The following is a 45,623-nucleotide window of genomic DNA, read 5'->3' as shown; positions in this document are numbered from 1 at the left end:
ATTTTGGCAAACCGATTCAGTCATGGCATTGTCTAGAATACATAGATGATATTTTTTGTCAATGCGTAAGTCCTATATATTTTTTGTTACGTTTCTTTACAATCTTAGCAATTATTCCCGGATTTTGGGCAGATTTAAAAAAAATTTACTGCTGAACAAGAAATTTTGTGGTTATTTAAGCGAAATTTTGGATTAGTAATAAAGGCAATCAATACCCTATTTATTTGAGTATGATGAGGCATTATAGATTTTTTTTGAATAGGTTTTAATAGCCGCTTTTTTACAAGCAGCGGCTGGGACGCAGTGCAGAATCTAATCATTTTTAACCTCTAATTTCGGAGAAAAAAGCGCAGTTTAAAACCCTAATTATCCCGCGCATAAAATCCTAAATGATTGGAAATTGGACGTTCCTGCATGGGTATTTTATTCTGAATCGGAGCATTCAACAGTTTCGCTCCTGACGGCGATGCTACTGCAAAAGTTACCGACCCGCCACCATCTAAATTTAGCACTGTCTCAGCTCCCAACTGCATCGAAATATGAGTTATTTCGCTCAATTTCAGCCCTTCACTGTAAAGCCTCTGCTTGCCGTCTGCCAGAATTAACCACAACTTGTCGCCTGTTTTGTCGATCGCCGCGACGGCACGGGGATAGGGTTTATCCTGTGTGCGTTCTTTCTGGCTTTGTGCTACGGGTTGGCCATTTTTTACCAGCAAAGTATCTCCGGCAACTGCATAGGCTGTTCCCGCAGGACAAGTACCGTTTTCGATTATTTGAGCGCGGTTTTTGGCATCAAAACAAAGGGCGGGAAAGCCTGAATGTGGTTGAGAATAAGCTTGGCTTTTGGCAATGGCGTGTCCGACATTATTTACTCGATCGCCACTGCGGGGATAGTAATCCCAAGGTGCTTCCTCGATGCAGGGATAAAAAAAATTGCCGTTGACTGCTAATTGCAATTTAAATTCTTTCAGGAATTCAGTAGCGGTGCGGGCATTGGTTTCTGTTAAATCGGGTGTTGGGTTTCCGGGAGTGACAAAAATTCCTATTCCCGGCGCTTTTAGGTCGATGCTAACAATGTGAATTAGGGTGGGACGCGGATTAGTCCGAAATTCCCTGCGGTAGGCTATTCCCTGAAAGAGCGATCGGGCTTCGTTTGTTTGTTGGGGACGCAAAAAGTAGGGAATGTTGTAGAGTAGTATTGGTGCGAGCAATATTCCGAGACCGAGAATATGCCAAATTGGTTTGATCGTGGGTCGATAATTCATACCATTTTAGATTTGAGATCGGGGAGGGGAAAACTGACAGATTTATATATTTTCAAGCATCCTGTACTAATATGAAGTATTCGGGTTCCAATAATTTTAGCAATCAAATTTTACGAAATCGATCGTTCCAAGGACAAGTTCTTAACGGTGCTGATTTCAGCGGTGCGGATGTTCGAGGCTGCAATTTTAGAAATGCTCAGTTAGCGGGTGCGAATTTTATCGGTGCGAAAATCGGGCTTTCTCGGCGACAGATAGCTGTTTTGAGTGCTGGGGCGATCGCGATTTGTTTGGTTGTGGGCGATGTTCTGACTCGACTGATTTTGGGAACTCAAGGACAATTACCGGGCTCTGGCAGTTGGCCTTTTGTTCTGTTGCTGTACGGGGTTTTGAGCGCTGCTGGCTTCGCTTCGGCGATCGCCAGCAAACAGCCAAAAACCTCAAAAGCGGGTAGATTGGCACGAACAATTTCTGCTATTCTATCAGGAGCTTTGCTGGGATTTTTCTATGCTGGCACTGCAACTAATAATAATTCCCAGGCTGCTCTTGCTGGAATGTCGATCGGCGGGGTGTTAATGTTTTTTGTGAATTCCCGGATTCGTAGCCAATTTTCACAGGTGGCGATCGCATCGGCTGGAAGTGTGGCGACTTACGCGGCGGCTTTTTTGTTCAGTGCAACGGCGAGCGCTTTTCTGAGCACTCACAAACTGTTTTGGGGTATGTGTTTCGGTTTTCTGTCGCTGCTGTATCTTTGGTTTGCGTTTGTGTCTTTCTCGGCGCTTGTTAGAGAGATTGGAAATGCTGAGGGTACTTCGTTCAGAGGGGCAAACCTCGCTGATGCTAAGTTCGATATAAATTACCTCAATCTAAAATCTAAAATTTAAAATCTAAAATTACCCGACTGATATTCAAACAGCAATTGAGCCAGCAGAAAGCGACGCTTTGCTGCAAACGGTGAGGGAGCAAATGGTCGTCTAAAATTTGAATCCCAACGACAGCCAACTGCTCAAAAAGATGGTCGAATGTATGGGAGATTCGCAGGGAATGGTGAGGCTGAGTTTAGCCGAAACTGTCGGCTCAATTGGCAAACTTGCAACTTTTTTTTTGCTGGAAGCTCTCGCACATCACCGCAACCCTGTCGTGCGTAGAGCCTCTGCTAAAACGCTGACTCTGATTTGCGAGGCGATCGCCCGAACCACGCTGCTAGAAGCTTTTTTACACGATGAGGATCAAGTCGGGGGAGGAAGAGTGGGATTAAACACAAAGCCTGCGGTTTCCAACCGCGCCTACACAAACAAAACCCACTTGGAGTGGGTTAAAGAATTTTTACTCGATCGGGCTTGACAATTTCCTCTCAAAATGAGAGGATAAGCATAGTAGTCAAGGATCAAAGCAATCGATGCCAAACAAAAAAAGACACCAACCAAAAACCCATGCACCTAATCTCGATCTCCAACCTCCGTAATGATGCGGCCCAGTATCCCGATGTCAAAACTGAAATTGATACCTTGCATAAAAAATTCAAGAATGCAAAATGGCAGAATTTGGAGGAGGTTCGCAAGGAGTTCCGGGATGCCGAAGCAGTAGGAAACTTCACCGTCTTTAATATCAAAGGCAACAAGTATCGCCTGATTGTCGGCATCAACTACGAGGCTCAAACTATTTTCTACAAATATTTCCTAACCCATGCTGAATACGACAAAGACAAATGGAAAAATGATACTTACTTTTGATCGAGCAACTTATAGCAACTTGCTTGCAGAAATTGCTCCCAAGGCGATCGAAACCGAAGAGGAATACAATCGCTTCCTGGCAGTGGCAGAACGGCTAACCTTCGCTAAAAACCTCACTCCAGAGGAGAGAGTTTTATACAAGTTGTTAGTAACGCTCATTGAAGTTTATGAGACAGAAAATTATCCGATCGAATCGGAGCCTCATGAGATTTTGCAACACATCATGGAATCCAGCGGCACCCGTCAAGCGGACTTGGTAGGTATCATTGGATCGAGCGGTGTGGTGTCTGAGGTTGTCAATGGGAAAAGAGCGATTAGCAAGGCACAAGCTAAGGCACTAGGCGATTATTTTAAAATCTCACCTAGCTTGTTCATTTAATTTGGAAATTGGGCATTGGGAATAGGGCATTGGTTATTTGTGATTAGAAAAACTACTAACCAGTAACCACTAACTATTACCCATGCCCGATGCCCGATGCCCATGCCAGAGGCATCTGACCCTAGAAAAGCGATCGCCCTTGATTTTTCTAAAAGAATTCAAGGGCGATCGCTCTAATCAAAGTATTTAAGTAATTGGACAGAATTAATTACACACTGATTTTTTGCTGATTTTTTACTAGACAAGGCTTGTAGCCCAAATTTTTGTGTAATTAATTGTGTCCTACTACTTATCTCAGATCAGAGATTTTTTTGGCAAGCTGTTTTTTTTGCCTAAACAGCTTGTTTAACGGAGAGGGAGGGATTCGAACCCTCGTTAAGTTGCCCTAAACACACTTTCCAGGCGTGCGCCTTCAACCGCTCGGCCACCTCTCCAGGGCTAAATTCATTCATTTAGCCACAGCTAAACTATATTAGCAGAACAAATCTGATTTGGGAAGGGGTAACGGCATAAATTTACTGTTTAATGTGGGTAGGGTGTCAAACGAGCGGGCTTGGATTCTCCTAGCTGTGTCGCAAACCCCTTCATCTAAAGGAGTTTGCCCGCCAAACCCCAATCTAAAATCTAAAATCTAAAATCTAAAATTCCATGACTCACTCTTACACAATTAAAATTCATAACAGACAGACAGGCGATCGCCACACCGTGCGAGTACCCGAAGACCGCTACATCCTGCAAAGCGCGGAAAACCAAGGAGTAGAATTGCCATTTTCCTGCCGCAACGGCGCTTGTACCGCCTGTGCGGTGCGCGTCAAGTCGGGGGAACTGCACCAGCCAGAAGCAATGGGGCTTTCGGTGGAACTGCAAAAAGAGGGTTATGCCCTGCTGTGCGTCAGCTATCCCCGTTCCAACATCGAGGTAGAGACGCAAGACGAAGACGAAGTGTACGAACTGCAGTTCGGCCGCTACTTCGGCAAAGGTAAAGTTAAAGCCGGTTTGCCGTTGGATGAAGAGTGAGGCAATTTGATAAATAATCAACTACCAATTATCCATGCTTTATCGATTATGTGCGATCGCCCTTTGTCTGTTGTTAGCTAGCTGCCAAAAACCAGAAATTCCCCAAGGTACGATCGCCAAAGTAGAAAGGGCCATCAGCGGCCAAACAATCGAAGTTATCAGTACAGCCGACAAAATAGCCTTATTAGAACAAATCAGGCTGATTGGTATTGATGCGCCGGATTTAAAACAGCAGCCTTGGGGAGAAGCAGCCAAACAAAGACTAGAACAGCTAACTGGGGGAAAACAGGTATTGTTAGAATCAGACATCGAACAGAAAGACCGGTTCGATCGCAAACTAGCCTACTTGTGGCAAGATAAAATTTTGCTCAACGAACTGCTAGTCAAAGAAGGTTATGCCCTGGCCTCAGCGCGATCGCCCAACACCAAATACCAGCAGCGACTCGTGAACGCTCAAGAATGGGCGAGACTCATGGGTAAAGGCTTGTGGAATCCAGAACGAGCTTTGCGCCAAACTCCTGCAGAATTCCGCCAGCAAAATCGGAAATAGTCAATCGATTTTAGATTTTAGATTTTAGATTTTAGATTGAAGCATTGACCCCACCGATAAATACGTTCGGCAAGTTTCATCGGGTACAGGTTTTTATTTCTGGACGGATGAATCACGTGGCGGGTATCGTGGATGCTTTCGGTCAGTTGGGAATTGTTGACAACTGACAACTGACAACTGACAACTAACAACTAACAACTGACAACTGACAAGTGACAACTGACAACTAACAACTAACAAATGACAGACAATCAACTGCAAAACTTCTTAGAAATAGCCACCGAAGCAGCCCTAGCCGCCGGTTCCGTCCTGCAATCTTTCTGCGGAAAATTAGAAAAAATTCAAGAAAAAGGCCGATCGGGCGATTTAGTCACAGAAGCCGATAAAGCCTCAGAAGCCGTCATTTTAGAAATTCTCGGCCGCCACGTACCCGACCACGCCATCCTCGCCGAAGAATCCGGCAAATTAGGGGATGCCAGCAGCAAATACCTGTGGGCGATCGACCCTTTGGACGGCACAACCAATTATGCTCACCAATATCCTTTTTGGGCCGTGTCGATCGGACTTTTAATCGACGGCATACCACAAATAGGAGTAATTTACGACCCTTTTCATAATGAATTGTTTCGGGCAGGCAAAGGATTGGGAGCAACCTGCAACCGATCGCCGATCGAAGTTTCCCAAATCTCAGAATTGAGAACCAGCTTGCTAGTCACTGGCTTTGCATACGATAGGCGCGAAACAGCAGACAATAACTATGCCGAATTCTGTCACCTCACCCACCTCACCCAAGGCGTGCGACGCAGCGGTTCCGCATCCCTAGACCTCGCACACCTCGCGATGGGGCGATCGGACGGATACTGGGAACGGGGACTCGCCCCTTGGGACGTAGCAGCAGGTGTAGTCATCGTCTCCGAAGCCGGAGGTCAAATTACAGCTTATGACGGCAGTACCTTTGAGATGAACTCAGGTCGGATTTTGGCAACAAACGGCAAAATACACGCCGAACTCAGTGGCGCACTGCTAGCAGTTCCTCCGTTATCTTCCTGGGGGTAATCTACCCGCAGCAAGAGATCGGGGGTAGTACGGGGGTCAGAACCCCTTGACTCAAGCTACATTAAAGAATAGTGAAAAGCCAGGAAAGGAAGAGTAAAAGTTATGTCTTTTGAAATGACAAAAGGGCTGTTCAAGTATGACTTTACTGATCAGCACGCAATTTTGGGAATTCCCTTAGACGCCGAGTTTAACGACATCCGCAAGCGCTACATGAAAATCGCCCGCCGGTTGCATTCGGATACTTGCTCTTTTGAAAGCCAAGCCGATAAAGATTGGGCTAACCAATTTTTGTCAAAAGTAGTCAATCCGGCTTACAACAAATTCTCTAAGGAAAGCGATCGCAAAGAATACAGCCTGCTATTAGCAGCCATCGGCAAGCGCGTCGTTAAAGAACAGGCGAAAATGCAAATTGAAAGCGAAGCAGCCAAACAGTTAGCTACCGCTAAAGATTGGGAAGAAGCGTACAAAACAGCAGTTAGCAAACTCGCTCTCAAGCAGTACGAATCAGTTAAGGAAACGCAAGAGGCGATCGATCAAATTAGCGAACTTAACATGGTTTACTTGCTGCGAAAAGAGCGCATTGGCATTGCAACCCCGCCACCACCCCCAACCCCAATTCCCCCAACCCCAATTCCAACCCCAACCCCAAATCTACCCCCAAATCTACCCCCGCCCAAAGATGACCCGCGGATCGAAGCCTATTGCCGCCGAGCTCAAGGATTTATGGACAGCAAAAATTACGCTAAAGCAAGTTTGGAGTTGAGGGAAGCCCTGAAGAACGCCCCAAAACACAGCAAGGCTCACGCTATGTTAGCAATGTGTTACCTTGAACAAAATCAAGCCACAATGGCTAAACTTGAGATGAACAAAGCTTTGGCATCAAATCCTGAAGAACCGACGGCTTTGGAGGTTAAGAAAAAGCTGGAACAAGCTGCCGCAAAAGCCAAAAAAGGTGACGAGAAACCAGGATTTTTTGCAAGTTTGTTTGGCGGGAAGAAGAAGTGAGAAGTTGTGATTTGTGAGTCTTGAATATTTAGAAACGGGTGAACTGCTCAGCAGTGGAGTGAGCTAGAGCAAAAAATCAAGACTTGGTGAGATCAAATGCGGTGACATCGGAATTATACCATCAGTGCGATCGTCCCGCGATCGCCGGTGCTCCAGGAAGAACGGGACGATCGCACTGACGGGGAAAATAATTATTCCGATGCAAAAGAAAACGATATGACGCCTTAATTTGTTAAAGTCGAATGTTAAGCTTGCCTGGTTCGACTTTAACAGCCTCCCCTAAAGCTAAGCTTCTGGGCGCAATCTAAAACCTAAAATCTCAAATTAATATGACACCTTAATTTGTTAAAGTCGAATGTTAAGCTAGCCTCGTTAGACTTGAACACCGTCCATAAAGCTAAGCTTCTAAGCCCCATCTAAAATCTAAAGTCTAAAATCTAAAATTGATATGGTTCACCAACCCCCATCGGGTGCAAGAGATTTATTGCCCCTTGACGTTGCTCAAAAAATTTCGATCGAACGGCGCTTACAGCAGGTTTTTCACCGCTGGGGCTATCACCGGATTATTACCTCTACTCTAGAAAGGCTGGAAACTTTGATGGCTGGGGGCGCGATCGACCGATCGACCTTAATTCAATTGCAAGACGCCGAGGATGGAGAACTGGGTTTGCGGCCGGAATTGACAGCATCCATCGCCCGCGCGGCTGCAATGCGGATGGCCGGGACTCGCTGGCAGCCTCAGCGCCTCTACTACAACGCCAACGTGTTCCGCAAAGGCCCAGATACTGGCTCAGGCGGGCAACAGGAGTTCTATCAAGCTGGGGTAGAGCTGCTCGGCGCGGGGGGGGCGGTTGCGGATGCGGAAGTGCTGCTGCTGCTGTCTGAGTGCTTGCAGAGCTTGGAAATTGATGACTGGCATTTGGTTTTGGGAGAAGCGGGCTTGACTGCAACATTGCTAGAACCGTTTCCGCCAAACGTGCGCCAAAAAGTTCGGGGGGCGATCGCCAATCTCGATCGAATTGCCTTGGAAACTTTGCCGCTGTCAACCGAATTGCGAGAAAGAGCACTGCTATTATTTGACTTGCGCGGTCGCCCAGAAGAGGTGTTGCCAATTGTTGCCAAGCTGGATTTAGATTTGCCGCAGCAAGCCGCGTTAAATAATCTCAAATCGGCGATCGAATTGCTGCACCAATGCCAGTCAAAAATTCCCAATCTCAAATCTCACATTCACCTCGATTTGAGTTTAATTCAAACATTTGACTACTACACTGGAATTGTGTTTGAAGTTGTCAGCAGTAGCAAGACAGGACAGCGAGTTTTAGGACAAGGGGGACGCTACGACCAACTGTTGGGACTGTTCGACCCCCAAGGGCAAAATTCCCCCGGCATCGGGTTTTGTCTGAATATTGAAGATTTGCACCAAGTTTTGCTGACAGAGGGGCAGTTGCCCACGGAGACGCCAGCTAGCGACTGGTTGGTTGTGGCTCAAACTCCTGAAGCTAGTGCCGCCGCGTTTGCTTACGCTCGCAAACTCCGAGACTCTACTCACCTAGTTCGGGTAGAAATAGATTTGGAGAGTCGGGAGACAGCAGAGTCGGCGCGGGAATACGCGCGCGATCGACGAATTGCTCAAATTGCTTGGGTAAATGCCGAAGGATTGCCAACAATTGAAACGGTAAATTAAGAGCTGCTAGAGAACACCCAGAGCCCCGACTTATTAGAGGAGCCGTGGCTCTAACAGACCTTGTACAAAAAACTTAATAAAACTGATTTTTTACCCTAAATTTATGGCTGTAATGGTGTTTTTCGATACAAAAACCAGGTTTCGGCATCCCTGAGTAAGATCCTCTATCGGTTTTAGTTCGTGGTAGCATTGTGAGCGTTAGTTTCCAGTTGAAGAGTAAAAGTAAAAAATGCTGTTTAACTCCACACTGTTTTTAGGATTCCTGGTAGTTGTGGTGTATGTGTATTACTTACTGACACCGCACTACCGACGTTGGTTTTTGCTATTGGCTAGCTACTGTTTTTATTGGGCTTGGAGCGTACCATACTCAATTTTAATGGTTGGCTATACCCTGCTGGCTTATAAAACAGCTCGAATCATCGACGATTCGACTCAACAGAGAAACCGAACTACGGCCTTAATTACTTTTCTGGCTGTAGTTATTAGCACTTTGTTTGTGTTCAAGTACGCAAACTTCTTTTTAGATTCGAGTTATTCGCTGTTGGGATTTAGGCTTTGGCCTCAACTGAACCTGCTATTACCTCTAGGTATTTCTTTTTACACGTTCTCAACAATTAGCTACATAGTCGATGTCTACAAGGGCGTTACCAAGGCTCAAAAGTCAATCCTCGACGTAGCGCTGTACGTGATTTTCTTCCCTAGCCTGCTGGCTGGGCCGATCGTCCGCGCCGAGGTTCTCATGCCCCAGTTTGCCTGTGAGTCATCGGTAGACTGGATTGCGATCCGCAGCGGTATTGCCCAGATTCTCTGGGGGATGCTGAAAAAAGTTTATGTAGCTGATTCGATCGCACCAATAGCTAACGAAGTTTTCGCCAGTCCTGAAAATGTTTCCGGGCTGGGGCTTGTGCTGGGTACATTAGCTTATACCGTTCAAGTCTACTGTGACTTTTCGGGTTATTCAGATATTGCGATCGGTTCGGCTCGCCTATTGGGAATTGAACTGCCGAAAAATTTTGAGAAACCTTATTTAGCCTATAGCATTACTGATTTCTGGCGCAGGTGGCACATTTCGCTGTCAAATTGGTTGCGCGACTACCTCTACATTCCTCTAGGCGGGAATCGGGGCGGCAATCTCCGCACTTACGCGAACCTAATGATTACCATGTTGCTGGGAGGCCTCTGGCACGGTGCTGGATGGAACTGGGTTGTTTGGGGAGGTTTGCAAGGAGCAATGCTCTCCATTGAACGAGCAACTAAACTTTCATCTAAGCCAACTTCTAAAATGAACTATGTAATCCGCTGGCTGATTACCTTGTTTCTAATATGTACTTCTTGGATATTCTTCCGGGCATCGAATTTGGACAGTGCCATTGTAGTATTGCAGCGGATATTGACCTTTGCTGACGGGCGGATACCTCTTGACTATCGGCCGCTGTTCTACATGGCAACACTTCTGCTAGTTGAATGGTGGGATTTGAAGCAAAAATGGATGAGTTGGACACAAAACCACCCAAATTCGCTCAAGTGGATTACTTATGCAATGGCGATCGCGCTGATGTTTACCTTCGCCGGTGCCTCAAGTTCAAATTTCCTTTACTTCCAGTTCTAATCGGCTTGAAAAATTATGAGTCAGATATTTAATGACAAGGCCATTGCAAATTTAAAAACCACAGTTCGCTACATTGCTCTGGATTTGTCGAAGGTATTGTTGGCAGTTGTATTATTAGAAGGACTCCTGCAAGTGACTGCTCGTGAGTATACCAATAATGTTTTCGATCGGGAATTCACAGGCGGTCATCCCATCGCCGTTAGCAGTCCCGGCAATCGTGGCCCTGTGGTGCCGATTAAAAAAGCTTCAGGCGAATTGCGAATCCTGGGAATGGGAGATTCAACCACCTTCGGTACTGGGATTGCTGCTGAAGATACTTGGCCAGCTCAGCTAGCAACTATTTTTCAGAAAAACGGTACTAAGGCAACCTACATCAATAGCGCTCTAGAGGGTTATTCACTCAAGGAAATCAACACGGTTTACCGCAACCTGTGGTCTCAGTACCAGCCAGATTTAGTGGTACTGGCGGTAGATAACAACTTGGTCTCGATGAACTGGTTTCGTCGCGATGACAAATCAGTGCCTGCAAACCCTTATCTGGAGCCAATTGCCAAATCCAAGCTGGCGGGTCTGAAAAACCAGTTCAAAATTCTCGCTACCCCGTCTTGGCTGAAAATCAACTCCCAAAAATGCTTGTACTTCCTGGGTTTGGCAAACAACAACGTGAAACCGGATGTTCCTTTGGGCGCAACCCTAGCCTTGGGTTGGCAGCAGGCAGATTTGCCGAACGATGTCGCCGAACGTGCTTGGAAGCAATTCGAGACGGATTTGAGCGTACTCCGGGACTCTGTTGCTGCTGACGGTCGCTCTTTGGCTGTAGTTTACTTGCCTACTCGGTTTATGGCTTTTGACGGTTTTTCTGATAACGAACAGCAAGTACCTAGACAGCGGCTGACTATTGATGCGGGTAAGCGACTTGGGGAAATTAGTAAGTCTCTTGGTTTACCCTATGTCGATTCTACTCAAGGAGTGCGCCGCGGGCGATCGCAAATTGCTCAAAAAGAGAGTCGTTTTGCCCCGATGTATATTAAATTTGATACGGTTCACCTTGACAAAGACGGTCACAAAGTTGTGGCTGAAGATTTGTTCGGGCTGCTTGGCAAATCGAATCAACCTCGGTAACGTCGGTTTTCAATGTGAAATTAGAAGAAAAACTGAGGCTTTAGATTCCACTCCAAGTGAAAAGTTATTTCTAGTTCGTCCACCAAATTTGAAGAAGTGAGAACACTATGGCACACACTATTGTTACGAATATTTGCGAAGGAATTGCTGATTGCGTCGGCGCTTGTCCCGTTGCTTGCATTCACCCCGGCCCAGGCAAAAATGTCAAGGGTACTGATTGGTTTTGGATTGATTTTGATACCTGTATTGACTGCGGCATTTGTTTGCAGGTGTGCCCTGTCGAAGGTGCGATCGTTCCAGATGAGCGGCCCCAGTTGCAGCAAACTCCTTCTTAATTGAATTAACTCTTTTTCCCCTTCTTTTCTCTTCCTTTGTGTCATAAGCGTCTTCGCGGTTCGTTAAATTTATATAGGAACTTTTTTAATGAACCGCAGAGGCCGCAGAGGACACAGAGAAGAAGTGGAGAAAAAACGAAAAAATCTAACGTTGAGATATCTTAAGTGCAGGTAATTAGTTATGCTACTTTTAGATCCCAAAACTCTCGATCCAGCGACTGAACAGCGCATAATTCTATATGATGTGACTTGGAAGCAATACGAACAACTTTCCGATATGTTTGTCGATGAATTTCCCAGAATGACGTACTTGGAAGGAACGTTAGAAATTATTATGACGACTTCGCCAGAACATGAAAGGCTTAAAACAATTATTGCCCGGTTGATAGAAACCTATGCAGTTGAAAGGCTAATTAATCTCAACGGTTACGGTAGTGCTACATTTCGCCGCGAAGCTGTGAGACGGGGTGCGGAACCAGATGAGTGTTACTGCTTGGGTGCACTTGCAGAAATCCCTGATATTGCGATCGAAATTGCTCTAAGTAGCGGTGGAGTTGACAAACTAGAAGTCTATCGCGGTTTGCAAGTTCCTGAAGTCTGGTTTTGGGCTAACGATCAATTTTCTATTTACCACTTGCGGGAGTCGGGTTATGAGTTAATTTCCCGCAGTGAATTTTTGCCTGAGTTAGACTTTTCTGTATTGAGTCAATATGTAGGATATGTTAACCAAACTGAATCTGTTATTGCTTATAGAACTGTTTTGCAAGCAGCTACACCAACCTCAAATTAATAGACATCTCCCGAAAAGCCAGTATTGAACAGGCAAGATGCCTGTTCCACAATTTAAAAAAAGCCCGTGAAGCGTAGTTATCCCGCTCTTAATCGCACTTTACAATAAAATCTACAATAAAATCTACAATAAAATCCTATGCAGCCGATCGCACTTTCCGACTCTCACATTTTATCCATGCGTACCCACGCCGAAAGCGCTTATCCTGAAGAATGCTGCGGTTTGTTGCTCGGTCGAGTTACTGGCGATGTTAAAACTTTGGTAGAAGTTTGGCAGACGGAGAATGCTTGGAGTGCGGAAGCAGAGGAGAATTGGCCGGAAGAAAAAGGATTGACAGAACGACGCAGGTATGCTATTAAGCCCGAAGATATGTTGCGGGCGATGAAACATGGGCGCGATCGCACTCTGGATATTATCGGTATATATCATTCTCACACGGATTCTCCCGCAGTGCCCTCAGAGTGCGATCGGACATTGGCCTGGGCCCAATACTCTTATATTATTGTGTCCGTCCGACAAGGCTGTTGGGAAGACATCCGCAGTTGGAGTCTTGACGGAGAGGGGAACTTTCAAGCAGAGGAAATTCGCCTAGTGGAACCGACTGAGATTAAGAAATAATTAGTAAAAATAACAAACAGGTAAAAATGCGAAAGATTCAGATAGGATGTAATTCAAAATCTGCGCTACACACAATATCATGCTAAATCCTAATCTGGAGGAGATCCAGCTCAACAAACAAGAATACGAACGCTACTCTCGCCACCTGATCCTGCCAGAAGTTGGATTGGATGGGCAGAAGCGTCTCAAAGCTGCCAGCGTGCTCTGCATCGGTACGGGAGGCCTCGGTTCGCCGCTGCTGCTGTATTTAGCAGCCGCCGGTGTTGGCCGCATTGGGATTGTAGACTTTGATGTTGTAGACCATTCTAATTTGCAGCGGCAAGTAATTCACGGCACTTCTTGGGTTGGGAAACCGAAGATTGAGTCGGCTAAAAATCGGATTTTAGAAATTAATCCTTTTTGTCAAGTTGATTTGTACGAAACTCGCGTTAGTTCCGAAAATGCGATCGACATTGCGACTCCTTACGATATCATCATCGACGGGACGGACAACTTCCCTACTCGCTATTTGATGAACGACGTTTGCGTGCTTTTAAACAAGCCCAACGTCTACGGTTCCATCTTCCGATTTGAAGGGCAAGCAACAGTTTTCAACTACGAAGGTGGCCCGAATTATCGCGATTTGTACCCGGAGCCCCCGCCTCCTGGGATGGTTCCTTCTTGTGCAGAAGGCGGCGTTTTAGGCGTTTTGTGCGGAGTTGTCGGTTCTATCCAAGCAACGGAAGCTATCAAAATTATCTTGGGTCAAGGCACTACTTTGAGCGGCAGACTGTTGCTTTACAATGCCTTAGATATGACGTTCCGGCAATTGAAACTGCGGCCAAATCCAGTGCGCCCGGTAATTGAAAAGTTAATCGATTACGAACAATTCTGCGGCATTCCTCAAGCTAAAGCGCAGGAAGCAAATCAGCAAACGCAAATTCCTGAGATGACTGTCGCAGAACTTAAAGAGTTAATCGACAGCGGTGCGAAGGATTTTGTATTGTTGGATGTTCGGAATCCCAATGAGTATCAAATTTGTCAAATTCCTGGGTCGGTTTTGGTTCCTTTGCCGGATATCGAACAGGGCGCAGGTGTCGCTAAGGTCAAGGAATTGTTGAACGGCCACCGCTTGATTGCACACTGCAAAATGGGCGGACGTTCTGCGAAGGCTTTGGGGATTTTGAAGGAAGCTGGAATTGAGGGGATTAATGTTAAGGGCGGAATTACTGCTTGGAGTGAAGAAGTAGACCCGTCTGTACCTCAATATTAAGGCTAATCTTTTTCTGGGGCGGGTGATTGGCCCGCCCGGAACCGGGATTATGGCGGCGGCAACTGTATTCTCACCCCGTTCTCCTTTGATTCTATCTTTGTAAGCATTTGCCAAATTATTTTGAGTCATCGCCCATTGTTGCGGGAAAGCAGGGCGGGTGTAAACTTCACTAGCTACTTGATAAAATGCGATCGCCCTTTCGATGCACTATCCATGTTTGGGATATTGTACATTTATTGCGGGGGAAAAACCAGGGATTTTTGTACAATACTTTTACCCAGATTTTGTAGGGGCGGGTTCCACCAACAATATCTAACGAATACCAACAATCTAGATAAACCCGCCCCCCACCACCGATCGCCCACATCAACCTGGAATTTGCATCGCATCGGAAAATGTAGGTTGGTATTTTTCGCTGGGTGGGGGCGGGTTTTCGAGATTGTCGATTATTGACGATTATGGTTGGTGAACCCGCCCCTAGGAGCACCATGTACATGGTGATTTATGGTTGGGTGGGGGCGGGTTTTCGAGATTGTCGATTATTGACGATTATGGTTGGTGAACCCGCCCCTAGGAGCACCATGTACATGGTGATTTATGGTTGGGTGGGGGCGGGTTTTCGAGATTGTCGATTATTGACGATTATGGTTGGTGAACCCGCCCCTACAGTTTCCCATAAATCACCTGATACGAGTAATTAACCCAACCCTTCAACTAACAAATTGCGAGCACTTTCCAACGCTTCCTGCAACTTACTTGCATCGCGTCCCCCAGCTTGCGCCAAATTAGGTCGCCCGCCGCCTTTTCCGCCGCAAATTTGAGCAATTCCCCCGATAAACTTGCCAGCTTGCAATCCTTTCTTATTAACTTCAGGACTAAAAGCAGCCACCAAACTTACCTTGTCCGGTTCAGGAATTGATGCCAAAACAACCGCAGCATTTCCTAACTTTTGCTGCAATCTTTCCGCCGCAGTTTTCAGCGCTTCTGTATCCACATCACCCAATTGAGCTACAATGATTTTGAATTCGCCGAGATCCTCCGCCGCACTCAGCAACTGGTCGGATTTCGCGATCGCCAATTCCGACTTCACAGCAGCCAAATGTTTCTGAGTATCCTTCAACTCATTCTGCAAATTAGTAATCCGGTTCGGCAATTCTTCAGGCTTCGCCTTAAATCGATCGCCCAAATCGCGCACCACCTTATCGCGCACATTCAAATAGTCCAAAACAGCTTGGCCGGAAACCGCTTCAATCCTGCGAGTTCCCGCCGCTACCCCCGCTTCGGAAACAATCTTAAACAGCCCGATTTCTGCGGTATTGCTGACGTGAGTCCCGCCGCACAATTCCATCGAAACGCCGGGAAAATCGATAACCCGCACCACATCGCCGTACTTCTCGCCAAACATCGCAGTTGCGCCTTTTTCCCTCGCTTGGGCGATCGGCATTTCTGCAACGACCGCAGCGTGCGCCTCAGCAATCCAACTATTAACTAAATCCTCAATTTTCTGCAACTCTTCTGCTGTGACAGCGCGCGGAGAATTGAAATCAAACCGCAATCTCTCAGAGGATACCAGCGAACCAGCTTGCGAAATCGAATCGTCCACAATTTTTCGCAAAGCTGATTGTAATAAGTGAGTTGCTGTGTGGTTAGCCTGAATTCGGCGGCGGCTGCTGTTGTCAATTTTCGCAGTAATACTATCGCCCACTCTCAGGGTTCCCCGTTCCACAAAGCCGAAATGCACGAAGAAATCCGATTCCTTCTTCACATCATCAACTCTTACTAACAAACCATCACCATTCTCTCCCTGAATGCTGCCATTCAAATAACCTTTATCCCCAATTTGTCCGCCGGATTCAGCATAAAACGGCGTTTGGTTCAAAACAACTTGTACCTCAGTGCCTGCGGCTGCTTCCTCCACAGATTTGCCGTCAACCAAGATAACTTCCACCTCAGCTAAACTCGACAATTCAGCATAACCAACAAACTCAGTTCCTTGGATAGTTTCAGCCAACTTATCTAAAGAACCCTGCACGGTCAAATCGATTGTTTGGCGAGCATCTTTAGCGCGAATTTGCTGTTCCTTCATCGCCGCTTCAAAGCCGTCCAAATCCACAGTAATTCCCTGTTCCTCAGCAATTTCTTGAGTCAGTTCTAAGGGGAAACCGTAGGTATCGTAAAGAGTGAAAGCATCTTTACCGCTGATTTGTTGGTTGGTTTGCTGTTTTGTGCGATCGACAATTTCCTCCAGCAGCTTCTCTCCGCGTTCCAAAGTCTTGAGAAACTGCGCCTCTTCCCTTGCCAATTCCGCCTTAATTTGAGCTTCCCGCTGCCGCACATTCGGATAAGCAGCTTCCGAAAGGGCGATCGCACTTTCAGCCACCCGCACCGTAAATTCGCCTTGAATTCCAATCAGTCGCCCGTGGCGCACCACCCGGCGAATCAACCGGCGCAAAATGTAACCCCGACCAACATTCGACGCGCGAATTTCGTCCGCAATCATGTGTACCACAGCCCGAATATGATCGCCAATTACTTTCAGCGAAACCTTGACTTTTTCATCGCTATTGTGGTAATCAATCCCGGCAATTTCCGCCGCCGATTGAATGATCGGAAAAATCAAATCTGTTTCGTAATTATTGGGAACTTTCTGGAGGATTTGCGCCATCCGTTCCAGTCCCATGCCAGTATCAATATTTTGATTTTGCAGCGGTGTTAAATTGCCCTCTGCATCTTTATTGTACTGCATGAAAACCAGGTTGTAGAATTCAATAAACCTGGTATCATCTTCGAGGTCAATCTTGTCGCCTCTTTCTGGGTGAAAATCATAGTAAATCTCGGAACACGGGCCACAGGGGCCAGTCGGGCCGGATTGCCAGAAATTGTCATCTTCTCCCATGCGTTGAATCCGATCGCCCGGAATGCCAATTTCATCGCGCCAAATCGCAAAAGCTTCGTCATCTTCTCGGAAAACACTAACAACCAAATTCGACGCCGGTAAACCGAAAACTTCGGTGGAAAGTTCCCAAGCCCAGGCGATCGCCTGTTTCTTGAAATAATCCCCGAAACTGAAGTTACCCAACATTTCAAAAAACGTGTGGTGGCGGGCGGTGCGGCCGACGTTTTCGATGTCGTTGGTGCGGATGCACTTTTGAGAAGTCGTGGCGCGCGGTGATTCGGCGGTGCGCTGTCCGAGAAATATCGGCTTGAATTGTAGCATTCCGGCGATCGTCAGCAACACAGTCGGATCTTCGGGTACCAAAGAAGCACTCGGCAAGATTTTATGTCCCCGCTGGGCATAAAAGTCGAGGAATGTTTGGCGGATTTGGCTGCCACTGAGAAACTTAGGAGAAATAGACATGACAAGAACTGTTAAGTATGTAAAGATGTAGCAACAATAGAATTTATAGGACTTACGCACGGGTGTCCAGGAACCGGGTTTTTCAACCAAAATACTTGCTTAAAATCCTCAATCTCGGTGAAACAACCCGGTTTCTTTGTTCGGAGTGCGTGAGTGCTAACTTACATCTATTTGGAGATTCATATCATTATACTTAGTAATGTAAAGACCTATCAAGTTTTGCAAATAGTGCTTTACTCCTCCGAAAGGCCATGCTAACTTAATAATAGACACCGGGACAGAAAGAGAAAGGAGGTCGCTATATTTAGAAAGAAAGTTCGAGGATATAGGCATGGTGTCTCCGGTCTAGATTCCCAGGCGCAGCAGAAATTAACCGAACACAACTTGGAATAGTGGCGAACTGCCGATCGCGCAGTCAAGCCAAACCGCAGTCGAGTCAGACTTATTGTGGTAGCGGATTAAAAGTAAAGCTGCACAAGTTGTAAACCCTAGTAAGTAACAGTTCTCCACCGGAAACACATCTCGTTTGTTAGAAAAAACAAAGTTCTCATATTATTGGGTCTGGTCGCTGTCGATCGGGCCCTATGAATTTTTAGAGGGCGATCGCGTCAGGAGAGGGTTCGAGGGGGAGAGAGGGCAGAGTTCGACTGTATAAGTGCTTTCTGGTCAAAAGCAACATCCCTGGGAGCCGATCGGCGAGCTATCGGTGCAGCTTTTGAGTTATATATAGCCTTTCTCAAAAAGGTGAGGTACGAATTTTGACCTGGAAAGCTTGACAATACAGGGTTTCTGTATACCTCATTTATCTGAGAACCGCTATATTATATATAATGGGATGTGGAGCAAGCCCGCCCGCTTTTTGCCGGGACTCAAGCGCTGTGGTATGAGCCACCGTCAAGATGCGATATCCTTGAGGATGTCAGTAGAAGACATTAAAATCTACCGCGCTGTGATCTATAGCAGCAAAGTCTACGCTTCTGTGAGCTTGGTGCAAGGCAAGGATAGCAAACCGCCATTTTTGGTGACAAGACCAGGCTCAAAAATTTGAATCTCAGGATATTTAGAGTCAAGACCCTAAAAAATCCCATCCCCGACGCAGGAGTGAGAGTTCAAAAAATAAAAGCCCGCCCACTCAAAAAAGCTAGTGCCACCAACAACGGTAGTAAATCACTAGCACAGTTCTTAAATTCACAATTTCCGGAGATTCCAGGTAAAAGTATGGCCGAAATAACTAAAGAAGAAATGCGCGAACGGCTGGGAAATATCGACCAGATTCGCGATATAATTTTTGGAGCGCAGCTTAGAGAATACGACAATCGCTTCGATAAAATAGATTCCGACTTGTCGATGATGCAGCAAGATATGCAAACTCGCATCGAACAAGTAAGAACAGTTCTTTCAGGAGAAATGAGGGCTGCAGTTGATGCGCTAGAAAAGAAAGTTAAATCGCTCACCTCAAACACCCAAGAAGAAAGCGCAGATATCCGTCAGCAAGTCGATCGCATTAACCGCAAATTTTCCAGCAGCATGGAAGCCCTCGACGAGGCTATAGACAATCAAACCAGTTCGCTTCGCGACGAACTCTCCCAAACCAGAGAGCGACTATCTGAAGAAACCCGCACTTTGAAAACACAGGTTTTTGAAGAGCTCGATCGTCGCTTTTCTATGCTCAGAGATGTTAAAGTTTCTAGAGACGACATGGCAGAAATTCTGTTTGAACTCGGCATGAGGCTCAAAGGAACAGAATTTGTACCCGAACTTAAAGGCGTTGGGGATAATAAGTTAAATAACGAATTTCTGTTGCCGGAGCGCCACCATCACGGATAATAACGCATGGCTTTACCGAAAGAAAATCCGGCTGACGACAATGAGTTAGAGGGTTTTGTTTCTCAACCTGACGAGTCTGCTGCCGATGCAGCAACCCAGCTAGAACCCTTGCTGAATCTGTTAGCCGATCTCAAAATTTTTGCTGGTTCCAACCAGCAAAATGCAGAGCCAGAAAGTGACAGCAGTGGCGACAATAATCAAGCTGGGGCCCTCGGCGGGTTGATGGATTTGTTAGGTATTTCTGAGCAAGCGCCAGAGGAAGTTGCAGCGAGTGTACCCGAAACTGGATCTCGCCAACCGGAGTCTGGCGATTCCCCGCCTGTTGCAGACGAGTTCAAAAGTTTGCTATTCGCTACTCACAAACTCAACACTTCAGAACTGGAAAAAGACTATTCCTCAGCTAAAACTATAGATGTTTCCGCGATCGCCCAGCCGGATTTGGAGGAGGAATCACAGCCTGTCGAAGAATTGTCTAACTTGACAATGAAAGATTCTCTACAGTACGTACAGGCTCAAAAATCCCACAAGTTCGATCTGCAATTACAAGATGTTTCCCCTCCCGAAACCGAGTCAAAACCCTCGGAAATTCCCCATAATCCCATAGTTTCCACAGTCTCAGATCCACCAGAAACGGGATATTTAGATACTGCGGTGGCTTCGACTCTAGAAAGCCCTAACTTACTAGAACCGCCAGCAGAAATATTAGGTCAAATTAAACAGGATTTAAATGAAGCCGACAGCGCGATGGAAAGGCTGCAAAATCTGATGTTCGGCTCAAAAATGTCGGATATCGAGCAAGTCAAAAATCTTCTGGCAGAAAACGACTTGCCGGGGGTGCGCCACCTGATGGCAACAATCGACGATAAATTAGGAAAATTGGAGCACCAAATCTACGAGCCCCAAGAGTTGATTGAGTTGATGTTGCCTTGGATCGCAGAAATTCTCAGCCGCAAAGTGGCCGATTCCAGAGAAGAAGTTGTTAAGGCGATCGTGCCCATTATTGACGAAGTGATTAGGGCAAAAACTCAGGAAAACAAGTCGGCAATGAGTGCGGCAATAGCTGAGTTACTTCCCGACGCACTTGCTCAACAAATAGTGAATTCGCCAGCGGATATTGCTAAGGCGATCGCCCCAGAAATCGGTCTGGCAATTAAAGAGCAAATTCGCCTTGACCAAGAGTCGATCGCTCAAGCCCTCGCCCCGGAAATGGGCAAAGCGATTACAGCCCAAATTGAACTCGAACGCGACTCTATGGTGGATGCGCTCTATCCCGTAATTGGCAGTACAATTTCCCGATACATGGCAGAAGCTATCAAGACAATCAATGAAAAAGTGTCAAATGCCCTCAGCGTCGAAGGAGTTCAGCGCAAAATTCGCTCCAAAGTACAAGGAGTCTCCGAAGCTGAATTAATCCTCAGAGAATCAGTACCCTTTACCGTCCAAGCAGCATTCTTAATTCACAAAGCATCAGGCTTGATTATTTCCGAAGTTCAAAACTCAGAAACCTACCAGTTAGAATCAGAAATGGTAGCAGGAATGCTCACCGCTATTCGCAGCTTTGTTAATGAGTGCATCGTGCAGCCCGGAGAAGTTTCCGAACTAAATCAAATTGAATACGGCGACTCAAAAATTATGCTAGAAGTAGCGGGATATTGCTACATGGCCATCGTGATTAAAGGAGAACCGCCACAGTCGTTCATCAACAAACTGCGGCAAACAGTTAGTAATCTCATCCTTAATTATGCTAAAGTAATTCACGAGTTTAATGGCGACCCCGGTACTATACCGGAGTCGCTGCACCCGTGCATAAAAACTTTATTCGACCCGCTACAAACGGAAAAATCAACAAAACCCCCGATCGCCCTAGCGGCGATCAGTTTAGCCACCCTCAGCTTAATCTTAGTACCTTGGGGAATTTATCAGTATCGCAGCAGCGTTGAGCGCCGCCTCGAAGCAAATGCCATCGCAGCTTTAGCATCCACTCCCGAATTAGCAGTTTACCGCTTAGATGTTGCAGTAGATGGCAAAACTTTAAAGCTAACCGGAAAGTTGCCAAATCAAGAATTGCGGGCACAAGCTGCAAAAATAGCCGCATCAACTGCCCCCAAATTGCAATTAGATAATAGAATTATAGCTGTAGATGTCCCCCCCGATCCAGTTTTGACGGCGGCTGAGGTGCAGCGGATTACCGCTGTTTTGAATCAGAGAGAGGGCGTTTCTATTTCTAGTCGGTATGGCGATCGTAAAGTGACTGTAGAGGGTACCGTTAGAGACGGCGCAGACGCACAGAAAATAGCTCAGTCCCTGAAGCAAATTCCCGGTGTTCAATCGGTAATTAGCACAATTAAATTAGATCCGCTGAAAATTACAACCCGCATCTACTTCGACCAAGGAACGGCAACATTAGACTCAACATACGGAGAAACGATCGCCAGTGTCAAAAATTTCATGGATCAATATCCTCAAAAACATATTAAGATAATTGGACACAGCGATCGAACTGGGGAAATTTCTACAAATCAACAGTTGTCGCTGAGGCGTGCTGCAGCAGTGCGAGATGCTTTAGTGCGGCAGGGTGCTGACCCAAAGCGCCTCCAAACGGTTGGCATCCCCCATCCTCCTGCCGACGTGGAACCCAATCAACTGCGACTTTTAAGCAGATGCGTGGTATTTGAACCAATAACTAACACCATAAACAGTAAATAATTATGTCAGTTACTATAGCTAAAAAAATGTGTATGATCGGCGATTTTGGTGTGGGCAAAACCAGCCTGATCCGCCGTTTTGTCGATCGGCAATTCACCGACCAATACCTCTCCACCGTGGGAGTAAAAATTTCCCGCAAAAACGTAGAATTAGAAGGCGTAAAAGAGCGGGAAAACGTGACTGCACAGTTGCTGATTTGGGACTTAGAAGGGCATACAAAATTCAAAGGAATAGCACCGACTTACTTGCAGGGGGCTAGCGGCGTTTTAATCGTTGCCGATGTCAGCCGATCCGAAACAGTTGAGCGAATCTCCGAACACATTCAGCTTTATTCTTCAGTCAACCCTAAAGGGTCAATTATCGTCGCTTTGAACAAAGTAGACTTGATTGACGAGGAAAAATTGGCGCTGCTAGTGAAAATGTCCCATGCGATAGGTCAAGACAAAGTAATAGCAGTTTGCACGACATCTGCTAAAACAGGCAAAGACGTTGACGAAATTTTCTACAAACTAGCTTACACAATGGTAGAAAAAGTATGAATCCCCTGTTAAGAAAGCTGTTGGGCCCGCGACAAACACAGTATTTTCTAGTAAATCACCATTTCATCATTCAGGAAACCTCCGGCGAATTGCAGCATTATGCCGATACTCCGGGCGACGCGATACCAGGTGCAGATTCTCGCCTGAGTTTTCCCGAACTGATTGGCATTGAAAATATCCTCATGTCTATCATTATGGGACGGCTGCCTGGTTTTGAAGTCAAAGGTATCGCTCGGTTTGCAGACCAGAACCGCCCTTTATACTTTGATATGTTGGCTATCAAATATGAAGAGGAACAACAAGATGTGCCAAGTAAATTGCTAATTTTGATTGAAGATACCACCGAAAAGATGGTAATGAAGCAATCCTTGATTCAGAGGGCGAATGAAGCTAATCTTTTGGTTAGTGCCTTAGCCGCTTCTAAAGATTATATAGATAAAGTTATTCGTTCGATGGGCGATGCTTTGTTGGTGACAACAACATTAGGAACGATCAAAACAGTCAATCAATCTGCCCAATGGTTATTTGGGTACAGCGAAGCAGAATTTATCGGCAACCCCCTGTCTTTAATAGTAGAAGAAGAAACCTTAATTTACCAAGCTCGCCACCGCTATATTTTGTCTCATAAAGAGCTGCGTAGAGAACTCGAAATAGTCTGCACTACTAAAGCAGGAGAAGAAATTTGGGTAGAATTTTCCTGTTCGGCAATTCAGACAGAATTAGAGGGACTTTACGATTTCATTTATATAGGCAGGGACATCACAGAACGCAAACAACAAGAAATAGAAATTCGCGGCTCTTTGGCAAAAGAGCAAGAACTCAGACAGGTAAAATCTCGTTTTTTCTCGATGATTGCTCACGAATTCGGCAATCCTTTAAGTACAGTATTATTTGCTACTAAAATCCTCCAAGACTACGGCGACGAAATCACCCACGCGGAAAAACAACAATACCTGCAACACGTTAAATCAGCATCTCAACAAATGGCTCAGCTATTAGATGACGTGCGGTTGCTCAGCAGCGCCGAAGCAGGAAAACTCGAATTCTATCCCGCACCAGTTGACTTAAAAAATTTTTGCAGCGAGTTAGTAGAATCAATTAAAATTAGTTATGGAAAAAATCATACAATTAACTTTATTTATCAAGAATTAGTTACGCCAGCGAAAAAAGATGATAGCGACTCGCAGGAAACGCAACAGTTGCCCGCACTAGATCCAAAATTGCTGCGGCACATATTGACAAATTTGCTGTCAAATGCTGTCAAGTATTCGCCCCTCGACAGCCATATTTATTTTGAATTAAATTGTCAGAATAATGAAGAAGCTATATTTAAAATTAAAGATGCAGGCATTGGCATTCCTCTCGAAGACCAAGAACAACTCTTTGAATCTTATTATCGAGCCAAAAATGTCGGAAAAATACCCGGTACAGGACTGGGTTTATCCATAGTCAAGCAGTGTGTAGATTTGCACGGAGGTCAAATCGAATTTTCCAGCGAGATAGGGTTAGGCACTACCTTTATAGTCAGAATTCCATTTCAGAAACAGAGATAAATATAGCCTTTCTCAGTAACATGAGGTGCTCTCGCGGGCATAGGGCATAGGGCATACCTCACCAAGATGGAGAACCGCTATAGATTGATTTTCGATAATTCGATATACAGGGCGCATTCACTACTAAGAATCTCACATGAAAACATTGTTAAAAAAACTGTTAGTTCCCCACCACTTGGAGTACCTAGCACTGGATAAAGACTTTTTAATCCAAGAAATCTCTCTGCAAGTGCAGCGGTTTGCCGACTGTCCCGACGAAGTAGTCACCGGCAACGATGTTCGCATTCCCTTTCCAGAATTGGTGGGAACTGAAGAAATTTTAATCGATATTTTTGAAAAACGTTTGCCAAATTTTGAATTAAAAGCAATGACACGACTATTAGAAAATGGTTCGCGGCTTTATTTTGATATGTATATCGTGCCGTTCACCAATGACGAGAATTATCATAGATTAATTATATTTTTTCAAGACGTAAGCGACAGGATGGCTTTAGAACAAACTCTAGTGCAAGCTACCAATGAAATGGATATTTTATTGAGTACCTTAGCGGCTACTAATAATTATGTTGAAAAAATTATTAGTTCAATGGCCGAAGTTTTGTTGGTAACAACAGCATCGGGAAAAATTAAAAAAATCAATCAAGCTGCTCAAGATTTGTTCGGTTACAGCGAATCAGAATTAGTAGGCCAGCAAATAGACGTTCTTGCTGCTGTTGGCTCCTCTTTGCAAGCAGTCAGCCAAGAGGAGTCTCAACAATTGCAAACTCACGCCGAAGTAATTTGCAGGGCAAAAACCGGACAAAAGCTAACAGTTTCGTTTTCCTGTACGGCGATTTCGACTGACATTAAAGGCATTTCTGGCTCTTGGCCCGCCGTTCAAGATTTCGTGTACATCGGCCGCGATGTCACAGATAGACAGCGCGCCCGCCAGCGACAAATAACTCAGTACGTCGCCACTCGCATCCTGTCGGCATCCGAAACAATCAAAAAAGCTATAGCAGCAATTCTCCCCGTAATTTGTGACAGCTTGGGATGGGATACCGTCGAACTTTGGATGCCAGAATCCGGGGAAAAACTGCTGTCAGAAACTAAGAGAATAACTGCGGTTTCCGATCCCAATTTGCTTCGGTGCGTCGCCAGTTGGACAAAACGCTCAGTTTCTATCCCCAAATTTGCCGAATTTACCAAACAAATGACTTGTGCGTTGGGCGAAGGATTGCCCGGTTTCGTTTGGGCTAGCGGTTCAGCTCAGTGGATTGCAGATGTCACAAAAAGTGACAGTTGTCTGCGCCGAGAAATCGCTGCTGAAGAAGGACTGCACGGAGCTTTTGGTTTCCCAATTTTGGGTGGCTACGAGCAGGAAAATTCTGCAAGATATGTGTTGGGGGTGATGACCTTTTTCAGCCGCGAAGTGCAGTGTTTTGATGAAGAATTGCTCCAGACAATGGCGACAATCGGTAGCCAAATCGGTCAATTTATCAAGCGCAAGCAAGCGGAAATAGCTTTGCGGGAAAGCGAAGAACAACTGCGAGACTTATTTGAAAATGCTACTGACTTAATCCAAAGTATTGGAGCCGATGGTCATTTTTTGTATGTAAATCGGGCTTGGCGGGAAACTCTGGGCTACAGTGAAGCAGAAATTGCTCAAATGACGGTTTTTGATATCATTCATCCGAACAGTTCGCCAGATTCTCTGGATATATTATATCAAGCTATTATCCAAAAAACTGTCAATGAAACTACACTGTATCCCGACTCTATTGAACTAACATTTATTACTAAATATCATGAAAAAATTTTGCTGGAAGGCAGCATAAGCTGTAAATTTGCGGCAGGTTCGCTAGTAGCGATTCGCGCTATCTTGCGAGACATTACTGCACGAAAAATAGCCGAAGACGCCCTAGCAAAATCTGTGTCCCTGCTGCTAGCAACTTTTGATTCTACTGCGGACGGTATTTTAGCTACTGACAGGAACGGAAAAATAGTCACTTTCAATCGACAATTTGTGGAAATGTGGGGCATAACTGATGAAGTGATGGCACTGCGAGATGACGCCACCACGATCGCCTTTGTGCTGAACCAACTCAAAGACTCCCTAGCATTTGAAGAAAGAATACAATCGCTTTACGAGCAGCCCGAAGCCGAAAGTTACGACTTGTTGGAATTTCAAGACGGCAGATTTTTTGAACGCTATTCGCAACCGCAGCGGCTGGGAGATACAATTATCGGCAGAGTCTGGAGTTACCACGACATTACGGAACGAAAACAAGCAGAAGATGCCCTGCGGGAAGAACAAGAAAAATCAGAAAAGCTGTTGTTAAATATCTTGCCAAAGGCAATAGCAGAACGCCTCAAGCAAAACGAAACTACTATTGCCGAATACTTTCCGGAAGTGACTGTTTTGTTCGCCGACATTGTGGGATTTACTGCTTTGTCTGCCGTCATGAATCCGATCGACCTCGTGGAGCTCCTCAATAAGATTTTCTCAGGATTCGACCTTTTGTGCGAACGGCACGGCCTAGAGAAAATCAAGACCATCGGCGACGCATACATGGCAGTAGGAGGACTGCCTGAACCCAGGCCAGACCACGCAGAGGCGATCGCCCAAATGGCACTAGATATGCAAGCAGAAATAGCCAGATTTAATGCTAGCCATAATAAATATTTTAGCATCCGCGTCGGCATTCACAGCGGCCCGGTTGTTGCCGGAGTAATTGGCATCAAAAAGTTTATTTACGATTTGTGGGGCGACACAGTAAATATTGCTTCCCGCATGGAATCTCAGGGTTTGCCTTGGCGGATTCAAGTCAGCGAAACTACTTATAAGTTATTAGAACACAAATATTTATTTCAGGAGCGAGGAATGATTGAAGTTAAAGGCAAAGGGAGAATGAAAACTTATCTGCTTATTGGCAGAATATAAGGCAGGTCATCAGTCATCAGTCATCTGGCTGATGACTAAAAGTGTTGCTAAAGTTAATTAGCAATACTTTTTGACCAAGACTAATGGAACTTGCTAATTTGTCGGCCAATTTACGATCGCCCGACGAAGCTGTCGATCGCCATCCTGCCACGGTTGCGCCCTCAACTTGCCTCGGTGATGCGATCGCCCTGATGCGTCGGACAAGCCACCCTTGCCCACTGCCTAATGCCCCTGCACTTCCCGACTCAAACGAAACTGTCAAAGCATCGATTAGTTGCGTCTTAGTTGTCGATGAAAATCAGCTAGTCGGACTGCTAAGCGCGGAAGATGTGCTGAACTTAGCCACCTCCGAATACGGATGGCAAGGCATGAAAGTTGCCGACGCAATGACGCGGAATTTAATTGTCTTAAAAGAATCAGAATTTACAAATATTACTACCGCATTCAAGCTATTTTGTCAATACTCGATCGATTGTTTGCCAATAGTAGATGAACGGGGTCAGCTAGTAGGTATAGTCAGCGAAAAAAGTATTCGTCCAGCAATGTATAGCTGGATGGAGGCACTGCACCAAGAAGTGGCAAAACTCCAGGAACAATGCCAACTGTTAGAGGGCAATTGTGAACTAGAAAAAGTCAGCGATCGCCAAAATGCCGAAAATGCCATGCGGCAGAGCGAGGCGCGCTACCTGGCGATTGTGGAAGACCAAACCGAACTGATTTGCCGCTACCTCCCCAACGGTAAAATAACTTTTGTCAATCAAGCTTACTGCCGTTATTTCGGCTTGCAGCCGATCGACTTACTCGGCAAATGCTTCATGTCGCTGCTGCCAGAAGCAGACCGAGAAATTTTTCAACAGCAATATACTTCTGTGTCTCCCGACAACCCTATTTTTACCTGCGAACATCGAGTAATTTTGCCGAGCGGGGAAATTCGCTGGCAGCAGTGGATCGATCGGGCGATATTCGACGACAGCGGACAAATCGTCGAGTATCAAGCAGCAGGCCGGGATGTCACGGATCGCAAACAAGCAGAAATCGCTTTGCAGCAGCTCAATGCAGAGTTAGAAGTGCGAGTTCAGCAGGGCACTGAATCCTACGACATGGCAGTATCGGCCGCCAAAGTGGGGGTTTGGAACTGGAATTTGGAAACCGACGAAATCTACATTGCTCCGTCTTTGAAAGCTTTGTTGGGCTATCAAGACGCAGAGATTCCTAACTGCATGGAAAATTGGGCATCTCACGTTCATCCCGACGATCGAGTTGCAGTCGCCGAAGCAGTAAATGCTTATCTCGATGGTTTGACAGAAATTTATGAAGTAGAACACCGGATGGTGCGTAAAGACGGCAGCACCTGCTGGATACTTGCCCGCGGCAGCGCGATCCGATCGGCTTCTGGCAAGGCCTTGCGCCTGACTGGCACTGACACCGACATTACCGATCGCAAATTGACCGAAGAAAAACTCCAAAAATCCGAAGCCGAACTGGTAGCGCTGTTTAATGCCATGACGGATATCGTGCTGGTTTTCGACGCAAGCGGTCGCTACCTCAAAATCGCCCCCACGGCTCCCGAACTGCTGTACAAACCGGCTCCTGAAGTGCTGGGCAAAACCCTCGCCGAAATCTTCCCAGAAGCGGAAGCTAATTTTGCCCTCGGCCACATTCGCCAAACATTGGCATCTGGGCAAACCCACAGAGTTGAATACAGGATGGAAATTGGCTGCAAATTATTTTGGTTTGATGCCAGTATTTCGCCACTGGAGCTCGATCGGGTGATGTGGGTCGCCAGAGACATTACCGCTCGCAAACACGCAGAAGCTGCACTGCAAAAGAGCGAGGAAAAGTTTCGCAACTTATTTGACGATGCTCCCATCGCGCTTGGTTTGGCAAGCGTGCGCGACTACCGCACCATCAAAGTGAATGAAGCTCACCGCCAGATGTTGGGCTACAGCGATTCGGAGTTGGCTAGCATGACTTTTAGTGAACTCACGCATCCAGAAGATTTACAAGCAGATGTAGAGGAAGTCAAGCAGTTAATGTGTGGCAATATTTCTCGCTTCCAAAGGGAAAAACGCTTGATTAAGAAGAATGGCGAGCTGATGTGGGCAAACTTGACGGTGACGCTGATCCGCGATCGCGAGGGCATTCCTCTCTACAGCATGGGGGCGATCGAAGATATCAGTTATCGTAAGCGGGCAGAAATCGAATTTCACCAGTTAAAAGAACGCCTGCAATTTTTACTGGGTTCTAATCCGGCGGTAATTTTTACCGCCGCACCTACCGGGGATTTTTGTACTACTTACATCAGCGACAACGTTCAGACAATCGTTGGCTACGCTCCCCAAGAATTCTTAGCTGATTCTAAGTTTTGGTCGAGCCGAATTCACCCTGAAGATCGGCCACACTTTCTAGTAAATTTTTCTGAGTTGTGCGAGGGGGAAAATTGCATTTGCGAGTACCGTTTTCTACACCAAGACGGAATTTACCGCTGGTTAAGGACGGAACTAAAACTATTGGTTGACAGCATGGGCGTTCCGATCGAAATTATTGGTTACGCCGCTGATATCAGCAATTCTAAACACGCCGAACTCGCTAGGCGGCAGCAGTTCGAGCAAGAACGGCTTGTGGAGGCGATCGCCCGTCGTGTCCGCCAGTCTTTGCAATTAGAGGAAATTCTCAACACCACGGTTGCGGAACTCCAGCAAGTATTATTAGCCGATCGAGTTTTGGTTTATCAACTTTTACCCGAAAACGGCGGCCGAGTCATTGCTGAAGCCGTGGCAGAAGGATGCAGCCAACTCGTGGATAGATGTTTTGCCGAAGAGGCTTTTCCGGCCCAAATTTATCAGCTTTATTTGCAAGGGCGAATTTCTGCGATCTCCGAACGGGATGACCCCTGCATTACAGCTTGTGTGGCCCAGTTTATGAAAAAAATTCAAGTTAGGGCAAAGTTAGTAGTGCCGATTATTCAGCACAGCCAACTTTGGGGATTGCTGATGGCCCACCAATGCGATCGCCCTCGTGATTGGAAAGAATGGGAAATCAATTTATTTCAGCAGTTGGTGAATCAATTGGCGATCGCCATTCAGCAATCTCTACTTTACCAGCAACTGCAAGCTGAACTGAGCGATCGCTTCCAAGCGGAAGCAAATTTGAAAAACTCTCTCAGAGAAAAAGAAATTTTGCTCAAAGAAATTCACCACCGCGTCAAAAACAACCTCTGCGTAGTTGCCAGTCTGTTAGAATTGCAATCGAACACAGTTGCCGACCCGCAAGTAAGCAAAATGTTTGAAGAAAGTCAGAATCGCCTTTATTCTATGGCTCTGATTCACGAAAAACTGTACCGATCGACTAACCTAGCGCAAATTAATTTTGGCGAATATCTCGAAGATTTGGTAAGTAACTTGTTTCACTCTTACAATATTAGCAACAACCGAATTCAGTTGCAGGTATTAGCTGAGCCAATTTCCCTAAATCTTGAAACCGCTACTCCCTGCGGTTTAATTGCCAATGAATTGGTTTCAAATACCCTAAAACACGCTTTTCCTGATGGCACAACTGGTACAGTTAGTGTAGAATGCTATCAAACGGGCGATAAAGAAATTAACCTCTTAGTTAAGGACAACGGCATTGGCTTTCCTCAAAACTTAGATTTTCGGAAAACTCACTCGATGGGGTTTCAAGTTGTCTGCACTTTAACTGAGCAGTTAGAAGGAACCATCGAAATATTCCGAGAATTTGGTACATCCTTTCACTTAAAATTTAACGAGTTAAACTACTTTCAAAGATTGTAACAATATGAGCTTGGTCGAAAAACCAATTAATATTTTGATTGTCGAAGACGAACTGTTAATTGCTAAAAATTTATCCCCTAAATTAGAAAAATTGGGATATCAAATCGCCGACATCGTTTCTTCAGGAGCGGATGCCATCGAGCGCGCCCGCGAACTAAGACCCGATTTAATTTTAATGGATATAGTTATCAAAGGCGACATTGACGGCATAGAAACAGCAGCAATAATTAATCACGAATTAGATATACCAATTATCTATACAACTGCCTATGCCGACGACGAAACTTTGCAGCGAGCCGAAAATACTGGTTCTTATGGCTACCTGCTCAAACCTTTTAAAGAAAGAGAAATGCACGCCACTATCAAGATAGCACTGAGCAAACATCAAGAAGCAGTTACTCTAAAAAAAATACTGGCATTAGCAGCAGAAAAAAGCGCAAATAGATCGCGCTTTATTTCAATGGCTTACCACGATTTAAACACTCCTTTAACTACTATACAGTTATCTGCTGAAATGCTAGAAGATAGCGACTTGCATCGCACCTGCGGAACTAACAATAAAAATGTCGATCGCATTAAAAAAGCCGTCAGTAATATGAGTGGGCTGCTGGAAGATATTTTAATGCTTAGCAAAGCAGAAGCAGGCAAAATTTCCTTAAATTTAAATCCGATTAATGCCACGGATTTATGCAATTCTATTTTAGAAGAACTGCAACCTATCGTCACCGACAAACACCTCGTAACTTTCCGCAGTCACACAAATCCGCTGCACGCCAATCTCGATGCCAAACTACTGCACCACCTTCTGACTAATTTGCTTTCAAACGCCATTAAATATTCTCCAAACGGTGGCAAGGTAAGTTTAGACTTAAGCTGCGACAACCAGCAAATAATTTTGTGCGTTCGAGATGAGGGAATTGGGATGACACCGGAATATCAAGAAAAACTATTTCAGCAGTTTGAACGGGGTGCTAATGTAGGCAACATTAAAGGATCGGGTTTGGGACTCTGCATTGTCAAACACATAGTTGACCTGCACGGCGGTACAATAAGTGTGGAAAGTGCGATCGACAAAGGTACTACATTTATTGTCGCCCTGCCTTTGTTAGTTAGTAGTCATTAGTCAGTAGTCATTAGTCATGTCCGGTAAAATAAGCACAATACTTGTAGGGGCGGGTTTCACCAACAATCTATCATCCAGACTAACAATCTACATAAACCCGCCCCCACCACGCGACAGAATTTCATCGCGGACAATTCAACGGAGAGGAGATAAAAGTATCGGGGGGGCGGGTTTATGAGATTGTAGATTACAGGCAATTATTGTTAGTGAACCCGCCCCTAAAAAATTCATACAAATCTCAATCAGGCCGGACATGATATCATTTTTAAGCAAATCTATTGGGAGACAAAAGCTCGATCGCCCTATCTTCTCCCCCCGCCGCCTTCGCAAATCGCTCAGCCAAAGCAGGTACAATAGTCAAAGGATTGCTGAAACCAGAAAAAACGTGCAATCCAGGGCGATCGGCAATCGGCCCCATTACAGGCAAATTATCAGCGCTAAATGCCACAATACACTCGTGCCAAGTTGCCGGTAAACCTGCCAAGTCGGGCAAAACCTTGCCGATTCCTGCACGAATTGCCGTTTCGCTGGTTTCGCGATCGACTTTAGCATTCAAATCGCTCAAAGTGCGAGACAATTGCCCGATCCGCAAACTGCCATCATTAAACCCAATTGCACCCGAATCTAAAATCGGCGGCAGCAACTCTTTACCCGTTTCATCCCAAAGAAAATCCACCTCATTTCTACTCGATTCTGCTTCCAATTCAAAACGTTTTAATACCGCAGGCATCACCAAAGTCCTGAGTTTCAAATCCACAGGTGCAGTTTCCAAAATCTCCGTGCGAGTAAAATAAACTCCCACAGAAACACCAGCCAGCTTCAGTAAACTCCGACTCCAACCTCCAGCACAAATAACCGTATTTTCGCCGGCATAACTTTCCTGTACCGTCTGGACTCCCGAAATCCGATTTCCCTCTTCGATCAACCCAATTACTTCAGCAAATTCTATAGTTCCTCCCAACCGCAGAAACCCTTGACAATAAGCTTTATTTGTGGCAGTCGGCGAAATGTGACCGTGACGCACAGTCAGAGCTCCGGCGATCGCACTTTTATTCAGCAAAGGTTCCAACTCGCCAGCTTCTGCCACACTCAAAAGCTGCGGAACGATCGCAAAATGCGCGTAATTAGCTGCCACTTTTTCGGCATCATTGCCCGCATCAATTGTCAGCAACAAATCCAACTCGCGAAACTCAGTATCAGCATCTAATTGGGCTGATAAATTGCGGTGGCGTTCGATACCTTCCCGACACAATTGCCGAGTTAAATCAGTCGTTCCCGACCAATAAGCCAAGCCGCCATAACTAAAACGAGTAGCGTTTTGCATGGTAGCATCTCGTTCCAAAAGCAGCACAGCAAAACCTTTTTTTGCCAGTTCGTAACTCAGTGCCGCACCCGTAATGCCACCGCCGACAACAATCCAATCGTAACTTTTCATGGGCAACTCAAAGGGAATGAAAATATCATGCTTAGATTTTAGCTTACGTTTTTTCGGCACCAATCGAAAAACCTCTACCTACAGGAAGAGGCTGCCTGCGATCGCCCTAACTGAAACTTCCACCCGTCGGGAGATGTTTGCGTAGAGATATTTTTCGTTCAATAGTAGGAATTAGAGTCAGCAAAAAATTAGAAATACCAGAGAGGTTTTTATGAGTATCGACAAACCAGGCAAAGATATGGAGCGCACGGTCAATCCGGGCGATCGCATTTCCGACGAACCGCAAACCATCGAAGAAAAAGCCCAGCAACTAGCGGTAGACCACGTGCCCGACATCACCGGAGATACAGTTACAGTTCCAACTTATGTGATCGTAGAAGAACCGGATGGGGAAAAGAAAGCCCTGCACCACGTCAAAGACGCCGAGGAAATTTCTGACGTAATTCGGCAGGCCCGCGTTGACGAAAATGGCGAGCGGGTTTGGGATTAAGTTCCATCCAATAAAAACGGCTTTGTTGTACAAAAGTTATCGTAGAAATCATGGAAACAAATCCCAGAAATAGTACGCCCTATCCCAATATTCCGCCGATTCTTGAAAGTGACGACAGAGAGTATCGCGACGCCGGCATTACGAGTACGCTTTCAGTTGCAGGCCATCCCATCCACCCCATCATCGTCATCTTTCCGGTAGCCTTTTTAGTAGGAGCCGCAGGCACGGACATCGGTTATTGGCTGACAAGCGATCCGTTTTGGGCGAGAGCTTCGGTTTGGCTGATGGGTGTCGGTTTTGCTGCGGGGATTTTGGCCGCAATCACGGGCTTTTTAGATTTTTTCAAAGTTAAAAGAGTGCGCGATCGCAGTGCCGGTTGGTTGCACATGGGCGGCAATGTGGCGGTTATGGTACTTACCCTGATTAACTTGCTGTTGCGACAAGGAAATCCGGCTGAGCCGATCGTATATACAGGTTTAGCAATATCGATCGTCGTGGCAACCTTGCTGGGCATTACAGGCTGGTTCGGCGGCGAACTAAGTTTTCGCCACAAAATCGGCGTCATCGGCCCTAGCAGTCATAATTCCTAGGTTTCTGACCATTTTTAGTAGGGAATTCCGTCCCTCTTCATTGGATAATTTAGGACTAAAGTCTTGACTACAAACTTAAAGATTGTCCCAGCCAATTGAGATAAGCATCGCTGCCAGCGATAATAGGAATAGCAATAATTTCGGGAACTTCATAGGAATGGAGTTCCTGAACTTTTGTTTTTAAAGCCTCAAATTTAGCCATATCAGTTTTAATCACCAACTGCCACTCTGACTCGGAATGAATCTCGCCTTGCCAACTATAAATCGAGCGAATTGGCGACAAACTCACACAAGCAGCCAGCTTGTGTTCAACTAGAGATTTAGCAATATTTTCCGCCTCCGCCTCCGATGCAGCAGTTACCAGCACCACCCCAAAATTAATTGTCATAGTCATCAGTGAACAGTGAACAGTGAACAGTGAACAGTCAACAGTCAATCGATTTTAGATTTTAGATTTTAGATTTTAGATTAAAGAATTGAAGCATTGACCCCACGGATAAATTCGGGGGCAAGTTTCATCGGATACAGGTTTTTTATTTCTGGGTCCTGAGTCTGCTTTCGGAATGAATCCGAGGGCTTGTATCCTGGATGCTTTCGGTCAACAGTCAACAGTCATCAGTCAACAATCAACCGTTAATCTCATTAACTTCCCAAGAATTGACTCTGCCAGCCCCAGCTAAGGAAAAATAGCGCCTAGTAGATTCCGGCAAAATAGCTCCCGCCAACAAAGCATTATCTAAATTAGCTCCTATTAACGTCGCCTCGCTCAAATCTGCAGCCATCAAATCTGCTTGACACAGCTTTGCCCAATTCAGATTTGCCCCTCTCAAACAACTTCCCCTCAACTTAGCCCCGGTTAAGTTTGCACCCGCCAACTTCACCCCACGCAACTGAGCCGCGCTGAAATTCGCCCCCGCCAAATTCGAGCCTTCCAAATTCGCTCCCATTAGTTTAGCTTCACTCACGTTGACGCCGCTCAAATCTGCACCGCAGAGATTCACCCCTGCCAACTGCGCTCGCCGCAGACTGACTCCGGTTAATTGAGCTCCAAAAAGTTTTGCACTATTGAGCCTTGCACCGTAAAGGTTGGCCCACTTAAAATTAGCAGCAGTCAGATTCGCGCCCAGTAAGTTAACTAATTGCAAGTCGGCGCTGCACAAATTGGCATTCCACAACACAGCACCCCGCAGGTTGGCGCCAGTTAAAGTTGCGCCGCTTAACTTTACCTTGGGCATTTTTGCTTTTACCAAAAAAGCTCCACTCAAATTAGCTTTTGTCAAATCTGCACCTGAGAGTTGGGTTTCACCCATTTTGGCAAAAGTTAAATTTGCTCTGTGCAGCAGTGCACCTTTGAGTGTTGCTTTGGTAAGAAACGCTCTACTGAGGTTCGCCCCGGAAAGATTAGCTCGCGAAAGGTTGACTCCGATTAAGATTGCTCCGCTGAGGTCTTTCCCGCTGAGGTCGGCTCCAGTAAAGTCTCTTTCTCCTTTTTCGTAATTGTTGAGCAGTTCACTAACTTCCATAGGGCATCATACCTTCTATGATTGGGGGGTTTCGATCCAGAAATCTTTACTGTTAAGGTTGTTTCAGAAAGGAAACTGTTTCAGAAAGGAAACTGTTTTAGCGTTTGCCTCAAACGGTATAAATTTCATTAACATCACTTTCTGTTTAAAGGCAATCTCTTAATAAAGATTTTATATCTTCCACGCGGTAGCGATCCCGGTTTCGGTATTTTTGAATTAAAAATTAATGTTTCTTGACATAGATAGTCATTCCTTAACGATCGACCGTTATATCAAATCCGTTAGCATCGGAATAGTAAATTCCAGTTCACTGTTGACTGTTCACTGTTGACTGTCAACTGTCAACCGTCAACCGTCAACATCATTCCGGTGTAACCGGAAATGATATTATTCGCAACTTCAGGCGCAGCGTGCCCTTGAATCCTGCAGGAGGTTGCCAGGAACTTAAGGCCCTCTTGAGAGCCTCTACGGCGTCTGTTGATTGCAGCGTCGAGGGTTGAGTGTCGTTAGCGAAGCCCGCCCCTACGGGGGCTACGCCAACGAAGAGGATCGCCAATCTGGCAACGCGGCCGTCTTGTACCAATAACTCCCACACCGTTTCACCGCTAACCCCCGCCGGGAGATTAACAGATTGCAGGTATTGAGTCAAAGCCGCGATCGCCCCTGCATCCAACCCTTCGGCGCTAACTACTTGGAGGCGAGAAGCCAAAGGCTTCGGGCGTTGCAACTCACCGTAACCGGGCTGCTGCGGCATAGCAGGAGCTGGACTCACTGGTGCCGAGTTGCGAGTCGAGGTAACGCTGCGAGTGCCGCCCCTAGTGGGCTCTTCCCCTCCCGACTCGAAAATACCCTCGTAGCTGACACCCTGCGGCAATTCTACAGGCACTTGCACGCGACGACTAGATCCATCCGGTTCGACTCGCACTTCTTCGCTCACAGCCACAAAAGCCGTGTATTCCGACAGCAAGCGATAAGTCAGGGCAGTATTAGTCACAGCTTCCACCAGAGATTTAGTCTCGCCACCAAACATTTGATTCATTAAATCTTTAATGCGCGATCGCCCCCAAAGTTGAGCTACCGCCGGATTGCCAAAATCCGTAGCGCTTGCGGCGACTGAAGTAGACTCCCGCTGCCGCCCGCCGGATTGAGCAAAATTAACAGGTAAAACTTGCTCGTAAGCTTTGCCGCCCGCCAGAGTGCCGCGGATGCGAAGTTTGCCGTTAGTTCGATCGGTCTTTTTGCCAAACAAAACTAGCGGTTGACTCGCAAACAAGTCTGGGGGTGCGATCGGATAAATCTCCGGTTTTTCCCCCATTCCTTCCCAACTAACTTGAATATTAGTCAATACCGGACGATTAATTTGACTAAAAAACTTTTCTGCTGCTTCTGCTGACGCTTCATCTTGACGAATTACTTGAGACGTGCCTCTTCCCACTTCCGCCAAACGGTTGAGCAAAAACCGATTCACCGAACCGCCGACACCAAAACTATAAAGTCGATTTCCGGGTTTCAGACTCTGCTGAACCAGAGCCAGCACTTCATTTTCATTACCAATGTAACCGTCCGTAATTAATACAATACTCCGCAACCTTCCCGTAGCCGCCGCCGGAAAATTCATCACTGCTTGAATGCCGTTAAGCAGTTCTGTACCACCGTTTGCCTGCAAGTTATCGATATAATTAAGAGCACTTTGTCTGTTGGCAGGCGTATTTGCTAAAGGAGTAGTTGAAAGCGCTTGCGTAGTGTTGGCAAAATCAATAATAGTAAAAGTATCGTTGGGATTCAGCCCTTGAATAAAGCGGCGCATCAACTCCTGAGATTTTGCCAGCGGTTCGCCCTTTTGAGAACCGGAAGTATCCATCAGAAACACGACATCTTTAGGTACAATTTCATTAGTTTGGTAGTTTAATGCCGGAATTAAATAAGTAGCAAAATGACCGCCCCGCTTGTCGGATTGAGTCAAAATAGTTGCGCGAGTATTTTCGCCAGCGACTCGATAGCGCAAAATTAAATCTTTATTGGGAATTGTGTCAGAATTGGCTAATTGGACTTGCACAATATTGCCGCTGCGGTGAGTTGTAATTTGATGGGAAGTAGAGCGGACATCGCTGATCGCAACTCCGGCATCTATTTCTACCGAAACAGCAATATTGTGACCCGATCGCGTTCCCGGAGGCAAGACAGGCGGGTTAATGCGATCGGCACCAGAACGATCGCCCCCCCTTACTAAGGGGGGGTTGGGGGGGGTCGAATTTCTCGAAATATAGCGCGGCCCTACCACCATTGGAAACACAAATTCGTAATCGCCGCCGACAAACTTGAGACTTTCGGTGTAGCGAATCGTAACTTCAATTTTTTCTCCCGGTTTGATATTAGCCAGAGACTGAGTAAAAATATTGGATCGTTCTTGTTCCAACAAACCTGCACTCCGGCCTTGCTTTCTGGCTTGTTCGTACATTTCCAAAGCTTCCTCGCGGCGTTTGATATCAGCTTTAATAATTCGTGAGCCTATTTTAATTTCCATATCATCCACCGCCGCTTCATCGGGCAAAGGAAATACATAAACAGCTTCTATAGATTCTGGAAAAGGATTTTCAAACTTCTGAACAACTTCGACGCGGGAGATATTGCCAGCTATTTTGGCTTTAACTTCAGTCTGCTTGAGAGGAAAGACTTGTTCTGCCGTCGTGTTGGGAGTTTTGACGAACAAACCGCCGACTGGACATCGAGTTTCGGGCGATCGTCCGCCATTGCAATTAACATCGTTACTAGCGAGGATTTTCGGCGCCACAGACGAATAATTTTCCCCAAGAGCCTTGGCCCGCGCCCCATTGGGAGCGAGCCACGCGCCGCACTCGTTAGCGAAGCCCTCGAAGAGGATCGCAGCGAGCAATGCCATACCAGCACAAAGCAACCGTTGAGGGGAGAGAACGCAGACAAACTTCATAGCTGTTGTTTTTTAGCAGACTTGAGGTGCTTTGTTTACCATGACTTTACGATTGCCGAAACGTTCCTGAGTTAGCTTTTTGGGAAAAATGACTGAGGGCGTAGGGTAGATTTTAGATTTTAGATTTTAGATTAACTCTACAGGCGCTCATGGGGGAGTGGAACTTTTGTCTAGACTGCTGTGGGCTTGCATCTGTATTTGGGTGAAGTCGGTTGGGGCGATCGTCCGCGAACCCAACCTAGAAGATTGTATGATAGTTAAATAATTAAATAACTCTAACCTCAACCTCTCAATCTCTAATAAATTGAAAAAGCCATGAATTTTATTAACCCCAAAACCGACTTTGCATTTAAAAAAATCTTCGGCTCTGCTGACAGCAAAGACATTTTGATTAGCTTCTTAAATGCCATCCTCTACGAAGCGCAGCCAGTTATCGAAGATTTAGAAATTCTTGACCCTTATTTAGCTCCCAAAATCAAAGGAGTCAAAGATACTTACTTGGATGTTAAAGCAAAAATTGGTGGCAGCAAAACTGTGATCATTGAAATGCAGGTATTGAATGTAGAATCCTTTGAGAAACGGATTTTATACAATGCTACCAAAGCTTACTCAGTGCAATTAAAAAGCGGAGAAAACTACAACCTGTTAAATCCCGTGATTGCCTTGACGATTACAGATTTCCAAATGTTTGAGAATCTGGAAACAGTAATTTCGCGATTTTGTATCAAAGAAAAAAACAATCGGGTCGATTATTTGGCGGAGGAATTAGAATTTGTATTTGTTGAATTGCCCAAATTTGACAAGACTTTAGCCGAATTAGAGACTCTGACTGATAAGTGGATATATTTCATGAAAACCGCTCGGACGTTAAGGTCTGTGCCGGAAGAGTTGGGAAATGTACCGGAACTCCGCAAAGCTTTTACAATTGCCAATGAAGCAAATCTCGATCCTGATGAATTGGAGGATTTAGAAAGGCGAGAAATTTTTATTCAAGACCAGCGCGGTGCAATTACCAAAGCTACCCGAATCGGGATAGAACAAGGAATCAGACAAGGCATTGAACAAGGCATCGAACAAGGCATCGAACAAGGCATCGAACAAGGCATCGAACAAGGCATCGAACAAGGCATCAAACAAGGAAAAGTGACATTAATTGTTCGTCAGTTGGAGCGCAGTGTCGGCGTGCTGTCGCCGGATCTCAAAACCAGCATCGCTCAGTTATCCGCTGAGCAATTAGAGAATCTAGGAGAGGCACTATTAGACTTTGCCAGTGTGTCAGATTTGACAACTTGGTTGCAAGCACATAACAATCGTCAATAATTGGGTCAAATGGGTGTAGGGGCAATCCCCCGTGGTTGCCCTTATGGATTACCTATGTCACATTTGAGTCTGACCTGACATTGAAGCATCTAAAGTCGAAAATCCTATGAGCAAATTTGTGTTTGTGACTGGCGGCGTGGTTTCCAGCATCGGCAAGGGAATTGTCGGTGCTTCCTTGGGCCGCCTATTGAAGTCGCGGGACTATTCTGTCTCGATTTTGAAGCTAGACCCCTATATTAACGTTGACCCCGGCACTCTGAGCCCGTTTCAGCACGGAGAAGTCTTTGTCACGCAAGACGGTGCGGAAACTGACCTGGATTTGGGGCACTACGAGCGTTTTACCGATACTTCCATGTCTCGCCTCAATAGCGTCACCACGGGTTCCATTTATCAAGCGGTGATTAACAAAGAACGCCGCGGTGAGTATCAGGGGAGCACGGTGCAGGTGATTCCGCACATCACTAACGAGATTAAAGATCGAATTCACCGAGTAGCAAAAAATACCAATCCTGATGTCGTGATTACGGAAATCGGCGGAACGGTGGGAGATATTGAATCTTTGCCGTTTTTGGAGGCGATTCGCCAGTTTCGCAAGGATGTGGGCCGGCAAAATGTTGTGTATATGCACGTCACGCTGATACCTTGGATTCCTTCGGCTGGGGAGATGAAAACTAAACCGACTCAGCATTCGGTGAAGGAATTGCGGTCGATCGGCATTCAACCAGATATTTTAGTCTGTCGGTGCGATCGCCCGCTGTCTTTGGGCATGAAACAGAAATTGTCGGAATTCTGCAACGTACCCGAAGAATGCGTCATCACATCTCAAGATGCTAAAAGTATCTACGAAGTACCCCTGATGATGGAACAGGAAGGTTTGGCCCAACAAACCCTCAATTTGCTGCAACTCGAACATCGCCAGCCAGATTTGCATCAGTGGCAAACTTTAGTCAATAGGCTTTACAGTCCCAATCACAAAATTGATATTGCTTTAGTTGGCAAATACGTGCGGTTGAACGATGCTTATCTTTCGGTGGTCGAAGCTTTGCGGCACGCGGCAATTGCGATCGGCTGCGACCTGAATTTACACTGGATTAACTCAGAAGATTTAGAATCGGGAAACCTCGATCATTATCTCAAAGGTATCAACGGCATTGTTGTACCGGGAGGTTTTGGGGTTCGGGGAGTTGACGGCAAAATAGCGGCGATCGAATATGCTAAACACCACAAAATTCCATTTTTGGGCTTGTGTTTGGGGATGCAGTGTGCTGTGATTGAATGGGCGCGCAACATCGCCCAACTAAAGGATGCCAACAGCGCTGAATTTGACCCAGATACAGCAAATCCGGTAATTAATTTATTGCCAGAACAGCAAGATGTAGTCGATTTGGGCGGTACAATGCGACTGGGTTTGTATCCGTGCCGTGTCAACCCAGACACGCTAGCTTTCAAACTTTATCAGAAAGAAGTGATTTACGAGCGACACCGCCATCGGTACGAATTTAACAACGCCTACCGCAATCTTTTCTTAGAATCAGGTTATGCAGTCTCCGGTACATCTCCAGACGGCCGATTGGTAGAAATGATCGAATTTCCCAACCATCCCTTTTTCATAGCCTGCCAATTTCACCCCGAATTCCAATCTCGACCTAGCGCCCCCCACCCATTGTTTCAAGGGTTTATCCAGGCCGCTAGCATCCAGGGAAAGCAGGATGTTTTAGAAGATGAGGGTCGCGACTTGGTGGCTGGGAAAGTTGTCGCAAACTGATCTCATATCATGTGCGATCGATTAGTTCTGATATATTAGATGTCTGTAGGGGCGGTTCCGAGTAGACAATATTCAAATCGCCCCGACAATCGACATTACAAAACCCACCCAACAGACCAATAGGATTTGATAGGGGTCGCACTTACCGGACTAGATATCGGGCAGCATTCTCAACGAGTGAAAAACCTTCCCCCCAACCCTATGCTAGGGCTGGGGGGCTAGTCCCACAAGGGAGAAGGCAGAAGACAGAAGGTAAAAATGCTGATATATTTTTACTTAACTTTTTACGGATTTCCAGGGTGATACCAGTTAAAAAAAAATGTAACTTTAGGCAACTTCCCAGCCCCCATAGTCATCAGTCATGCCCAATCTAAAATCTACAATCTAAAATCTAAAATGGTAGGAGTTGTCAAATTATCCTAAAATACCAGGAAACACCGGTTTGAGGAGGCTTTGTGGCTTATTGGAGCAAAATTACTTATGAGAAAAGTACATACATAATTGACCTTGACACTATTAGTGCTTTTTCTAGCGAACTGGATAACAAGCGTATCACCTTTTGGCTGCCTAATAGCAGTCAGCCGATTATCCTCAATCCCCAAGGCAATTCTGAGGCTTACAAGCAAGTTCTCGATTACCTAAAAAAAACCATCGATCGCAATTCTAGAGGTTCGTGGATTAAAATTAATTATGACCGCAAAGAATTTGCGATCGATATGAGTCGAATTAGCTCTTTTGCTTGCGAACAGAACGGTCGGCTAAGCTTTTGCCTGCCTGACAGCGCAACTAATATTATTATCCTGCGCCAAAGCAACCCGGAAACTTATCAAGAAATTCAGGAATACATTAAAAATACGACTGGACAATCTCTGCCATGAAGAAGTCAGTAGTCAGTAGTCAGTAGTCAGTAGTCAGTAGTCATTAGTCATTAGTCAGTAGTCAGTAGTCAGTAGTCAGTAGTCATTAGTCATTAGTCAGTAGTCAGTAGTCAGTAGTCAGTAGTCAGTAGTCATTAGTCATTAGTCATTAGTTATTAGTCATTAGTTTAGAAGCATGAACAATGAAGGAGACTATGTTTAGTAACTCCTCACCTTCATTCTATTTTTTTTTAGCTAAAGTGCTTAGGTTGCACTCTAATTTTAGTAAAAAAGCGCAGTAAAATGCGCTGTTTTTTTAAATTTTAACTATTCAACAAGCTGCCAAGCTAATTTGGCTGCCCCTACCATGCCTGCTTGATTGCCCAATTCAGCAACCAATAACTGCAAATCTTCGCGAGAACTCGGCAGTACACGTTGCTCAATTTCTTCTCGAACCTTCGGCAAGAAAAATTCTGCACCTGCACTAATTCCACCGCCGATAATAATAGCTTCCGGCGTCAAAATATAAATGAGACTTGCCAAACCGATACCCAGATAGCGCCCGTAATTTGGCCAAAATTCTAAAGCTTTGGCATCTCCAGACTTAGCTAGATTTGCTAATTCTAGCGGTTCCAAACCCGTTTCGCGGCGAATTGCTTGCACCGAAACGTACTGTTCTAAAGAACCCCGATTGCCGCTGTTGCACTCCGGGCCGTCGGGATTTATAGTAATCAATCCTAGTTCTCCGGCCGCGCCTTGATGACCTACAAATAGTTTGCCGTCTAGGATAACTGCGCCGCCGACTCCTGTACCTAAAGTTATTAAAATTAGGTTTTTAAAGTGCCTTCCTGCGCCCAACCAAGCTTCTCCCAATCCGGCACAGTTGGCATCATTTGCTAATATTGTCGGCAGTCCGGTTTTAGCTTCCACCCAGTCAGCTAGGGGGACGTTATGCCAGTTTTTGAGGTTAATAGCTACTCTGGCTATGCGGCCCGCGGCGTCTGCGGGGCCTGGAGTCCCGATGCCGATCGCACTTACACCATTTTCGACCGGATTCAGTTGTAAAATAGCATCGGTCATTGTAGTTAAAACTGCCTCTGGCGTTGCCGGTTGAGGGGTTGGGACAGTTAAGGATTGGTGACAAATGCCGTCTTCGCTAAATCTGCCGAGTTTAATTGCGGTTCCGCCTAAGTCAATGCCGATTACTTGTGTCATTCGATTTGGGTTTGGGATGGAAGAATTTGGGATTAATCCTCATAGGATAAACATATTTTATGGTGCGGATTGTGCACCTTACCAATTAAGTTGGTAGTGAGGATTGAAATCCTCCAACTTCTATTTTAGTCTACAATAATTAGCGACAAAAAATGGGCTTAATTCTTAATACTATCATACCGATCGCAATACCTAGCCAAAATTATGGATACAAGCGAGTTCGCCTATTTAATGTCGCCTAACTTACGTTGCGCCACCTCTCGGTTGTGCAAAGCATCGTGATAGTCTGGTTGGAGAGCAATTGCTTGGTTATAAGATGCGATCGCCTCTTCAAATCTTCCTAAATTATACTGCTCATTCCCTCTCTCGCACCACGCTTTCGCCTCTACATTAACTTCCGATTCTGCCTCCGCAGCCTCAGCGCCTCTGCGATTCACTTCCCCAGAAAAACCCAAACCATCCCCAACAAACACCGCCTCAATCACCCTCCCCTTTGTATCCTCCTCCTCAACCTCCGGCAGCGGAAACCGTGTCAATATCTCCCGCCCAATTTGCCTCGCCACCTCTGACAATTCCCCGCTGCCAATTCTACCTAACAATACCAGCCGCTGCGCCAATTCCTGAAGCGATGCCACCGCATCCGCAGCAGCGGTTTCATCATGTTCCCCCTCTAACAATCTTTGCCCAAACCGTCGCAACCAAGCCGCCAATTCACCATCTTTAAGGCGTTTTGCGATTAAGAATCCCGCTACATCTCCTCGACTCCAGCCGGCATTTACCCCTTCCAGGATTTCCATGAATTTCGACTCGTATTCCGCGTCAGTTAGGGTTGGGCGGATGGCGGTATTTCCCGGCGGGGTGGGTGGGGTTGGGTATCCGAATATTCGCTGAAATAGTCGTTTGAAGAATTGCAGAATTGTGTCGAGCATTTGTGAGGTTGGGAGGGTGGGGTATTTTCTATTTTATAGCAATTATCACAAATAGATTACATATTGATTGTCCGCGATATCTGTAGGGAGACGGCACTGCCGTGTCCGGGATGGCGACGCACAGCGAACAATCACATGAATAGGACTTACGAAATCATCCCAGGTATGGGGGCAACCGGGCGTGGGTTTTGCCCCTACAAAACACTATATATTGAGGGTGTACGTAAGTCCTGATGAAGTAGAATAGGACTTACGCATTGACAAAAAATATCATCTATGTATTCTAGACAATGCCATGACTGAATCGGTTTGCCAAAATA

Annotated in this window: 38 protein-coding genes and 1 tRNA gene; 29 read left to right on the top strand and 10 right to left on the bottom strand. The window is 45.8% G+C overall.

Annotated elements, in window-relative coordinates:
- Nucleotides 1–362 precede the first annotated feature (362 nt).
- Nucleotides 363–1,265, bottom strand: a complete 903-nt coding sequence (locus tag QUA16_RS17195; RefSeq protein ID WP_333104600.1) for a phosphodiester glycosidase family protein — start codon at nucleotides 1,263–1,265, stop codon at nucleotides 363–365.
- Between the two features lie 71 nt (nucleotides 1,266–1,336).
- Here QUA16_RS17195 and QUA16_RS17190 point away from each other — a divergent pair, with 71 nt between their 5' ends.
- The 4 genes from QUA16_RS17190 to QUA16_RS17175 all read left to right on the top strand — a co-directional run bounded on the left by QUA16_RS17190 (nucleotide 1,337) and on the right by QUA16_RS17175 (nucleotide 3,374).
- The gene (locus QUA16_RS17190; protein WP_333104601.1) at nucleotides 1,337–2,146 is read left to right on the top strand and encodes a pentapeptide repeat-containing protein; all 810 of its coding nucleotides are present in this window, start codon (nucleotides 1,337–1,339) and stop codon (nucleotides 2,144–2,146) included.
- Nucleotides 2,147–2,243: 97 nt separating this feature from the next.
- Nucleotides 2,244–2,606 carry a HEAT repeat domain-containing protein gene (locus tag QUA16_RS17185; RefSeq protein WP_333104602.1) on the top strand — a complete coding sequence of 121 codons (363 nt, stop codon included), beginning with the start codon at nucleotides 2,244–2,246 and terminating at the stop codon, nucleotides 2,604–2,606.
- 89 nt (nucleotides 2,607–2,695) lie between these two features.
- Nucleotides 2,696–2,995: a type II toxin-antitoxin system HigB family toxin gene (locus tag QUA16_RS17180; protein ID WP_265239314.1), complete on the top strand. Its 300-nt coding sequence runs from the start codon at nucleotides 2,696–2,698 to the stop codon at nucleotides 2,993–2,995.
- Nucleotides 2,979–3,374 (top strand): transcriptional regulator, encoded by a 396-nt coding sequence (locus QUA16_RS17175; RefSeq protein ID WP_333104604.1) that lies wholly within the window; start codon nucleotides 2,979–2,981, stop codon nucleotides 3,372–3,374. The genes QUA16_RS17180 and QUA16_RS17175 overlap by 17 nt, the downstream gene beginning before the upstream one ends.
- A gap of 349 nt (nucleotides 3,375–3,723) precedes the next feature.
- On the opposite strand, the gene QUA16_RS17170 is transcribed toward QUA16_RS17175, so the two are convergent.
- Nucleotides 3,724–3,808, bottom strand: a tRNA-Ser gene (locus tag QUA16_RS17170).
- Nucleotides 3,809–4,022: 214 nt separating this feature from the next.
- Here QUA16_RS17170 and QUA16_RS17165 point away from each other — a divergent pair.
- From QUA16_RS17165 to moeB, 12 genes are all read left to right on the top strand, one after another.
- Nucleotides 4,023–4,391 (top strand): 2Fe-2S iron-sulfur cluster-binding protein, encoded by a 369-nt coding sequence (locus QUA16_RS17165; protein WP_172186552.1) that lies wholly within the window; start codon nucleotides 4,023–4,025, stop codon nucleotides 4,389–4,391.
- A gap of 34 nt (nucleotides 4,392–4,425) precedes the next feature.
- Nucleotides 4,426–4,941 carry a thermonuclease family protein gene (locus QUA16_RS17160; RefSeq protein WP_333104605.1) on the top strand — a complete coding sequence of 172 codons (516 nt, stop codon included), beginning with the start codon at nucleotides 4,426–4,428 and terminating at the stop codon, nucleotides 4,939–4,941.
- Nucleotides 4,942–4,985: 44 nt separating this feature from the next.
- On the top strand, nucleotides 4,986–5,108 hold the full coding sequence (locus tag QUA16_RS17155; RefSeq protein WP_333181264.1) for a hypothetical protein: 123 nt from the start codon (nucleotides 4,986–4,988) through the stop codon (nucleotides 5,106–5,108).
- Between the two features lie 73 nt (nucleotides 5,109–5,181).
- Entirely contained in the window at nucleotides 5,182–5,997 is an 816-nt protein-coding gene (locus QUA16_RS17150) for an inositol monophosphatase family protein (RefSeq protein ID WP_333104606.1), read from the top strand.
- Nucleotides 5,998–6,099: 102 nt separating this feature from the next.
- Nucleotides 6,100–7,002, top strand: a complete 903-nt coding sequence (locus tag QUA16_RS17145; RefSeq protein WP_333104608.1) for a tetratricopeptide repeat protein — start codon at nucleotides 6,100–6,102, stop codon at nucleotides 7,000–7,002.
- Nucleotides 7,003–7,450: 448 nt separating this feature from the next.
- Entirely contained in the window at nucleotides 7,451–8,686 is a 1,236-nt protein-coding gene (locus QUA16_RS17140) for an ATP phosphoribosyltransferase regulatory subunit (RefSeq protein ID WP_333104609.1), read from the top strand.
- Nucleotides 8,687–8,915: 229 nt separating this feature from the next.
- Complete coding sequence (locus tag QUA16_RS17135) at nucleotides 8,916–10,295, top strand: MBOAT family protein (RefSeq protein ID WP_333104610.1); 1,380 nt, start codon at nucleotides 8,916–8,918, stop codon at nucleotides 10,293–10,295.
- 15 nt (nucleotides 10,296–10,310) lie between these two features.
- Nucleotides 10,311–11,417: a hypothetical protein gene (locus QUA16_RS17130; protein ID WP_333104611.1), complete on the top strand. Its 1,107-nt coding sequence runs from the start codon at nucleotides 10,311–10,313 to the stop codon at nucleotides 11,415–11,417.
- Nucleotides 11,418–11,524: 107 nt separating this feature from the next.
- A complete protein-coding gene (locus QUA16_RS17125) occupies nucleotides 11,525–11,752 on the top strand; it encodes a ferredoxin family protein (protein WP_333104612.1) in 228 nt (75 codons plus the stop codon).
- Nucleotides 11,753–11,933: 181 nt separating this feature from the next.
- Nucleotides 11,934–12,542 (top strand): Uma2 family endonuclease, encoded by a 609-nt coding sequence (locus tag QUA16_RS17120; protein WP_333104613.1) that lies wholly within the window; start codon nucleotides 11,934–11,936, stop codon nucleotides 12,540–12,542.
- 138 nt (nucleotides 12,543–12,680) lie between these two features.
- Nucleotides 12,681–13,160, top strand: coding sequence for a M67 family metallopeptidase (locus QUA16_RS17115; protein WP_333104614.1), 480 nt, complete (start codon nucleotides 12,681–12,683; stop codon nucleotides 13,158–13,160).
- 79 nt (nucleotides 13,161–13,239) lie between these two features.
- A complete protein-coding gene (gene moeB / locus QUA16_RS17110; protein WP_333104615.1) occupies nucleotides 13,240–14,412 on the top strand; it encodes a molybdopterin-synthase adenylyltransferase MoeB in 1,173 nt (390 codons plus the stop codon).
- 169 nt (nucleotides 14,413–14,581) lie between these two features.
- Here the strand turns inward: moeB and QUA16_RS17105 are convergent, their stop codons facing one another.
- Nucleotides 14,582–14,908, bottom strand: coding sequence for a hypothetical protein (locus QUA16_RS17105; RefSeq protein WP_333181263.1), 327 nt, complete (start codon nucleotides 14,906–14,908; stop codon nucleotides 14,582–14,584).
- A 201-nt stretch (nucleotides 14,909–15,109) separates the two neighbouring features.
- Nucleotides 15,110–17,770: an alanine--tRNA ligase gene (alaS, locus tag QUA16_RS17100; protein WP_333104618.1), complete on the bottom strand. Its 2,661-nt coding sequence runs from the start codon at nucleotides 17,768–17,770 to the stop codon at nucleotides 15,110–15,112.
- Nucleotides 17,771–18,605: 835 nt separating this feature from the next.
- Here alaS and QUA16_RS17095 point away from each other — a divergent pair.
- The 8 genes from QUA16_RS17095 (at nucleotide 18,606) to QUA16_RS17060 (ending at nucleotide 32,232) form a co-directional block, all read left to right on the top strand.
- Nucleotides 18,606–18,818, top strand: coding sequence for a hypothetical protein (locus QUA16_RS17095; RefSeq protein WP_333104619.1), 213 nt, complete (start codon nucleotides 18,606–18,608; stop codon nucleotides 18,816–18,818).
- A 170-nt stretch (nucleotides 18,819–18,988) separates the two neighbouring features.
- Nucleotides 18,989–19,597 (top strand): hypothetical protein, encoded by a 609-nt coding sequence (locus QUA16_RS17090; protein WP_333104621.1) that lies wholly within the window; start codon nucleotides 18,989–18,991, stop codon nucleotides 19,595–19,597.
- A 6-nt stretch (nucleotides 19,598–19,603) separates the two neighbouring features.
- A complete protein-coding gene (locus tag QUA16_RS17085; RefSeq protein WP_333104622.1) occupies nucleotides 19,604–22,303 on the top strand; it encodes an OmpA family protein in 2,700 nt (899 codons plus the stop codon).
- Between the two features lie 2 nt (nucleotides 22,304–22,305).
- The gene (locus tag QUA16_RS17080; RefSeq protein WP_333104623.1) at nucleotides 22,306–22,842 is read left to right on the top strand and encodes a Rab family GTPase; all 537 of its coding nucleotides are present in this window, start codon (nucleotides 22,306–22,308) and stop codon (nucleotides 22,840–22,842) included.
- Entirely contained in the window at nucleotides 22,839–24,395 is a 1,557-nt protein-coding gene (locus tag QUA16_RS17075; RefSeq protein ID WP_333104624.1) for a PAS domain-containing sensor histidine kinase, read from the top strand. The genes QUA16_RS17080 and QUA16_RS17075 overlap by 4 nt, the downstream gene beginning before the upstream one ends.
- Nucleotides 24,396–24,531: 136 nt before the next feature.
- Entirely contained in the window at nucleotides 24,532–27,318 is a 2,787-nt protein-coding gene (locus QUA16_RS17070; protein ID WP_333104625.1) for an adenylate/guanylate cyclase domain-containing protein, read from the top strand.
- A gap of 83 nt (nucleotides 27,319–27,401) precedes the next feature.
- Nucleotides 27,402–31,109, top strand: coding sequence for a PAS domain S-box protein (locus QUA16_RS17065; protein WP_333104626.1), 3,708 nt, complete (start codon nucleotides 27,402–27,404; stop codon nucleotides 31,107–31,109).
- A 4-nt stretch (nucleotides 31,110–31,113) separates the two neighbouring features.
- A complete protein-coding gene (locus QUA16_RS17060) occupies nucleotides 31,114–32,232 on the top strand; it encodes an ATP-binding protein (protein WP_333104628.1) in 1,119 nt (372 codons plus the stop codon).
- Nucleotides 32,233–32,497: 265 nt separating this feature from the next.
- Here the strand turns inward: QUA16_RS17060 and QUA16_RS17055 are convergent, their stop codons facing one another.
- Entirely contained in the window at nucleotides 32,498–33,667 is a 1,170-nt protein-coding gene (locus QUA16_RS17055; protein ID WP_333104629.1) for an FAD-binding oxidoreductase, read from the bottom strand.
- Nucleotides 33,668–33,878: 211 nt separating this feature from the next.
- Here QUA16_RS17055 and QUA16_RS17050 point away from each other — a divergent pair, with 211 nt between their 5' ends.
- Together QUA16_RS17050 and QUA16_RS17045 are read left to right on the top strand one after the other, a co-directional pair.
- Entirely contained in the window at nucleotides 33,879–34,157 is a 279-nt protein-coding gene (locus QUA16_RS17050; RefSeq protein WP_333104630.1) for a hypothetical protein, read from the top strand.
- Nucleotides 34,158–34,207: 50 nt separating this feature from the next.
- Nucleotides 34,208–34,747, top strand: coding sequence for a DUF2231 domain-containing protein (locus QUA16_RS17045; protein WP_333104632.1), 540 nt, complete (start codon nucleotides 34,208–34,210; stop codon nucleotides 34,745–34,747).
- A gap of 67 nt (nucleotides 34,748–34,814) precedes the next feature.
- Here QUA16_RS17045 and cutA read toward each other — a convergent pair whose 3' ends face one another.
- The 3 genes from cutA to QUA16_RS17030 form a co-directional block, all read right to left on the bottom strand.
- A complete protein-coding gene (cutA, locus tag QUA16_RS17040; protein WP_333104634.1) occupies nucleotides 34,815–35,135 on the bottom strand; it encodes a divalent-cation tolerance protein CutA in 321 nt (106 codons plus the stop codon).
- A gap of 238 nt (nucleotides 35,136–35,373) precedes the next feature.
- Nucleotides 35,374–36,270, bottom strand: a complete 897-nt coding sequence (locus QUA16_RS17035; RefSeq protein WP_333104635.1) for a pentapeptide repeat-containing protein — start codon at nucleotides 36,268–36,270, stop codon at nucleotides 35,374–35,376.
- A gap of 361 nt (nucleotides 36,271–36,631) precedes the next feature.
- Nucleotides 36,632–39,217: a VIT domain-containing protein gene (locus QUA16_RS17030; protein ID WP_333104636.1), complete on the bottom strand. Its 2,586-nt coding sequence runs from the start codon at nucleotides 39,215–39,217 to the stop codon at nucleotides 36,632–36,634.
- A gap of 315 nt (nucleotides 39,218–39,532) precedes the next feature.
- Here QUA16_RS17030 and QUA16_RS17025 point away from each other — a divergent pair, with 315 nt between their 5' ends.
- The 3 genes from QUA16_RS17025 (at nucleotide 39,533) to QUA16_RS17015 (ending at nucleotide 43,180) form a co-directional block, all read left to right on the top strand.
- Nucleotides 39,533–40,537: an Rpn family recombination-promoting nuclease/putative transposase gene (locus QUA16_RS17025; protein ID WP_333104637.1), complete on the top strand. Its 1,005-nt coding sequence runs from the start codon at nucleotides 39,533–39,535 to the stop codon at nucleotides 40,535–40,537.
- Between the two features lie 106 nt (nucleotides 40,538–40,643).
- Nucleotides 40,644–42,302: a CTP synthase gene (locus tag QUA16_RS17020; RefSeq protein WP_333104638.1), complete on the top strand. Its 1,659-nt coding sequence runs from the start codon at nucleotides 40,644–40,646 to the stop codon at nucleotides 42,300–42,302.
- Between the two features lie 455 nt (nucleotides 42,303–42,757).
- Nucleotides 42,758–43,180, top strand: coding sequence for a hypothetical protein (locus tag QUA16_RS17015; protein WP_333104639.1), 423 nt, complete (start codon nucleotides 42,758–42,760; stop codon nucleotides 43,178–43,180).
- Nucleotides 43,181–43,486: 306 nt separating this feature from the next.
- Here the strand turns inward: QUA16_RS17015 and QUA16_RS17010 are convergent, their stop codons facing one another.
- Nucleotides 43,487–44,374 (bottom strand): ROK family protein, encoded by an 888-nt coding sequence (locus QUA16_RS17010; protein WP_333104640.1) that lies wholly within the window; start codon nucleotides 44,372–44,374, stop codon nucleotides 43,487–43,489.
- A gap of 224 nt (nucleotides 44,375–44,598) precedes the next feature.
- The gene (locus tag QUA16_RS17005) at nucleotides 44,599–45,303 is read right to left on the bottom strand and encodes a tetratricopeptide repeat protein (protein WP_333104641.1); all 705 of its coding nucleotides are present in this window, start codon (nucleotides 45,301–45,303) and stop codon (nucleotides 44,599–44,601) included.
- Nucleotides 45,304–45,623 lie beyond the last annotated feature (320 nt).

The sequence above is a fragment of the Microcoleus sp. S13_C3 genome (assembly GCF_036700905.1).
GTDB lineage: Bacteria > Cyanobacteriota > Cyanobacteriia > Cyanobacteriales > Microcoleaceae > Microcoleus.
The sequence above is the reverse complement of the archived record's forward strand: the minus strand, read 5'-3'. Positions and strand labels throughout refer to the sequence as shown.

Coding starts and splice junctions, on each gene's coding strand:
- QUA16_RS17195 (WP_333104600.1), bottom strand. CDS start 1,265: ATGAATTATCGACCCACGATCAAACCAATTTGGCATATTCTCGGTCTC.
- QUA16_RS17190 (WP_333104601.1), top strand. CDS start 1,337: ATGAAGTATTCGGGTTCCAATAATTTTAGCAATCAAATTTTACGAAAT.
- QUA16_RS17180 (WP_265239314.1), top strand. CDS start 2,696: ATGCACCTAATCTCGATCTCCAACCTCCGTAATGATGCGGCCCAGTAT.
- QUA16_RS17175 (WP_333104604.1), top strand. CDS start 2,979: ATGATACTTACTTTTGATCGAGCAACTTATAGCAACTTGCTTGCAGAA.
- QUA16_RS17165 (WP_172186552.1), top strand. CDS start 4,023: ATGACTCACTCTTACACAATTAAAATTCATAACAGACAGACAGGCGAT.
- QUA16_RS17160 (WP_333104605.1), top strand. CDS start 4,426: ATGCTTTATCGATTATGTGCGATCGCCCTTTGTCTGTTGTTAGCTAGC.
- QUA16_RS17150 (WP_333104606.1), top strand. CDS start 5,182: ATGACAGACAATCAACTGCAAAACTTCTTAGAAATAGCCACCGAAGCA.
- QUA16_RS17145 (WP_333104608.1), top strand. CDS start 6,100: ATGTCTTTTGAAATGACAAAAGGGCTGTTCAAGTATGACTTTACTGAT.
- QUA16_RS17140 (WP_333104609.1), top strand. CDS start 7,451: ATGGTTCACCAACCCCCATCGGGTGCAAGAGATTTATTGCCCCTTGAC.
- QUA16_RS17135 (WP_333104610.1), top strand. CDS start 8,916: ATGCTGTTTAACTCCACACTGTTTTTAGGATTCCTGGTAGTTGTGGTG.
- QUA16_RS17130 (WP_333104611.1), top strand. CDS start 10,311: ATGAGTCAGATATTTAATGACAAGGCCATTGCAAATTTAAAAACCACA.
- QUA16_RS17125 (WP_333104612.1), top strand. CDS start 11,525: ATGGCACACACTATTGTTACGAATATTTGCGAAGGAATTGCTGATTGC.
- QUA16_RS17120 (WP_333104613.1), top strand. CDS start 11,934: ATGCTACTTTTAGATCCCAAAACTCTCGATCCAGCGACTGAACAGCGC.
- QUA16_RS17115 (WP_333104614.1), top strand. CDS start 12,681: ATGCAGCCGATCGCACTTTCCGACTCTCACATTTTATCCATGCGTACC.
- moeB (WP_333104615.1), top strand. CDS start 13,240: ATGCTAAATCCTAATCTGGAGGAGATCCAGCTCAACAAACAAGAATAC.
- QUA16_RS17105 (WP_333181263.1), bottom strand. CDS start 14,908: ATGTACATGGTGCTCCTAGGGGCGGGTTCACCAACCATAATCGTCAAT.
- alaS (WP_333104618.1), bottom strand. CDS start 17,770: ATGTCTATTTCTCCTAAGTTTCTCAGTGGCAGCCAAATCCGCCAAACA.
- QUA16_RS17095 (WP_333104619.1), top strand. CDS start 18,606: ATGTGGAGCAAGCCCGCCCGCTTTTTGCCGGGACTCAAGCGCTGTGGT.
- QUA16_RS17090 (WP_333104621.1), top strand. CDS start 18,989: ATGGCCGAAATAACTAAAGAAGAAATGCGCGAACGGCTGGGAAATATC.
- QUA16_RS17085 (WP_333104622.1), top strand. CDS start 19,604: ATGGCTTTACCGAAAGAAAATCCGGCTGACGACAATGAGTTAGAGGGT.
- QUA16_RS17080 (WP_333104623.1), top strand. CDS start 22,306: ATGTCAGTTACTATAGCTAAAAAAATGTGTATGATCGGCGATTTTGGT.
- QUA16_RS17075 (WP_333104624.1), top strand. CDS start 22,839: ATGAATCCCCTGTTAAGAAAGCTGTTGGGCCCGCGACAAACACAGTAT.
- QUA16_RS17070 (WP_333104625.1), top strand. CDS start 24,532: ATGAAAACATTGTTAAAAAAACTGTTAGTTCCCCACCACTTGGAGTAC.
- QUA16_RS17065 (WP_333104626.1), top strand. CDS start 27,402: ATGGAACTTGCTAATTTGTCGGCCAATTTACGATCGCCCGACGAAGCT.
- QUA16_RS17060 (WP_333104628.1), top strand. CDS start 31,114: ATGAGCTTGGTCGAAAAACCAATTAATATTTTGATTGTCGAAGACGAA.
- QUA16_RS17055 (WP_333104629.1), bottom strand. CDS start 33,667: ATGAAAAGTTACGATTGGATTGTTGTCGGCGGTGGCATTACGGGTGCG.
- QUA16_RS17050 (WP_333104630.1), top strand. CDS start 33,879: ATGAGTATCGACAAACCAGGCAAAGATATGGAGCGCACGGTCAATCCG.
- QUA16_RS17045 (WP_333104632.1), top strand. CDS start 34,208: ATGGAAACAAATCCCAGAAATAGTACGCCCTATCCCAATATTCCGCCG.
- cutA (WP_333104634.1), bottom strand. CDS start 35,135: ATGACAATTAATTTTGGGGTGGTGCTGGTAACTGCTGCATCGGAGGCG.
- QUA16_RS17035 (WP_333104635.1), bottom strand. CDS start 36,270: ATGGAAGTTAGTGAACTGCTCAACAATTACGAAAAAGGAGAAAGAGAC.
- QUA16_RS17030 (WP_333104636.1), bottom strand. CDS start 39,217: ATGAAGTTTGTCTGCGTTCTCTCCCCTCAACGGTTGCTTTGTGCTGGT.
- QUA16_RS17025 (WP_333104637.1), top strand. CDS start 39,533: ATGAATTTTATTAACCCCAAAACCGACTTTGCATTTAAAAAAATCTTC.
- QUA16_RS17020 (WP_333104638.1), top strand. CDS start 40,644: ATGAGCAAATTTGTGTTTGTGACTGGCGGCGTGGTTTCCAGCATCGGC.
- QUA16_RS17010 (WP_333104640.1), bottom strand. CDS start 44,374: ATGACACAAGTAATCGGCATTGACTTAGGCGGAACCGCAATTAAACTC.
- QUA16_RS17005 (WP_333104641.1), bottom strand. CDS start 45,303: ATGCTCGACACAATTCTGCAATTCTTCAAACGACTATTTCAGCGAATA.